General features: G+C 38.1%; 60 protein-coding genes (2 of these 60 cut by a window edge). 34 read left to right on the top strand and 26 right to left on the bottom strand.

The features are described 5' to 3' along the window. A protein-coding gene (locus tag OK344_RS10830) for a M1 family metallopeptidase (RefSeq protein ID WP_265144797.1) crosses the window boundary here: on the top strand, positions 1-637 show its 3' end. It extends 1,298 nt beyond the left edge of the window; 637 of the gene's 1,935 nt are visible here — the last part of the coding sequence; its start codon lies off the left edge, out of view; the stop codon is at positions 635-637. A gap of 63 nt (positions 638-700) precedes the next feature. Beyond that, complete coding sequence (gene kbl, locus OK344_RS10825; protein ID WP_265144796.1) at positions 701-1,894, top strand: glycine C-acetyltransferase; 1,194 nt, start codon at positions 701-703, stop codon at positions 1,892-1,894. A 51-nt stretch (positions 1,895-1,945) separates the two neighbouring features. On the opposite strand, the gene OK344_RS10820 is transcribed toward kbl, so the two are convergent. The 5 genes from OK344_RS10820 to OK344_RS10800 form a co-directional block, all read right to left on the bottom strand. Continuing rightward, entirely contained in the window at positions 1,946-3,253 is a 1,308-nt protein-coding gene (locus OK344_RS10820; RefSeq protein WP_265144795.1) for a TSUP family transporter, read from the bottom strand. Positions 3,254-3,305: 52 nt separating this feature from the next. Then, entirely contained in the window at positions 3,306-4,547 is a 1,242-nt protein-coding gene (locus OK344_RS10815) for a sulfate adenylyltransferase subunit 1 (protein WP_265144794.1), read from the bottom strand. A gap of 54 nt (positions 4,548-4,601) precedes the next feature. Next, a complete protein-coding gene (gene cysD, locus OK344_RS10810) occupies positions 4,602-5,510 on the bottom strand; it encodes a sulfate adenylyltransferase subunit CysD (RefSeq protein ID WP_265144793.1) in 909 nt (302 codons plus the stop codon). A gap of 53 nt (positions 5,511-5,563) precedes the next feature. After that, positions 5,564-6,256, bottom strand: coding sequence for a phosphoadenylyl-sulfate reductase (locus OK344_RS10805; protein WP_265144792.1), 693 nt, complete (start codon positions 6,254-6,256; stop codon positions 5,564-5,566). Between the two features lie 77 nt (positions 6,257-6,333). Beyond that, the gene (locus tag OK344_RS10800) at positions 6,334-6,741 is read right to left on the bottom strand and encodes an RrF2 family transcriptional regulator (protein ID WP_265144791.1); all 408 of its coding nucleotides are present in this window, start codon (positions 6,739-6,741) and stop codon (positions 6,334-6,336) included. An 87-nt stretch (positions 6,742-6,828) separates the two neighbouring features. On the opposite strand from OK344_RS10800, the gene OK344_RS10795 reads away from it, so the two are divergent. Further along, positions 6,829-7,257, top strand: coding sequence for a DUF4268 domain-containing protein (locus tag OK344_RS10795; RefSeq protein WP_265144790.1), 429 nt, complete (start codon positions 6,829-6,831; stop codon positions 7,255-7,257). A gap of 55 nt (positions 7,258-7,312) precedes the next feature. On the opposite strand, the gene gldG is transcribed toward OK344_RS10795, so the two are convergent. Genes gldG through OK344_RS10780 form a run of 3 tightly spaced genes read right to left on the bottom strand, consistent with a single transcriptional unit; the run spans position 7,313 to position 10,283 of the window. Continuing rightward, the gene (gldG, locus tag OK344_RS10790) at positions 7,313-8,968 is read right to left on the bottom strand and encodes a gliding motility-associated ABC transporter substrate-binding protein GldG (RefSeq protein ID WP_265144789.1); all 1,656 of its coding nucleotides are present in this window, start codon (positions 8,966-8,968) and stop codon (positions 7,313-7,315) included. An 18-nt stretch (positions 8,969-8,986) separates the two neighbouring features. Beyond that, positions 8,987-9,715: an ABC transporter permease gene (locus OK344_RS10785; RefSeq protein WP_265144788.1), complete on the bottom strand. Its 729-nt coding sequence runs from the start codon at positions 9,713-9,715 to the stop codon at positions 8,987-8,989. Positions 9,716-9,737: 22 nt separating this feature from the next. Then, complete coding sequence (locus OK344_RS10780) at positions 9,738-10,283, bottom strand: CopD family protein (RefSeq protein ID WP_265144787.1); 546 nt, start codon at positions 10,281-10,283, stop codon at positions 9,738-9,740. 154 nt (positions 10,284-10,437) lie between these two features. Between OK344_RS10780 and OK344_RS10775 the strand changes: the two genes are divergently transcribed. Continuing rightward, a complete protein-coding gene (locus OK344_RS10775) occupies positions 10,438-12,600 on the top strand; it encodes a M12 family metallo-peptidase (RefSeq protein WP_265144786.1) in 2,163 nt (720 codons plus the stop codon). Between the two features lie 72 nt (positions 12,601-12,672). Here the strand turns inward: OK344_RS10775 and OK344_RS10770 are convergent, their stop codons facing one another. Continuing rightward, complete coding sequence (locus OK344_RS10770) at positions 12,673-13,500, bottom strand: SAM hydrolase/SAM-dependent halogenase family protein (RefSeq protein ID WP_265144785.1); 828 nt, start codon at positions 13,498-13,500, stop codon at positions 12,673-12,675. A gap of 133 nt (positions 13,501-13,633) precedes the next feature. Between OK344_RS10770 and OK344_RS10765 the strand changes: the two genes are divergently transcribed. From OK344_RS10765 to OK344_RS10755, 3 genes are all read left to right on the top strand, one after another. Beyond that, on the top strand, positions 13,634-14,593 hold the full coding sequence (locus tag OK344_RS10765) for a PhoH family protein (RefSeq protein WP_265144784.1): 960 nt from the start codon (positions 13,634-13,636) through the stop codon (positions 14,591-14,593). A gap of 70 nt (positions 14,594-14,663) precedes the next feature. Beyond that, a complete protein-coding gene (locus OK344_RS10760; protein WP_265144783.1) occupies positions 14,664-15,263 on the top strand; it encodes an OmpW family outer membrane protein in 600 nt (199 codons plus the stop codon). A gap of 137 nt (positions 15,264-15,400) precedes the next feature. Continuing rightward, positions 15,401-15,892 (top strand): outer membrane beta-barrel protein, encoded by a 492-nt coding sequence (locus tag OK344_RS10755; protein WP_265144782.1) that lies wholly within the window; start codon positions 15,401-15,403, stop codon positions 15,890-15,892. A 78-nt stretch (positions 15,893-15,970) separates the two neighbouring features. Here the strand turns inward: OK344_RS10755 and ffh are convergent, their stop codons facing one another. Beyond that, complete coding sequence (gene ffh, locus OK344_RS10750) at positions 15,971-17,338, bottom strand: signal recognition particle protein (protein WP_088468833.1); 1,368 nt, start codon at positions 17,336-17,338, stop codon at positions 15,971-15,973. A gap of 102 nt (positions 17,339-17,440) precedes the next feature. Here ffh and OK344_RS10745 point away from each other — a divergent pair, with 102 nt between their 5' ends. From OK344_RS10745 to OK344_RS10695, 11 genes are all read left to right on the top strand, one after another. Beyond that, the gene (locus OK344_RS10745) at positions 17,441-17,740 is read left to right on the top strand and encodes an AtpZ/AtpI family protein (RefSeq protein ID WP_265144781.1); all 300 of its coding nucleotides are present in this window, start codon (positions 17,441-17,443) and stop codon (positions 17,738-17,740) included. A 38-nt stretch (positions 17,741-17,778) separates the two neighbouring features. Beyond that, complete coding sequence (locus OK344_RS10740; protein ID WP_265144780.1) at positions 17,779-18,177, top strand: hypothetical protein; 399 nt, start codon at positions 17,779-17,781, stop codon at positions 18,175-18,177. Between the two features lie 64 nt (positions 18,178-18,241). Beyond that, positions 18,242-19,396 (top strand): F0F1 ATP synthase subunit A, encoded by a 1,155-nt coding sequence (gene atpB, locus OK344_RS10735; RefSeq protein ID WP_265144779.1) that lies wholly within the window; start codon positions 18,242-18,244, stop codon positions 19,394-19,396. 24 nt (positions 19,397-19,420) lie between these two features. After that, positions 19,421-19,609 carry an ATP synthase F0 subunit C gene (gene atpE / locus OK344_RS10730; protein WP_031503230.1) on the top strand — a complete coding sequence of 63 codons (189 nt, stop codon included), beginning with the start codon at positions 19,421-19,423 and terminating at the stop codon, positions 19,607-19,609. A 102-nt stretch (positions 19,610-19,711) separates the two neighbouring features. Beyond that, positions 19,712-20,209 (top strand): F0F1 ATP synthase subunit B, encoded by a 498-nt coding sequence (gene atpF, locus OK344_RS10725; RefSeq protein ID WP_088468837.1) that lies wholly within the window; start codon positions 19,712-19,714, stop codon positions 20,207-20,209. Position 20,210: 1 nt separating this feature from the next. After that, positions 20,211-20,750 carry an ATP synthase F1 subunit delta gene (gene atpH, locus OK344_RS10720; RefSeq protein WP_265144778.1) on the top strand — a complete coding sequence of 180 codons (540 nt, stop codon included), beginning with the start codon at positions 20,211-20,213 and terminating at the stop codon, positions 20,748-20,750. Between the two features lie 18 nt (positions 20,751-20,768). Further along, a complete protein-coding gene (gene atpA / locus OK344_RS10715; protein WP_265144777.1) occupies positions 20,769-22,346 on the top strand; it encodes a F0F1 ATP synthase subunit alpha in 1,578 nt (525 codons plus the stop codon). 69 nt (positions 22,347-22,415) lie between these two features. Beyond that, positions 22,416-23,273, top strand: coding sequence for an ATP synthase F1 subunit gamma (gene atpG / locus OK344_RS10710; protein ID WP_265144776.1), 858 nt, complete (start codon positions 22,416-22,418; stop codon positions 23,271-23,273). A gap of 148 nt (positions 23,274-23,421) precedes the next feature. Then, positions 23,422-24,780: a hemolysin family protein gene (locus OK344_RS10705; RefSeq protein ID WP_265144775.1), complete on the top strand. Its 1,359-nt coding sequence runs from the start codon at positions 23,422-23,424 to the stop codon at positions 24,778-24,780. Positions 24,781-24,784: 4 nt separating this feature from the next. After that, complete coding sequence (locus OK344_RS10700) at positions 24,785-25,099, top strand: ATP-dependent Clp protease adaptor ClpS (protein ID WP_265144774.1); 315 nt, start codon at positions 24,785-24,787, stop codon at positions 25,097-25,099. Positions 25,100-25,143: 44 nt separating this feature from the next. Beyond that, positions 25,144-25,800 (top strand): rhomboid family intramembrane serine protease, encoded by a 657-nt coding sequence (locus OK344_RS10695; protein ID WP_265144772.1) that lies wholly within the window; start codon positions 25,144-25,146, stop codon positions 25,798-25,800. Positions 25,801-25,999: 199 nt separating this feature from the next. On the opposite strand, the gene prmC is transcribed toward OK344_RS10695, so the two are convergent. Further along, positions 26,000-26,845: a peptide chain release factor N(5)-glutamine methyltransferase gene (prmC, locus tag OK344_RS10690; RefSeq protein ID WP_265144771.1), complete on the bottom strand. Its 846-nt coding sequence runs from the start codon at positions 26,843-26,845 to the stop codon at positions 26,000-26,002. Between the two features lie 157 nt (positions 26,846-27,002). On the opposite strand from prmC, the gene OK344_RS10685 reads away from it, so the two are divergent. From OK344_RS10685 to OK344_RS10660, 6 genes are read left to right on the top strand one after another with little or no spacing between them, the layout of a single operon-like run. After that, positions 27,003-27,542, top strand: a complete 540-nt coding sequence (locus OK344_RS10685; RefSeq protein WP_265144770.1) for a C40 family peptidase — start codon at positions 27,003-27,005, stop codon at positions 27,540-27,542. Between the two features lie 35 nt (positions 27,543-27,577). Beyond that, complete coding sequence (locus OK344_RS10680; RefSeq protein WP_088469523.1) at positions 27,578-28,390, top strand: 2,3,4,5-tetrahydropyridine-2,6-dicarboxylate N-succinyltransferase; 813 nt, start codon at positions 27,578-27,580, stop codon at positions 28,388-28,390. Continuing rightward, positions 28,377-29,579, top strand: a complete 1,203-nt coding sequence (locus OK344_RS10675) for a glycosyltransferase family 87 protein (protein WP_265144769.1) — start codon at positions 28,377-28,379, stop codon at positions 29,577-29,579. Before OK344_RS10680 ends, OK344_RS10675 begins: the two co-directional genes overlap by 14 nt. 11 nt (positions 29,580-29,590) lie before the next feature. Continuing rightward, positions 29,591-30,520 carry a glycosyltransferase family 2 protein gene (locus OK344_RS10670; protein WP_265144768.1) on the top strand — a complete coding sequence of 310 codons (930 nt, stop codon included), beginning with the start codon at positions 29,591-29,593 and terminating at the stop codon, positions 30,518-30,520. A gap of 2 nt (positions 30,521-30,522) precedes the next feature. Next, complete coding sequence (locus OK344_RS10665; RefSeq protein ID WP_265144766.1) at positions 30,523-31,296, top strand: polysaccharide deacetylase family protein; 774 nt, start codon at positions 30,523-30,525, stop codon at positions 31,294-31,296. Continuing rightward, a complete protein-coding gene (locus OK344_RS10660; protein WP_265144765.1) occupies positions 31,296-32,402 on the top strand; it encodes a glycosyltransferase family 4 protein in 1,107 nt (368 codons plus the stop codon). The genes OK344_RS10665 and OK344_RS10660 overlap by 1 nt, the downstream gene beginning before the upstream one ends. 21 nt (positions 32,403-32,423) lie before the next feature. Here the strand turns inward: OK344_RS10660 and OK344_RS10655 are convergent, their stop codons facing one another. The 11 genes from OK344_RS10655 to OK344_RS10605 all read right to left on the bottom strand — a co-directional run bounded on the left by OK344_RS10655 (position 32,424) and on the right by OK344_RS10605 (position 41,034). Then, entirely contained in the window at positions 32,424-33,599 is a 1,176-nt protein-coding gene (locus tag OK344_RS10655) for a M28 family peptidase (protein ID WP_265144764.1), read from the bottom strand. Between the two features lie 86 nt (positions 33,600-33,685). Beyond that, a complete protein-coding gene (gene rplT / locus OK344_RS10650) occupies positions 33,686-34,030 on the bottom strand; it encodes a 50S ribosomal protein L20 (RefSeq protein WP_055042814.1) in 345 nt (114 codons plus the stop codon). Between the two features lie 120 nt (positions 34,031-34,150). Further along, on the bottom strand, positions 34,151-34,348 hold the full coding sequence (rpmI, locus tag OK344_RS10645; RefSeq protein WP_088468848.1) for a 50S ribosomal protein L35: 198 nt from the start codon (positions 34,346-34,348) through the stop codon (positions 34,151-34,153). An 80-nt stretch (positions 34,349-34,428) separates the two neighbouring features. Then, the gene (gene infC / locus OK344_RS10640; protein WP_265144763.1) at positions 34,429-34,935 is read right to left on the bottom strand and encodes a translation initiation factor IF-3; all 507 of its coding nucleotides are present in this window, start codon (positions 34,933-34,935) and stop codon (positions 34,429-34,431) included. Positions 34,936-35,015: 80 nt separating this feature from the next. Next, positions 35,016-36,935: a threonine--tRNA ligase gene (gene thrS, locus OK344_RS10635; RefSeq protein ID WP_265144762.1), complete on the bottom strand. Its 1,920-nt coding sequence runs from the start codon at positions 36,933-36,935 to the stop codon at positions 35,016-35,018. 288 nt (positions 36,936-37,223) lie between these two features. Then, positions 37,224-37,751 carry a hypothetical protein gene (locus tag OK344_RS10630; RefSeq protein WP_265144761.1) on the bottom strand — a complete coding sequence of 176 codons (528 nt, stop codon included), beginning with the start codon at positions 37,749-37,751 and terminating at the stop codon, positions 37,224-37,226. A gap of 171 nt (positions 37,752-37,922) precedes the next feature. Then, entirely contained in the window at positions 37,923-38,111 is a 189-nt protein-coding gene (locus OK344_RS10625) for a hypothetical protein (RefSeq protein WP_088468852.1), read from the bottom strand. 13 nt (positions 38,112-38,124) lie between these two features. After that, a complete protein-coding gene (locus OK344_RS10620; RefSeq protein ID WP_265144760.1) occupies positions 38,125-38,736 on the bottom strand; it encodes a DUF4230 domain-containing protein in 612 nt (203 codons plus the stop codon). Beyond that, the gene (locus OK344_RS10615) at positions 38,737-39,297 is read right to left on the bottom strand and encodes a TlpA family protein disulfide reductase (RefSeq protein ID WP_265144759.1); all 561 of its coding nucleotides are present in this window, start codon (positions 39,295-39,297) and stop codon (positions 38,737-38,739) included. It lies immediately after the preceding gene. Between the two features lie 9 nt (positions 39,298-39,306). Continuing rightward, the gene (locus OK344_RS10610) at positions 39,307-39,777 is read right to left on the bottom strand and encodes a pyrophosphohydrolase domain-containing protein (RefSeq protein WP_265144758.1); all 471 of its coding nucleotides are present in this window, start codon (positions 39,775-39,777) and stop codon (positions 39,307-39,309) included. A gap of 117 nt (positions 39,778-39,894) precedes the next feature. Continuing rightward, the gene (locus tag OK344_RS10605; protein WP_088468856.1) at positions 39,895-41,034 is read right to left on the bottom strand and encodes an acyl-CoA dehydrogenase family protein; all 1,140 of its coding nucleotides are present in this window, start codon (positions 41,032-41,034) and stop codon (positions 39,895-39,897) included. Positions 41,035-41,158: 124 nt separating this feature from the next. On the opposite strand from OK344_RS10605, the gene OK344_RS10600 reads away from it, so the two are divergent. Continuing rightward, on the top strand, positions 41,159-43,042 hold the full coding sequence (locus OK344_RS10600) for an endonuclease (RefSeq protein ID WP_265144757.1): 1,884 nt from the start codon (positions 41,159-41,161) through the stop codon (positions 43,040-43,042). Positions 43,043-43,111: 69 nt separating this feature from the next. On the opposite strand, the gene OK344_RS10595 is transcribed toward OK344_RS10600, so the two are convergent. The 3 genes from OK344_RS10595 to OK344_RS10585 form a co-directional block, all read right to left on the bottom strand. Continuing rightward, a complete protein-coding gene (locus OK344_RS10595; RefSeq protein WP_265144756.1) occupies positions 43,112-44,512 on the bottom strand; it encodes a helix-hairpin-helix domain-containing protein in 1,401 nt (466 codons plus the stop codon). Between the two features lie 88 nt (positions 44,513-44,600). After that, complete coding sequence (locus tag OK344_RS10590; protein ID WP_265144755.1) at positions 44,601-44,942, bottom strand: MerR family transcriptional regulator; 342 nt, start codon at positions 44,940-44,942, stop codon at positions 44,601-44,603. Between the two features lie 47 nt (positions 44,943-44,989). Continuing rightward, complete coding sequence (locus tag OK344_RS10585; RefSeq protein WP_265144754.1) at positions 44,990-46,297, bottom strand: DEAD/DEAH box helicase; 1,308 nt, start codon at positions 46,295-46,297, stop codon at positions 44,990-44,992. A 225-nt stretch (positions 46,298-46,522) separates the two neighbouring features. Here OK344_RS10585 and rpsA point away from each other — a divergent pair, with 225 nt between their 5' ends. Both rpsA and OK344_RS10575 read left to right on the top strand, forming a co-directional pair. Next, positions 46,523-48,316 carry a 30S ribosomal protein S1 gene (gene rpsA, locus OK344_RS10580; protein WP_265144753.1) on the top strand — a complete coding sequence of 598 codons (1,794 nt, stop codon included), beginning with the start codon at positions 46,523-46,525 and terminating at the stop codon, positions 48,314-48,316. Between the two features lie 114 nt (positions 48,317-48,430). Next, on the top strand, positions 48,431-51,025 hold the full coding sequence (locus tag OK344_RS10575) for a T9SS-dependent M36 family metallopeptidase (protein WP_265144752.1): 2,595 nt from the start codon (positions 48,431-48,433) through the stop codon (positions 51,023-51,025). Between the two features lie 171 nt (positions 51,026-51,196). Here OK344_RS10575 and rplS read toward each other — a convergent pair whose 3' ends face one another. Then, positions 51,197-51,550 (bottom strand): 50S ribosomal protein L19, encoded by a 354-nt coding sequence (rplS, locus tag OK344_RS10570; RefSeq protein WP_088468863.1) that lies wholly within the window; start codon positions 51,548-51,550, stop codon positions 51,197-51,199. A 248-nt stretch (positions 51,551-51,798) separates the two neighbouring features. Between rplS and OK344_RS10565 the strand changes: the two genes are divergently transcribed. The 7 genes from OK344_RS10565 to OK344_RS10535 form a co-directional block, all read left to right on the top strand. Next, positions 51,799-52,503 (top strand): CoA transferase subunit A, encoded by a 705-nt coding sequence (locus OK344_RS10565; RefSeq protein ID WP_265144751.1) that lies wholly within the window; start codon positions 51,799-51,801, stop codon positions 52,501-52,503. Then, the gene (locus OK344_RS10560) at positions 52,503-53,156 is read left to right on the top strand and encodes a CoA transferase subunit B (protein ID WP_265144750.1); all 654 of its coding nucleotides are present in this window, start codon (positions 52,503-52,505) and stop codon (positions 53,154-53,156) included. The genes OK344_RS10565 and OK344_RS10560 overlap by 1 nt, the downstream gene beginning before the upstream one ends. 207 nt (positions 53,157-53,363) lie before the next feature. Beyond that, positions 53,364-53,999, top strand: coding sequence for an N-acetyltransferase (locus OK344_RS10555; RefSeq protein WP_179285914.1), 636 nt, complete (start codon positions 53,364-53,366; stop codon positions 53,997-53,999). After that, positions 53,987-55,177 carry an argininosuccinate synthase gene (gene argG / locus OK344_RS10550; RefSeq protein ID WP_265144749.1) on the top strand — a complete coding sequence of 397 codons (1,191 nt, stop codon included), beginning with the start codon at positions 53,987-53,989 and terminating at the stop codon, positions 55,175-55,177. Before OK344_RS10555 ends, argG begins: the two co-directional genes overlap by 13 nt. A 1-nt stretch (position 55,178) precedes the next feature. Further along, a complete protein-coding gene (gene argC / locus OK344_RS10545; protein ID WP_265144748.1) occupies positions 55,179-56,153 on the top strand; it encodes an N-acetyl-gamma-glutamyl-phosphate reductase in 975 nt (324 codons plus the stop codon). 2 nt (positions 56,154-56,155) lie between these two features. Next, complete coding sequence (locus OK344_RS10540; protein WP_265144747.1) at positions 56,156-57,295, top strand: aspartate aminotransferase family protein; 1,140 nt, start codon at positions 56,156-56,158, stop codon at positions 57,293-57,295. Between the two features lie 3 nt (positions 57,296-57,298). Further along, positions 57,299-57,671, top strand: partial view of a Rossmann-fold NAD(P)-binding domain-containing protein gene (locus OK344_RS10535; RefSeq protein WP_088468870.1) — the 5' end (the start) only. The gene runs 581 nt beyond the window's last position; only the first 373 of its 954 coding nucleotides appear in the window; it begins with the start codon at positions 57,299-57,301; the stop codon falls past the right edge of the window.

Here is a 57,671-nt window from a genome sequence, read left to right as displayed (position 1 = left end):
TCACTCAAGACCCGAACTGGCGTACGGCTATGCAAAAACTGCCGATCTTAAAAACTCGCTTTTAATTTCAACGGGAAAGGATTTCACTGAGTTTTTTAATGATTGGATTTACGGGCAGGGACATCCAACATATCAGATCCGCTGGAACCAAACGTCTGATCAGATGCTGAGATTCAAGGTCAGTCAAACAACCAGTCATTCATCGGTAAATTTCTTCGAAATGCCTTTGCCTATTAAAGTAAACGGTACTGGAGGACAAGTGGCCTACCTTGTTCTTAATCATACAACTAAAAATCAGAATTTTGCGGAGCAGATAAGTTTTCCTGTGGCGTCTGTTCAGTTTAATTATGAAAACCAGATCCTTCAGCGAAATTCTTCGGTGACAAAAGACACCAGCATTCTCGCGGTGAATGACACGACTAAAGATGCCGTGAAGATATACCCAAACCCTGTGAAAGAAAAAATGTCAGTTTCGGGAATACATAAGGATACCGTTTACGAAATTTTCAGTATGGATGGTAAAATGATTAAAACCGGCACCTATTCTTCCGGCAAAAAAATTGATGTATATACATTAACAAAAGGAGTTTACCTTCTTAAGATCGAGAACCAGAATCTCAAATTTATTAAAGAATAAAAACAAAAGCCTTCAGAAATGAGGGCTTTTTTCTTAAATTAGCGTTTCTTAAAAAATTCAACTATGATTTCTAAAAATTTTCTGGAAAACCTCCAGAGCGAATTACAAAATATAAAAAACGAAGGGCTCTTTAAAACAGAAAGAATCATTACTTCCCAGCAGTCTGCTGAGATTGAAGCGAACGGGAAAAAACTCTTAAATTTTTGCGCTAACAATTATTTAGGACTTTCCAACCATCCCGAAGTGATGAAAGCTTCGCAGGATATGATTGAAAGCCACGGTTACGGAATGTCGTCTGTCCGTTTTATCTGTGGAACTCAGGATATTCATAAAGAACTGGAGGCTAAAATATCCAAATTTTTAGGAATGAAAGATACCATCCTTTACGCGGCTTGTTTCGATGCAAATGGCGGTGTTTTCGAACCCTTATTTTCAGAAGAAGACGCTATTATTTCGGATGAACTGAATCACGCTTCGATTATTGATGGCGTGAGGCTTTGTAAAGCTGCGAGATACCGCTACAAAAACAATAATATGCAAGATTTGGAAGACCAGTTAAAAGCAGCTTCCGAAAAAAATCACCGATTCAAAATCATCGTGACCGATGGAGTTTTCTCTATGGATGGAATTGTTGCCGATTTAAAAGGTGTTTGCGATTTGGCAGAAAAGTACGATTGTCTTGTAATGGTTGACGATTCCCACGCAACCGGATTTATCGGTAAAACCGGCCGCGGAACTCACGAAGCCAATGAGGTGATGGGAAGAGTTGATCTTATTACCTCAACTTTAGGCAAAGCTTTGGGTGGTGCACTTGGCGGATTTACCTCAGGAAAAAAAGAAATTATTGATATGCTGAGACAGCGTTCGCGACCGTATTTATTTTCAAATTCACTGGCTCCGGGAATTGTAGGTGCTGCGATGAAAGTTCTGGATATGATTTCTGAAGATACATCTCTCAGAGACAAAGTCATGGAAAATGCTGAATATTTCAGAAAAGAAATGAAAGTTAAAGGTTTCGATATTCCTGACGGAGATGCGGCAATTGTTCCGGTGATGCTTTACGACGCACCTTTAGCCCAGAAAATGGCCGAAAAACTTATGGATGAAGGAATTTACGTCATCGGATTTTTCTATCCTGTGGTACCGAAAGGTAAAGCCAGAATCCGCGTTCAGCTTTCGGCTGCCCATACAAAAGAACATCTGGATAAAGCGATTGCAGCTTTCGAGAAAGTAGGAAAAGAGTTAGAGGTAATCTGATTTCAGTCAGAATTCAAATATTATAAAACCTTCCGTTTGGGAGGTTTTGGTTTAAAAGAAGATTTTGTACAGATTTCTCGCACTCGAAACGATAAGCAGAAACGCAACCAATATCAGTGCGGTTTTACGCGGCATTTTCCCCGCTAATCTTGCAGCAAAGGGAGCGGCCAGCACTCCGCCGATAATTAATCCCAAAATAATTTCTATATTAGAAACGCCTAAACTGGAAAAGAAGACTATCGCAGCTGCCAGCGTGACAAAAAATTCAGCCATGCTTACAGTTCCAATCACGTAATTGGTTTTTCTGCCTTTGGAAAGAAGCGTAGAAGTAACAATCGGTCCCCAGCCTCCGCCTCCGAAAGCATCCATCATTCCGCCCAGGAAACCAAGTCTTCCGATGTGGGTTTTCTGTTTCACCACAATTTTTTTGAAAGCCAGACGCGTAATTCTGTAACCCATTAGCAGCGTGTAGGTCGCCATTAAGCCTTTTGCGAGGTTTTCATATTCATTGCCCAGATAAATAAGGAGCAATGATCCACAAACAGCACCGATAATCCCCGGAACCGCAAGATAAAGCAACATTCTTTTGTTTACATTTCCGTATTTGTAGTGTGAATAGCCGCTCATGGCGCTCGAAAACATTTCTGCAGTGTGAATGGATCCGGAGATGGAAGGCAGTTTAATTCCCATCCCAAGCATCAGGGTTGAACTCGTTAAACCGTAACCCATTCCTAAAGCACCATCCACCATTTGAGCAAAAAACCCGATGGCAAGCATCCAATAAAATTCTTTCGGGATTTCGTAAACAAAATCTTTTGCCTGTGCGTAGGAGAAGTATTGATCGAAGGCTATTCCAAGAAAAAAAGCCGCAAAAGAGAGCGAAAGATAAATCACCAGTCTTCTGTATTTTTTAGCGTCTTTGGAATATTGCCATTTCGATTTCTGTTCTTCCGGTGGAAGTTTATTTCTATCTGAAATAAAACTTTCGAGCTGAAAATCACTTAATTCCGGTTTGTTGGCGATGCTGATCAGTATGTTTTTCTTCTGAACGATATCAATGATTTCTGTGTAAAAATCGACTCCGCAATCGGTAATTAAAGCGATATGAGAATTGTAAAAATCGTCTTCAAAGAAGCGTCTTTCATGAAGTCTTATATTCTCATGATTTTTTGCAAAGTCTTTAATTTTCTGTGATATATTTTCAAAAACAAGATTAATCTGGGTGTTCGGAAAACTTTCAACAAGTAAATTCAGGTTTTTCAGCGCCTGGTTGCCACCGCCTACAATAAGTACTTTCAGGTTTTCCAGATTCAGGAAAACGCTGAGTGATTTGTTATGTATTTTACTTTCGATAGACATTAAAAAGATGCGGTGAGGTATTCACAAGAAAATTTTTTCAACTTTTTAAAATCTAAAGAAGCATTACTGCACCTACAGTAGAATTACTGGTTTCATCTACCAGAATTGCGCTCCCGGTGGCGCTGTTTTTTTCAAAAGAATCAAAGACCAGAGGTGATGCGGTTTTTAGTCTTACTTTTACAATTTCATTCAGTTTTACGGAATCTTTCGCAGGGATTTGTTGTAAAGTGTTGACATCAATTTTATATTCAATTTCCTTTACAATAGTTTTCATAAGTCGGCTTTTGTGCTGAATAAAATATTTGTTTCCTTCGTTCAGTTCACGTTTGTCGAGCCAGCAAACCAAAGCCTCGAACTCATTTTCAACTTTTAGCTGGTTATCGGTTTTAACGAAGAAATCTCCGCGGCTCACATCAATATCGTCTTCAAGATGCAGAACTGCAGGTTGCAGCGCGAAAACTTCTTCCACTTCTGTTCCGCCTGTTTCTACTTTTGAAATGGTAGTTTCTATATTTTCCGGAAGAATGGTGATTCTGTCGCCTTTTTTATAAGTTCCGGAGATAACCTGCCCTGCATATCCGCGGTAATCATGAAGTTCCTCTGTCTGTGGACGAATGACATACTGAACCTGGAATCTTGAACTTTCATAATCAACATCATCGCTCACTTCAACATTTTCGAGAAATGACAAAAGAGGTTCTTCTTTAAACCAAGGCATTTTTTCCGATCTTTCCACAATATTATCGCCATTGAAAGCTGAAATAGGGAAGTAGGATACATTTTTAAGGCCTAAACTTTCCGCCGCTGTTGCGTAATCTTTTTTGATATTGTTGAAAACTTCTTCTGAATAATCAACCAGATCCATTTTGTTTACTGCGACTACAACGTGCTTCATCTTCAGCAGCGATGCAATGATGGAATGGCGTTTTGTCTGTTCAATGACTCCCTGCCGCGCATCTATTAGAATGATGATTAGCTGAGAATTGGAGGCACCTGTAATCATGTTTCTGGTGTACTGAACATGGCCTGGAGCGTCTGCTATAATAAATTTTCGTTTTGGGGTAGAAAAATAGCGGTAAGCCACATCGATAGTGATTCCCTGCTCCCTTTCTGCGCGTAGACCATCGGTGAGAATCGCCAGATCGATACCGTCGGCATTTTTGTTTTTAGACTGTTTTTCGAGGGCTTCAAGCTGGTCAACCAAAATGCTTTTGCTGTCGTAAAGCAGTCTTCCGATTAAGGTGCTTTTTCCGTCATCAACGCTTCCGGCGGTAATAAATCTTAATATATCCATGTTTAGTATAAGTAATAATTGAGAAAGAACGGTGAGATTTTTTGGCGAATTAATTTAGAAATAACCGCCTTTTTTTCGGTCTTCCATGGCGGCTTCGGTTACTTTGTCGTCAATTCTTGTTTCGCCACGCTCTGAAATTCTGGAAGCTGTAATCTCGTTTACCACTTCATCCAGCGTTGCTGCATTGCTTTCTACAGCGGCTGTGCAGGTCATGTCGCCAACGGTTCTGTACCGCACTTTTTTATTGGTGATGGTATCATTTTCGTCTATCTGAATGAAATCTGAAACGGCAATTAACTGTCCTTCATGTTCAATCACATCGCGGTGATGAGCGAAATAAATTGAAGGAAGCTGAATTTTTTCCTTTCTGATGTAATTCCATACATCAAGTTCGGTCCAGTTTGAAATTGGGAACACTCTTACATTTTCCCCTTTGTTGATTCTCCCATTATAAATATTCCAAAGTTCGGGGCGCTGCAGTTTAGGTTCCCACTGTCCGAAATCGTCACGTACAGAGAAGAAACGTTCTTTGGCTCTTGCTTTTTCCTCATCGCGACGCGCTCCTCCGATACAAGCATCAAATTTCAATTCCTCAATCGTATCCAGCAGGGTATGGGTTTGAAGCCAGTTTCGGGAAGCAAATTTACCTTTTGGTTCGGTGAGCTTTTTCTCGCGAATTGTATCTTCAACTTTTCTTACGATCAGTTCTGCGCCGATTTCTTCCGCAAGTTGGTCACGGTAATTCAAAGCTTCAATGAAATTATGACCCGTATCAATATGAACAAGGGGAAAGGGGATTTTCATCGGTGCAAAGGCTTTTTTAGCAAGATGCACGAGGGTGATTGAATCTTTTCCGCCGCTGAAAAGTAATGCAGGTTTCTCGAACTGTGCCGCTACTTCTCGCATGATGAAAATGCTTTCGGCTTCTAACTGTTCCAGATAGTCTAATTTATATTTACTCATATTGATAACTATGCGTTTTGAGATTTTTTAAATTTGATGAAGATCAACGGGAATTATTGGGAATGCAGGCCGCATTCTTTCTGGGATTCTTCCCAAAACCACCGGCCGGCTCTCGGGTTTTCACCATCAGTAATGGCTCTGGTGCAGGGTTTGCAACCCACGCTGATAAAACCTTTTTTATGAAGTGGAAGATCCTGAACATTATGGGTTTCAATATAATTTAAAACATCCTGATAAGTCCAATGAATAAGCGGATTGAATTTGAACAGCATTTTTTCGGTGTCCCATTCCAGCATTTTCATGTTTTCACGGTTTTCGGACTGTTCGCTCCGTAAACCTGTGATCCAAATTTTAGCACCTTCCAAAGCGCGGTTCAGGGGTTTTACTTTGCGGATGTAGCAGCATTCTTTCCGGTTTTCTACGGAATGAAAAAATGCATTGATTCCTTTTTCGTTCACATATTTTTCCACATCCTGCGTGTCGGGAAAATAGACTTCCGTTTTGGTTTTATAGCGGGCATTATTTTGTGAAAGCAGTTCGTAATGTTCATAAAAAAGCCTTCCGGTATCCAAAGTGAACACTTTAATATTCATCTGATTTCTAAAGATAATGTCGGTAATAACCTGGTCTTCCTGACCTAAAGAAGTGGAGAAAACTGCGCCTTGAGTAAATTTTTCGGAAATAAAACGCAGGCTTTCTTCGGCGGATAAATTTTCGATGTGCTGAAGATCTTCTTGTGAAAGCATATAGTAGTATAAGTTGCCACAAATTTACTTTATAATTATTAACCTACAAAATTGGTAGACTATTAAAGCAAAAAAAGCTAATCTTTTAATTCGATAAGCGTTTTTTTCTCCAGAATAGCCAAAGTAGCATCGCGCACTTCAATTAAAACATCGTGTAGGGCGCAGTGATTTTCATTACAGTTCAGGCAGTTTTCGTAGAAATTCAGGCTTACACAAGGAAGCATAGCGATTGGTCCGTTGAGCAGACGAATAACTCGGGCTAGAGAAATATCCTCAGGATTTACATTCAGAAAATAACCGCCGCCTTTTCCTTTTTTACTGTCGAGAATTTCGGCTTTTTTTAACTCAAGAAGAATATTTTCGAGAAACTTAAGCGGAATTTTTTTCTTTTCCGAAATTTCTGAAATCAGAATTGGGCCTTCCTGCTGTTTTTCAACAAGATAAGAAAGCGCTTTCAAAGCGTATTGCGATTTTTTGGATAGCATAAAGCAAAAGTAATAAAAACCTGAGAGATAAAATTCTGAGGTAAAATTTGAAAAAATAGTTTAAGTTCGCATAAATTTAGTTTCAATATGTTCAGTAAACACGATGCGCAGCAGCTCAAAAAAGATTTTTGGATTGCTTTTGGGAAGAGTTTCCCAAGAAAATGGCTTTTATACGATACTAAAATTAAAGATTTTTCGCTGAAATTTTACGCAGACAACAAAAAAGCAGAGGTTTCGATCGATATTGAAATGAAAGATGAACTCTTTCGCAATGCTTATTACGAAAAGATTTGGTCTTTGGAAGAAATGCTGAAAGAAGAAGTGGGCGACATTCAAAAAGATGAATTTTACACGATGGAGAACGGGAAAGTTATTTCCCGAATTTGGGTAACGAAAGAAAATGTATCCATATTTAATAAAAATTCCTGGCAGGAAATTTTCGAATTTTTTGTAGAAAAGATGGACGGTTTTGAACGGTTTTATTACGAATACGAAGACTTTATTAAAGATGTTTAAAAGAGAAAACGGTTTCAAATCCTGAAACCGTTTTTTATTGTTTTTAAATGAAAATTTATCCGAATTTCTTTTTTCTGAGCCAGAAGAAAAACCCTCCCAAAAGACCTATAATTCCAATGGGAATCAGCAGGTTGATCCATTGCCATTTGGATCTTTCTTCATCAATTCTTTGTCTGTCGAGCAGGCGCGCTTCTATATTTCGGTTTCTGAGTTCCATTAAATTGGAGTCATCCAAGAGAAAATCCAGTGCATTTCTCAGAAACTGCTCGTTGCCGTAAGTTTGTTTCGTCAGCAGATCTTCTCCCAAAGGCAAAGGTTTTCCTTTATAAACCTGGTTTCGACCAATATCACCGTCTGCAACCACGATCATTTTATTGTCACTGCTTTGCGCTTTGAAACCGGGGTAAGCGTTTCTTTCGCTCCGGGATGCATACGCGGAGGTGAATTTTCCTTCTAAACTTACTGCAAATATTTTAGGTGTAGTAGGTTTGTCGAATTCACTTAAAGAATCTGCCCGTACAATTTCACCCAATGCAACATAGTTCGGGACCTGCTTTACATTTGTTCTTTCGCTGGATTCAAAAAGTACGCGTGTTTTAATATTTTTTCTTCCCAAGGTATCAATCGAAGTAGGAAATTCAAATTTCACCGGATTGATATTTTTGGTAATGGGATTTTTGGTTTCGGCAATTCCGAGCGGGAAATAAGGCCAGAGAAAACTGCTGAACTGTGGATTGCCGGCAACTTCACCGGAAACAATTCGGATGAGTGCAGATTTTTTCATGTCCTTCACCAACCCCGGATTGATGCGGATTCCGTAGTTGAAAAAGAAATCCGTAAGGTTTGTATCCATCGGATAGGCCATGATTTTTTTCGACTGAAAAAGCGTATCCATTTCCGCGTTCACGGCATCGATCATCCACAGGGTTTTTCCGCCGTTCATGATATATTGATCGAGGATAACTTTTTCGTTTTCAGTGAAAGCTTTCCTTGGTTTTGCGATGACCAAGGCGTGCATTTGTTTAAGTTTAGGAACATCGGCTAAAGAAAGCTCGGTTTGGTTTTGGGGAATAATTGGACCCGCGTTGTAACTTTCGAGCGCCATTTCCATAAAACCCTGAAACTGCTCAGGTCCTAATTCGTCCTGATTGATGAGAATTCCGATATTTTTCTTTTCCTCTTCGGTAATTGCTTTAATATTTGAAGCGAAATTATATTCTAAATTTTCGATCGATTTGCTGAGCTGTTCCGAAGCATCGATTCCGCTTTGGTTAATGATGAGCGGAATTGAACTTCCGTAGGAGTTGTATTTAAGGGTGGCAAACGGAAACATAACGATTTCGGAGATTTTGCCGTCTTTAATATCCGGAAGAATCGAAGGCTGCATACCCATTGCCGCAAGCGTATCCTGCGACATTTTGGTTTTAATGGGATCGATAAATTTATAATCGATTTTGGGATTAATTTTTCTGAATTCCTCCAGCATAAATTTGGTCTCGTTCTGCAGCTGACGGAAGCTTGCCGGGAAATCGCCTTCCAGATAAACATCTACTGTTAAAGGTTTTTTTACCGATTCCAGGATTTTTACCGTAGATTCAGATAAAGTGTAGCGTTTTTCCTGAGTAAGATCGAACCTTTTTGAGAAAACTCCGAAAATCCCAAGAAGCAGAACTGCAACGGCGATGATGTATATGATATATTTTTTGTTCATTTTTTTCTAAAAACGCTTTTATTTTTTCTTTTCAACAAAAATTTTAGCTAAAGCAAGGCAGATCCCGATAACGAAAACGAAATAAAAAATATCTCTGGTGTCTATCAGGCCTCTTGTAAAGGCCAGAAAATGCTTGTAAAATCCAAGGTTTGAGAGGATATAATCTGTACCTCCCAATAATTTGTAACTGGCCAATTGCTCGATCCCGAAATAAAGAATGAAGCACATGAAAACGCCTAACAAATAAGCCATAATTTGGTTTTGAGAAAGCGACGAAGCTAAAATTCCAACTGCGGAAAAGGCTGCAGTAAGAATAATTAAGCCAAAATAACTCCCGAAAGTAGCTCCTAAATCAATATTTCCTGCGGGAACGCCTAAAGTGTATACAGTGTAAAGGTAGATAAGCGAGGGAAGAAGGCAAAGAATTCCAACGAACCACACTGCGAAAAATTTCCCCAAAATGATCTCAGAAATTTTCACAGGCTGCGAGAAAAGCCAGTTCAAAGTTCCGGATTGTTGTTCTTCTGCAATCGTTTTCATTGAGATTGCAGGAATAATAAACATTAGCAGCCAGGGTACGAGCACGAAGTAGCTTTGTAAAGAAGCGGTGCCGATGTCGAAAATATTAGAATCGTTTTCAAAGAAAAACAGGAACAGGGTTCCTATTAAACTGAAAGCGGCGATAATGAGCCAGGCACTCCAGTTGCCGAAATAACTCCAAAGTTCTTTTTTAAAAATTGCTGTCATCCTTTTTTGAATGTAAAAAGTATTATTTCTTCGCTTTATTAACCAATTTTACGGTAAGCATAATTGCAACCACCAAAACGAAAAATCCGGTGATTAATTGCCACCAGTATTCCAGTACCCAGGATTTCAAAATCACGGTAAAAACGACAAGGAATAAAATAAACGTCGCAATTTCATTGGCTTGCCGAAGTTTGATATTTTTAATGGGTAAAATATCTCCTTTTAAATTTTTCATCTGGAGGACTTTTTTCCAACACCAGTAATGATAAAATGCAAGTCCGATTAAGAATGTCAGTTTTAGATGAAACCAGGGTGTTTTCATCAATCCAAAATTCAGATAAATAAGTGAAAGACCTGTTACCAGCATAATAACGCCCGCAGGAACGGTGATGATATTCCATAATCTTCTGGCCATAAAAACGTACTGTTCGCGGAGGATTGCTTTCTTTCCAACCTCAAACTCATCGGTATCTTTATAGTAAACAAACAGCCGCACGAGATAGAAAATCCCTGCAAAATAACTGACCATAAAAGTGATGTGAAAAGCTTTGAGAATGGTATAAAGCATCTGAAAAATTTAGCTGCAAAGATAACGGATTAAAACGATTACCAAAAGCCAACAGAACATAAGTGTAAATTATTGTGTTAAAATTATTTTTTACCTATCCTATCTCAGTAATTTTTAGTTTTTTTGTATATTAAAATTATATATCCTAATAATTATGAAAAGAATTTTCCAATTGTGTTTCAGTTTGGCATTTTTCTCTTTAGGTTTTTCGCAGAATTTAAAACCTATTGCCGAGAAGGTTAAGAATGTGCAAGCTGCAAACAAAACGTTTGTGAAGTACAACTTGTTTACAGTAGATCCGTCTGCTCAAAAACAGGCACTTTACCAATCTGCTGCTGACGGCATTACCGTGATGAAGCTTAATAAAACAGAGGTGCAAAGAATTAACTCTGAAAGACCTGAAGCAATGGAAATGAGTTTTCCTTTCGAAGGAAAAAACATTACAGTAGAACTCGTGAGAAACAATTTCTTTACTCACGATTTTAAAATCAATACAGATAAAGGTTATGCAAATTATACTCCGGGTGCCTACTATCACGGGATTGTAAAGGGTGATAATGAGTCTCTCGTGGCTTTAAGCTTCTTTAATGATGATGTAGTTGGGGTAACTTCGGTTAAAAATATCGGTAACATTGTTATTGGTAAAGCGAAAAACAGTGAAGATTTCGTTTCCTATAACGATCAGAAGTTGAAGGGAGAAAATCCTTTTACCTGTTCTGCAGATGAACTTCTTGAAAATCAAAAAATGGCCGGTCCTTCTTACAATCCTAAAACGATGACGGATAAAAAAACCGATAACTGCGTGAGAATTTACTACGAAGCAGGATTCGGTCCTTATTCACTGAATGGATCAAGTGTCTCACAGACTACAAACTGGGTTACAGCAATGCATAACAATGTTTCTACACTTTATGCAAACGACGGCATTACTGTAGCATTAAGCCAGGTTTTTGTTTGGACCACTACCGACCCTTACACCGGTACACCTTCGGAAATTTTAAATAAGTTCAGAACTGGCCGTCCAACATTCAACGGGGATATTGCGCAGCTTTTAAGAAATCCTGCGACAACAAGTATTGCTTGGGTAAATGCACTTTGTACCACCTATAAATATTCTTATTCCGGTGTGAACCTGAGTTACCAGAATGTTCCAACTTATTCATGGAATATTGAAGCGATGACTCACGAAATTGGTCATAATCTGGGTTCACCTCATACACACGCCTGCAGATGGAACGGTAATGATACAGCGATCGATGGCTGTGGTCCGGCTTCTGGAAATAACGAAGGTTGCGAAGGTCCGCTTCCGACAGGTACAGGAGGAACGATTATGAGTTATTGTCATCTTGTTCCGTCAGTGGGGATTAATTTTGCTAACGGATTTGGGGAACAGCCTGGTGCACTCATCAGATATACGGTAAATTCTAAAGGATGCTTGGGTACAAACTGTGTAACATCCTGCGCCCTTACGATTACAGGCCTTACAGTCTCTAATCTTACGACCAACTCGGTGACTGCAACGATTGTTGATAACACCGGAAGCAGCTGGAAGTATAAGCTGGCTAAAATGGATGGAACGGTGATTCAATCCGGAACAACCAATACCAAAGTTTTGAATTTCACCAATCTTGAGCCGGGGATCTACTATAAAATTTCTGTAGGTACAGATTGTTCAGGACCTCAGGCGTTTTCTTTCGAGCAGTTAATACTAACTGATGCTAACTGGTGTTCGGGAGTACTGTTTACTGATCCGGGTGGTGCAAATGCGAATTATGGGGATAACCAAACAATCATTAAAACTTTCTATCCGACCAATCCATCAGATAAGGTTAAAATTACATTTACAGAATTCGATTTGGAAACTGGATATGACTTTATGAATATTTACAACGGACCAAACACGGGTTCTCCACGATTCACTGGTGCAACTCAGATTACGGGCAACACCATTCCTGGACCGTTCCAATCTACCCATGCTAGCGGAGCAATTACAGTAAGATTTATTTCTGATGCCGGTGCTACCGGAACAGGTTGGAGTGCCACACTGGATTGTGTTAATGTTTTAGCGACCGGCGAAGTTTCTGCTACAGACGGTGTAAGTATTGCCCAAACTTCTGTTAAAGGAATCTTCACTGTAAAAGCTAAGGACAAAATAGAGTCTTATTCTGTCTTTGATGCCTCTGGAAAACTGGTAAAAACTTCAGGGAAATTAAATGCAGGCGAAGAGAAAATCGATCTTTCAGCCAGCCCGAAGGGTGGTTATGTAATCAGCGTTAAAACGTCGAAAGAAACAGTAACCAAGAAAGTAATCAGATAATTACATAGTATAATGATATAAATAGCCGGCTGCAAAAGCCGGCTATTTTTGTATCATCAAGATTCGGAATCTTTAGTAAAATTCGATATAAATACTTTCGCCCACTTTCATTCCGAACAGGGTTTTGGCTCCATTATCTTTGTTTCCTTTGTAGATGGTTAGTTCAAGCAAGCCGGCATCGTTAAAAATCGCTGCAGATTTGCCGTGATATTCATGTTCCAACTCCCAATCTGTTATAAAATCAGTGTACTGGTTGTAAATTTTGGTAAGCGCAAGATTTCTGAATTTTAAGATAAAACCATTAAAACCTACACTGTGCTTATCAAATAACTTTTTACTGATATTGGAAACCATATTTCCGAAATTATCAATATACATGATTTCTCCGATAATCATTTTTTCGTTTTCACTGAATACCGGTCTGGGGAACGAAAGCTGTTTAGGAGATTTAAATTTTCTACCAATTACCTCTGGTAATCCACCTTTTTGAAGATGAACCGCAACAGGCGCAAAAATATCGGTAGAAGTAAATTTCACTTCATCATCAAACCTGTTGTTGAAGGTGATTTCGTAAACTGCTTCCGGTTTAATGTCATAAAAAATTAAACTCAGCACACCGTTGTCTGCAGCAATAAAATAATGCCCGTCGGCTTTATAAAGAATGCATTTTCGGTCTTTGGTATAAAAACTGTCTACAGAAATAATATGTACGGTACCTTCAGGAAAAAAAGAGTAGGCGTTCCTTACGATATAGGCGGTCTGCAACAGGTTGTAGGCCTGTATTTCGTGGGAAATATCAACAATTTTAGCGTCTTCTTTTAAGCTCAGGATTTTTCCTTTCACAGCGGGAACTCTGTGATCGACCAATCCGTAATCTGAGGTGAAAGTAATAACCGGCATTTGTATTTCTTCGGGAATGGCAAATTTAGGGCAAAAAAAAATATTCTGGGCCGATAATCAAAAACAAAATCCGCTATTTTTAAAATATATTTGATATTTTTAGAGAAAATAATTAACATCAAACAAGAGATAAATGTTCGAACTCAATTATGAAATCAAAGGCATTGACGCCAAGACTTTTTACGGAGTCAACAACCAATATTTTAATTTACTAAAATCCACTTTTCCAACCCTGAAAATTACGGGGCGCGATCATTTTATTTTTGCGATTGGGAACAATGAAACGCTGGATGTACTGAGAAATAAGCTGGATGATATTGTGAGTTTTATTTCCAGAAATAATTCACTCACTTTAAAGGATATTGAAAACATTCTGAATATTAAAGATGAAACCGAAAAACAGCTTGTTTTCGATCAGGATATCATTGTAAAAGGCGTAAACGGTAAGATTATTAAAGCGAAGACCACCAATTTGAAGAAACTGGTAAAAGAGTCTGAGAAAAAAGACATGGTGTTCGCGATTGGACCGGCCGGAACGGGAAAGACGTATACCAGCGTAGCATTGGCAGCAAGGGCTTTGCGTGATAAGGAAGTAAAAAGGATTATTTTAACACGTCCTGCGGTAGAAGCCGGCGAAAGTTTGGGATTCCTTCCGGGCGACCTGAAAGAAAAACTCGATCCATATTTACAACCTTTGTATGATGCGCTGCGCGATATGATTCCTCACGAAAAATTGGAGGGTTTTATCGAAAAGAAAGTTATTGAAGTCGCACCACTGGCATTTATGCGTGGGCGGACTTTAGACGAAGCTTTTGTTATTCTGGATGAAGCGCAAAATACCACCCATTCGCAGATGAAAATGTTTCTTACCAGGATGGGAATGAACGCAAAGTTCATCATTACAGGCGATCCAAGTCAGGTCGATTTACCATTAAGGCAAAAATCTGGCTTGAAGGAAGCGATGAGAATCTTGAAAGATGTGCAGGAAATTGGGTTTGTACACCTTACCGAAGAAGATGTGGTAAGACATCCCGTAGTGCGGAAAATTATTACCGCTTACGGAAACGAAGAGAAAAGACAGAGAGAAGAGTAATTCATGATAAAAGTCATGTTAAAGGAATGTTAAATAAATTTATCTTTGCAGCCAAATTAAATTAAAAATTATGAAAAAATTAATGCTAGTTGGTGCATTAGCACTTTTCGCGGCTGTAAATGCACAAACAGAAAAAGGATCTTGGGTAATTGGTGGATCTACAACGGTTGGATTTAATAATGTATCAACAAAATATTCAGTAGGAAATAATTCGTCGACAGAACCTTCTGTTTCTACATTTACCTTAACACCTTCAGTTGGGTATTTTGTACAGGATAAACTTGCTGTAGGTTTAGATTTAGGTTTTGTTTCGATGAGCCAAAAAGATGGTGATGATAAATATACAGTTAATACTTTATCAGCAATGCCGACTGCAACTTATTATTTTAAATCGGCTACTAACCTTGTCCCTTACTTGGGTGCAGGTGTAGGTTATGCATCTACTAAAATGACTGAAAAATATAACGGTAACTCTGAATCAGAAACTGTTGATGGTCTTGCGTGGAAAGCAAAAGGCGGTTTGGTATATCTGATCAACCAAAATATCGGAGTTGATGTTGGAGCGTCATACAACCAATTTTCTAACAAAGAAACTGTAATGGGAACAGATTATAAAACTACCGTTGGTACTTTTGGTATTAACTTAGGTTTCTCTGTTTTCTTAAAATAAGATAACTTATAGTTATAAGCTCCCGTTTCGCAAGAAGCGGGATTTTTTTTATTTTAAAATTAATATTACTGGAAAAAGCGGAATTATCTTTTGTAGTCGATGTTTTAATTGATATTTTTGATGAAAATTAAAAATTTATGAAAAGAGTAGTACTGGCTTTTGCCATGATGATGTTTGGGCTTATGAATGCTCAGGTAAAATTTGGGATCAACGGTGGATTTTCGTCGGCTGTAGTTTCTGATGATTTTGATGAGCTTACTGCAGGTTATTATGCGGGAGTTTTTACAGAATTCGGAATTCCTGGATTTGCCAAAATGCAACCGGCCGTTAATTATGTGAAATTTAAAGATGATTCTTATCTGCAGATTCCGGTGATGATGAAATTTTATTTCCTGCCGAAAGTTAATGTGCAGTTGGGTCCGCAATTCGCTTTTAGATTAGATGATGTTCCAGATACCATCAACAAAACGAATTTTGGCGCAGCCGTTGGTTTGGGAGCTGATTTGTTTTCCGGTTTACTGATTGAAGCCAGATACGCATTCCAGTTGAATAATGCTTTTAAAAGCCCGGCGACAGGCGAAAGGCTTCATTTTAATCTCTTCAATGTTGGTTTAGGTTTACGACTTTAATGATTAAAAAATAGCTCACAAAAAATCCCGAATCATTCAATTCGGGATTTTTATTTTGAAATTCTGGAAATTTAAAGTTTATCTTCCGAACAGGTTTCCGCCCATTCCTGGCATTTTTGGCATTCCTTTACTCATCATTTCCATCATTTGTTTTCCTTGCGGCCCCTGCATCATTTTCATCATTTTGCCCATTTGGTCAAATTGTTTCATCAACGCATTTACGTCTTCAATTTTTCTTCCGGCACCTCTGGCGATACGGTTTTTTCTTTGGGTGTTGATAATCGACGGTCTTCTTCGTTCTTCCGGCGTCATAGAATGAATAATGGCTTCGATATGTTTAAAGGCGTCATCATTAATATCAACATCTTTTATAGCTTTTCCAACTCCTGGAATCATTCCCATTAAATCTTTCATATTTCCCATTTTTTTGATCTGGTTGATCTGTTTTAGGAAATCATCAAAACCGAATTCGTTTTTTGCGATTTTTTTATGGAGTTTTTTAGCTTCCTCTTCATCAAACTGCTCCTGAGCTCTTTCAACAAGGGAAACAACGTCTCCCATTCCAAGGATTCGGTCTGCCATTCTTTCCGGATAGAAAACATCCAGCGCTTCCATTTTTTCACCGGTTGAAATAAACTTGATAGGTTTTTCAACAACGGAACGGATGGTAAGAGCCGCTCCACCTCGTGTATCACCATCTAATTTTGTAAGAACAACTCCATCAAAATTCAATGCTTCGTTAAAGGTCTTAGCAGTATTCACGGCATCCTGACCCGTCATGGAATCTACCACGAATAAAGTCTCATTAGGCTTGATGAAATAATGAACCGATTTAATCTCGTTCATCATCTGCTCATCAACAGCCAAACGGCCCGCTGTATCCACAATTACTACATCGTGATTGTTTTCTTTAGCGAACTTCACTGCATTTTCAGCGATAGAAGACGGATTTACAGCACCTTCTTCGGTATAAACGGGAATTCCGGTCTGCTGACCAAGAATTTTCAGCTGTTCAATTGCCGCAGGTCGGTAAACGTCGCAGGCAACCAATAAAGGTTTTTTGTTCTTTTTTAATTTTAAATAATTTGCAAGCTTGCCGGAAAAAGTTGTTTTACCGGAACCCTGAAGACCTGCAATCAGGATGACGCTGGGTTTGCCCGAAAGATTAATTCCTTCCTGCGTGCCACCCATGAGTTCCACAAGTTCGTCGTGCACAATTTTGGTCATCAGCTGTCCGGGAGTTAAACTTGTAAGAACGTTTTGTCCTAAAGCTTTGTCCTGAACTCTTTTGGTTAAATCTTTCGCAACTTTATAGTTAACATCAGCATCTACCAACGCACGGCGGATTTCTTTTACCGTTTCCGCAACGTTGATTTCGGTGATTTTTCCGCGCCCTGATATATTATGAAGCGCTTTATCTAACTTATCCTGTAAACTGTTGAACATCGTTTTTTTATTTAAGAGTTGCAAAAATACAGAAATTAGATGATATTTAAAATTCAAAATTTTTCAATTGGTCGATAATGGTTAGATTTGCAAAAAAGTAGAATGTCTGAGGAGAAACCAACACAGCAGGAATTCAGCCAGGAAGACGAGAAAAAATTCCGGAGAAACGGGCTTCGGCAATACGGTGTTTATTCAGCCATCGTTTTTCAGATGCTTGCTACCATGGGATTAGGATTTTGGGGTGGCAAAAAAATTAATGATCATTTCGGGTTTGAAACCAATCTTTTAACTGTTGGGATTGGATTTTTAGGGATGTTTCTCGCTTTCTACAATTTGCTGCAGCAACTGAAGAGCGTGCAGCGTGATGACAAATCCGACAAAAAAAAAAATAAAATTCAGTAAATAATTCAAAACAATTTAAATCCAATATTATATCTGCAATGAAAATTAAGAAAACAACCATTTATATCATTCTGTTTTTCATCATGTTTTTTCTCCATTTTGGAATCTGGCAGTATTTGGAAGTCGGTTTCGAAACAACTTTTATCAGGTATTATCTTTTTCTTACGTTGCTTTTCACGATTGTAATTACAATTTTGTCGATTATTAAAAAAATATACCCTAATTATATTGGTTTCGGATTTATAGGATTGGTGATGTTTAAGCTCATGATTATGTTTTTGGTAATGAAAAAGCTCAATTTAAATGAAGTTCCTAATTATAAAGTTCATTTTGTTATTCCTTATTTAATTTCGTTGGTGCTGGAAACCTTGTATGCCGTAAAATTGATACAGACCGAAGAGGTTACAGAATCCCCCAAAGATGAAAAAAATCAGTAAAAATTGATTTTTATATTATGATTATTTGTTCTATTTTTGCAAAACTTTAAAATAAGATATAGCAATGCTGAAAAGAGTAGTTCTTGTACTAGGTTTTTTATCGACATTTTCAACATCGTTTGCACAGCACGACGCTGTTGTAGTAAGCGAAAAACCTGTTGCTACGGCTCCTGCACATGCGGCAGAAGTGCCTGCAGCGGTTACTGAAAAAGACAAAATCAAGAAAGAAAACAAGGACTTTATCACCCATCACCTTCTCGACGCACACAGCTTTGATTTCATGGTAGAAAAAAATGCCGATGGTACCGAAAAACATTGGGGTTTTCCGCTTCCTGTTATTTTTTATGATAAAGCCAACGGATTTCACGCAATGATGAGTTCTGCTTTTCATCACGGCAAGGAAGTAGTGGAAAGCAAAGGTGGTTATTATAAACTCTTCCACGAAAAGATTTATAAAACTGATGCTTCAGGAACAATTAATCTTGATGAACATCAGCACGCAACCAACGAAAAAGTGCTAGATTTTTCGATCACCAAAACAGTTCTAATGGTTGTAGTTACTGCATTACTTATGATCTTTATTTTTGGTGGAATTGCAAAAAGCTACAAAAACTCTTTGGTTCCTACTGGCGCAGGAAAAATTCTGGAACCATTGATTCTTTTCATCAGAGACGATATTGCGAAACCAAACATCGGTGCGAAGTATCAGAAATACATGAGCTATTTGCTTACAATATTCTTTTTTATCCTTTTCCTTAATGTCTTCGGGCTGTTACCTTTTGGTATTAATGTTACAGGAAATATTGCAATTACAGCAGCGTTGGCGATTTTTACTTTCCTTATCACGCAATTTACTGCCAACAAGAATTACTGGCAGCACATTTTTTGGATGCCAGGTTTGCCTTTGCCAATGAAGATTGTAATGATGCCGATTGAAATTATCGGTATGTTCATTAAACCATTCGCACTTCTTATCCGTCTTTTTGCGAACATGACTGCGGGTCACATTGTAATTATGTCGCTTATCGCAATGATCTACGTTTTCAAAAATGTAATCGCGGGTGTTGCGTTCCCATTCTTAACTTTTGTACTTTATCTTCTTGAAATATTAGTTGCATTCCTTCAGGCTTATATCTTTACGATGCTGTCTGCGGTGTATTTTGGTATGGCCAACGAAGAGCACCATCACGAAGGTGAAGAAGGAGTGGTACATCATTAATAAAACCTTTTAAATTTTTATATTATGGATCTTAAATTAGTAGGTGCAGGTTTAGTAGTAATCGGAGCAGGATTAGGTATCGGTAAAATTGGTGCTGCTGCTCTTGAGGGTATGGCTCGTCAACCAGAGCAGGCCGGTAAACTTCAAACAGCGATGCTTATCGCTGCTGCACTTGTTGAAGGTCTTGCTTTTGCTGCATTATTCGCAGTTTAATCAAGCTTTTCAGCCCAAAAATTTTCATCTGCCGGGAACGGTTGGTTACGGCAGATGATTTTTAAAAAATTAAAAACAACTACATATATATCATAACTCATTATGGGATTATTAGAAAATTTTTCATCAGGTTTATTCATCATCCAGTCGGTGGTATTCATCATCCTGCTATTAGTTTTAAGAAAATTTGCATGGAAGCCGATTATGGATGCGGTGAACGAAAGAGAAGTAACAATTATCGACTCTCTTAACCAGGCGAAACTTGCGAAACAGGAAGTACAGAACTTAAAAGCTGAGAACGAAAACATCATTCGTGAAGCAAAAGTAGAGCGAGATAACATCCTGAAAGAAGCAAGAGAAATTAAAGACAGAATTGTAGGTGAAGCAAAAGATCTTGCCAAAGCAGAAGGCGACAAAATGATCGAGCAGGCAAGACAGTCTATCCAGGCAGAAAAAGCTGCAGCAATGTCGGAAATTAAGAACCAGATTGGTACACTGTCGGTTACGATTGCTGAATCAATCCTGAAGCAGAAATTAGACAACGATGGCGCTCAAAACGCTTTGGTTGAAAATATTCTTAACAAATCTAACCTGAACTAAAATGCTTACAAGTAAAGTAGCAAAAAGATACGCACAGGGTTTGCTTAATTTCACTCAGGAGTCAGGAAATACCGATTCTGTTTTTACTGAAATGGGTGATATTGTGAAAACCATCGAAAAGTCGAAGGAGCTGCAAAATTTTTTTGCTTCTCCGATTATTGATGTGAAGAAAAAAGTAAGCATTGCCTTAGAAATTTTCAAAGATTTTTCCCCGGTTACGAAAAGCATGCTTCAACTTATCATCAAACAGGGTCGTGAAAGTCAGATGCAGAACATTGCACAGGAATACATCAATAAAGTGGAGGACATGAATGGGGTGCAGCGAATTACGATTACCTCTGCATCAGCACTTTCTTCAGAAAACATCAGTAACATTCTGAAGTCTTCAGAACTTGTGAATCACGATAATAAGTTCGATGTAAAATCCATCATCAATCCAGAGATTTTAGGAGGTTATATTCTGCGTGTTGGTGATCAGCAGGTAGACGCCTCAGTAAAATCAAAACTGAGCAAGCTTAAAAAAGAATTTCAATTAAATTAAGACAAAAACAACCATAAAATGGCAGAAATAAATCCGGCAGAAGTATCTGCAATTCTTAAACAGCAGTTAGCCAACTTCGACACCCAGTCGAATATTGAAGAAGTAGGAACTGTATTGACCATCGGTGATGGTATCGCTTTAGTATACGGTTTAGAAAATGTTCAGTACGGTGAATTGGTAAAATTCGAAAGCGGTATTGAAGGAATTGTTCTTAACCTAGCAGAAGACAACGTGGGTGTTGCACTTCTTGGTGAATCTAAGATGGTTAAAGAAGGAGATACGGTAAACAGAACCAACAGAATTTCGTCAATTAAAGTTGGTGAGGGGATGTTAGGCAGAGTAGTAGATACTCTTGGTAACCCTATCGACGGAAAAGGACCTATCGGCGGAGATTTATTTGAAATGCCGCTTGAAAGAAAAGCTCCGGGAGTAATCTTCCGTCAGCCGGTAACTGAACCGCTTCAGACTGGTATCGTAGCAATCGATTCTATGATTCCTGTAGGTAGAGGGCAGAGAGAGCTTATTATTGGTGACCGCCAGACAGGTAAAACTACTGTAGCGATCGATACCATCCTTAACCAAAAGGAATTTTATGATGCAGGGCAGCCTGTATATTGTATTTATGTAGCCGTAGGACAAAAAGCTTCTACCGTTGCACAAATCGTTAAAACTTTAGAAGATAAAGAAGCAATGGCTTATACTGTTGTAGTAACAGCTAACGCTTCCGATCCAACTCCAATGCAGGTTTACGCACCAATGGCGGGAGCTTCCATCGGAGAATATTTCCGTGATACGGGTAGACCGGCTTTGATTATCTATGATGATTTATCAAAACAGGCGGTTGCTTACCGTGAGCTTTCTCTTCTTTTAAGAAGACCACCAGGACGTGAAGCTTATCCAGGAGACGTATTCTACCTTCACTCCAGACTCTTAGAGCGTTCAGCTAAAGTTATTGCTGATGATACCATCGCAGCTCAGATGAACGATTTACCAGATTCTTTGAAACCAATCGTAAAAGGTGGCGGTTCATTAACAGCACTTCCTATTATTGAAACTCAGGCAGGTGACGTTTCTGCGTATATCCCAACGAACGTAATTTCAATTACAGACGGACAGATCTTCTTGGAGTCAGATTTATTCAACTCTGGGGTTCGTCCAGCGATTAACGTAGGTATTTCTGTATCTCGTGTTGGTGGTAACGCTCAGATTAAATCAATGAAGAAAGTTTCAGGTACTTTGAAATTGGATCAGGCTCAGTACAAAGAACTTGAAGCGTTTGCTAAATTCGGTTCTGACCTCGATGCTTCAACTCTTGGAGTTATTTCTAAAGGCGAAAGAAACGTTGAGATTTTGAAACAGCCGGTAAATTCACCACTTCCTGTAGATTCTCAGGTAGCCATGATTTATGCGGGTACTGAAAACTTACTGAGAAATATCCCAATCAGAAAAGTAAAAGAATTCCAGAAAGAATACGTAGAATTCTTGAGATCAAAACATCCGGATACTATGGCAGCCATCAAAGCAGGTAAAATTGATGACAGCATTACGGGAGTTTTGAAGCAGGCTGCTACAGAACTGGCTTCTAAATACAACTAAAATTAATTCAATATTCAATATTCAGATGAAATATTCTGAATATTGAATTTTAAATTTTCAATCCATAGAATGGCGAACTTAAAGGAAATACGCGGAAGAATTACTTCAATCTCTTCTACAATGCAAATCACGAGTGCGATGAAAATGGTTTCGGCAGCGAAACTGAAGAAAGCAACCGATGCTATTGTGATGTTGAGACCTTACTCCGAAAAACTGCAGGAAATTATTGCAAATGTAAGTGCGACTACTGAGCTGGAGGGTATTTCTACCTTCACTGCGGAGAGAGAAGTAAAAAAAGTTCTTTATATTGTGGTTACCTCCAACAAAGGTCTTGCGGGAGCTTTCAACTCGTCAGTAATTAAAGAACTCAACAATACGATTGGAAATACACAGCACGAAGTAGAAATCCTTTCTGTGGGTAAAAAAGTATATGATGCAGTGAGAAGAACCCGAAAAGTGTACGATAACCAGAGTGCAATTTTCGACGGAATGAGTTTTCAGGTGGTTTCCAATTTCATGGAGCACGTGATGAGGGATTATAAAGAAGAAAAATTCGATAAGGTTTTTGTGATTTATAATAAATTCATCAATGCTGCAACGCAGGAAGTAAAAACCGAGCAGGTATTACCAATTGCAATGGCTGAAAAAGATGAAACGGTAAGCACCGACTATATTTTTGAACCGAACGCTGCAGAAATCCTGAATGTTTTGATACCCAAATCCATCAAAACACAGGTTTATAAGGCAATTCTCGATTCAATTGCCTCAGAGCACGGAGCAAGGATGACAGCGATGCACAAAGCTACCGACAATGCTGAAGCATTAAGAAACGAACTGAAAATTTTCTACAATAAAGCAAGACAGGCAGCAATTACCAATGAAATTCTGGAGATTGTATCCGGAGCAGAAGCTTTGAAGAATTCGTAATAGCAGCGTAGTAAGATATTAAAAGCATCAGAGAGTTCTGGTGCTTTTTTTGTTATGATGAAAAATCTTATAATGGGTATTCAATTTTCGGAACTTTATTATAATTTAATTTTGTATATCTTTGCATCAAATATTTTTAAAAATTTAAATGGACTCAGACGTCGTCAAGCTTTTGTTAGCTTTATTCTTAGTATTACTCAATGGTTTTTTCGTAGCCGCAGAATTCTCTATCGTTAAAGTTCGTTACTCCCAAATCCAGCTCAAAGCCGCCGAAGGAAACTCAATGGCGAAACAGGCAGAGCACATCATCAAACATCTCGACGAATACCTTTCTGCCACGCAGCTGGGGATTACATTAGCCTCACTTGGTTTAGGTTTTGTCGGCGAGAGCGCGCTGCACCACATCATCGAAAATCTTTTTCATTATTTCGGATTTGCAGTTGCAGATGCTACCGTTACTACGGTTTCGCTCGTGACAAGTTTCTTAATCATTACCATTATGCACATCGTTTTTGGCGAATTAATTCCTAAATCTATTGCCATCCGGAAAGCAGAACCCACCACAATGTTCATTGCTGTACCGCTGAGAGCATTTTACACCATCTTTAAACCTTTTATCTGGACGATGAACCAAATGTCGAACGGAGTTTTAAGGTTAATGAAGATTCACCCGGCATCAGAGCACGAAATTCACTCCACAGAAGAACTTCAGCTATTGGTAAAACAGTCTGCAGATTCGGGTGAAATTGAAGAAGAGAATTACGAGATTATTAAAAATGCCTTCGATTTTACAGATCATTCTGCCAAGCAAATCATGGTGCCGCGCCAAAATATTGCGTCGATTGATATTGATGATTCTGTTGAGGAAATTATTTCAAAAATAATGGATGGAGGTTATTCCAGAGTTCCTGTGTACAGCGGTTCTATTGATAATATTATCGGGATTTTTTATGCTAAAGAAATTATCCGAGAATACATTAAAAGGAAAGGAATCATTGATCACGAAGTTTTAAAAGAACTGATGCGCGAACCGTTTTTCGTAGTGGGAAGTAAAAAGATTTCGGACCTTTTGAAGGTTTTCCAGCAGAAAAAACAGCATCTCGCAGTTGTAATTGATGAATTTGGCGGTACAGAAGGGATTATCACGCTCGAAGATATTTTGGAAGAATTGGTAGGCGAAATTCAGGATGAAGAAGACGACGAGGATAAAATTGTAGAGAAAGTTGGCGAGAATGTGTTTTGGGTTCAGGCAACTCAGCCTTTGGATGAAATTAACGAACATTTGCCGAAATCTTTCCCACTTTCAGAAGATGGGGAGTACAATACATTAGCAGGTTTTATTTTGCATGAACTTGAAGATATTCCGGAAGAAAACCAGGAATTCAGCATCAATGATTATCACGTTAAAATTCTGAAAATGCAGAACAAGAGCGTTGATTTGGTAGAACTTACCTTCGAAGAACCCAATATTTTGAGTGATTTGGCAGATGAACTTGGTGAAATTTAAGAAAATGAGCAGATTTTATACATATAATTCAGTTCACGGTTACGAAAAACCAGAGCGCGAATACGATGAAGAAGTGGCGCTTTTGGAAAAAGAAGACGAAGTTTATAAACTCGTTCTCTGGAACGATGATGTAAATACATTCGATTATGTTATTGAAGCACTTATCGAAATCTGCGGACACACGCTTGAGCAGGCTGAGCAATGCACGATTCTGGTTCATTACAAAGGGAAATGTACCGTGAAAACAGGAAGCTTGGAAATCCTGAAGCCAATGCACGAAAAATTAATCTCCAGAAGTTTAACTTCAGAAATAGTATAAACAAAGTTTCGGTTTTTCTGAAACTTTTTTATGATAAAAATATTATGAGCACCATATTAATCATTATTATCGCGGCAACTGCAATTTTCAGTTACTTTGGATTCAGTAACCAACAGCTTTTCGAGAAGTATAAGTTCAATGTTGGCGCAATCCGCGGCAATAAAGAGTATATACGATTAATTTCTGCAGGATTTCTACATGGAGATTTAATGCATTTGCTCTTCAATATGATGACGCTGTATTTCTTTGGGCCTATTGTTTTGCAGGCTTTCGGCGAAATAGGATTTTTGGCGGTTTATTTTGGGTCTATACTTTTAGGAAATCTTTTCTCGCTTTATCTTTATCAAAACCAGTCCTGGTACTCGGCAATTGGAGCGAGTGGCGGAGTTTCGGGAATTTTATTTGCTTCCATCGCCATGATTCCTGATCTGGGAATTTATTTCTTCTTTATACCGATACCGATTCCGGGATATATTTTCGGACTTTTGTACTTCGGATATTCAGTTTACAGTATGCTTAATCCGCGAGAACATGATAATATCGGTCATGCCGCTCACATGGGCGGAGCATTTTTCGGATTGGTTTATGCGGTCGCACTACAGCCGGAGAGAGCAGTAGAAAACTCACTTTTCCTGGGAATCATGGCGCTGCCGCTTATTTATATGGCGTATATGGTTTTCGTGAAGAAGAAAATCGGATAGTCTTTTTAGGAGCAACAAAAGCATTTTCTCTCTTCCAACTGAGGTCCCGTTTTCCGTTACAATCTTTTTTTCACGCGCTTCGCTCGCGCAAAAAAAGGATTTCCACTGCAACCGGGGCTAGAATTTCTTTCGATTTCTCTTCCGAAGATTTATATTTATACTTTTGGCGCTCGCTTCGCTCGCGCCCGATTAGGTCACTTCACTTCCTCCCAAAAACAAACCGGTCATTGCCGGAAATATCTTTGATGAGATGTACTTCAGATAGAACGTTAGTGAAAAGAGCTTTGGTTTCCTCACCTAATTTCTGATTAATTTCCAGGAACACCATTCCGTTTTCTATCAGGTGATTATCGGAGTCTTCAGCAATTTTTTCGTAAAATATCAGGGCATTTGAAGTAGGAGAGAACAATGCCATTTTGGGTTCAAATTCCTTTACCGAATCAGCAATTTCTTTTTCCTCATCAATGCCAATGTAAGGCGGATTCGAAATAATAATATCGTAAACTTCTAATAAATATTCTTCAAGATAATTCTGGTGGATGAAATTAATATCGGCCTCGTGAAAATCCGCATTTTTCTTCGCGGTTTTCAGGGCTTTTTCAGAAAAATCTATAGCTGAAACCTTGGCTTCAGGAAATTTCTTTTTCAAAACAATGGGAATAATCCCACTTCCGGTACCAATGTCCACAATTTTCAAATCTGTTACATTATTTTTCTGAATTTCGGTGATTGCAAGTTCCAAAAGCTCCTCAGTTTCCGGTCTAGGAATCAGTACATTTTCATCCACAAAAAATTTCAATCCATAAAATTCGGTTTCACCCAGGATTTGCTGGTATGGTTTTCCTGCTTTTAATTCAGTGATTATTTTTATAAAAACGCTGTTTTGTTCGTCAGAAATAATGTGGTCCTCAGATCTCCTTAATTCAAATCTATTGATTCCTAAAATTTGGGTGCAAAAAATTGAAAACAGTTCGCTGATTTCGGAATTTGTGTAAATTCCAGATATTTGGTTTTCAAAAGATTCTTTTAATTCAGAAATAATCATTCTTCTTAATTGGGATTTAAATATAATTCCTTTTTTTGAAAACGCATAAATCGAGACACCAAAATCTGTAAAAACACGTGGTAATAAAGGAAATTATTGAAATTCTTGTAATTTTGTGAATAATTTTACTATTTTTGAACAACCCTCACTGTTAAAAATGAAAAACGTTCTATTTGCAATTCTTGCATTATTTTTTGTAGTTTCCTGTGGAACTTCAAAACCTGTAGTTGTTAAGAGAAGTGTCCCTACTAAAACTGTTAAGAAAACTCCGGATCTTAAACCGCTGGAGTCTAATTTTTCCGGAAAAGTGAACGCACAGATTCAGGAAATCCTTAAAGATGCTCAGAAATATTTGGGTGCGCCCTACAAATACGCCGGCAACAGTTCCGCTGGGTTCGACTGTTCAGGTCTGGTTTCCAAGGTTTTTGATGAAAACAACACGAAACTTCCGCGCCGTTCTGAAGACCAGTCTAATGTCGGAAAACCCATAAATATTCGTGATACAAAACCGGGAGATCTGGTATTTTTCGCTACAGCAGGCGGCAGCAGGGTTTCTCATGTAGGAATTGTACACGATATCGGAAGCAATGGCGAAGTGAAATTTATCCATGCATCTACGTCTAAAGGCGTGATTATTTCTTCACTTAACGAAAAATATTGGAACAAAGCTTATCTATTCGCCCGAAGAGTTTTGTAAATTTGCGCCAATTAAATTCTTATAAAACAATCAAAATTATGTTACAGCAAACTATCGAGAATATCTGGGATAACCGCGAGCTTTTAAAAGATGAAGACAGCCAAAAATCCATCCGTGAAGTCATCCGTCAGCTGGATCTGGGCGAACTTCGTGTTGCGGAGCCTACAGAAAATGGCTGGAAAGTGAATGAATGGGTGAAAAAAGCAGTCGTGATGTATTTTCCTATTCAAAAAATGGAAACTATTGAAGTGGGTCCTTTCGAATTCCACGATAAAATGCCGTTGAAAAGAAATTATGCCGAAAAAGGTGTTCGCGTAGTGCCGCATGCCGTGGCACGTGAAGGAGCTTTTATTGCTTCAGGAGTAATTTTAATGCCTTCTTACGTAAATATTGGTGCTTATGTAGATTCCGGAACGATGGTCGATACCTGGGCAACTGTTGGCAGCTGCGCACAGATCGGGAAAAACGTTCACTTGAGCGGTGGAGTGGGAATTGGCGGAGTTTTGGAACCACTTCAGGCTGCACCCGTAATTATTGAAGATGATGTTTTTGTGGGTTCAAGATGTATCGTGGTAGAAGGAGTTCACGTAGAAAAAGAAGCTGTTTTGGGAGCAAATGTTGTTCTTACCGCTTCTACAAAAATCATCGATGTAACCGGTTCCGAACCTGTTGAAATTAAAGGAAGAGTTCCGGCCCGTTCCGTTGTAATTCCCGGAAGTTATACAAAACAGTTTCCTGCTGGTGAATATCAGGTTCCGTGTGCTTTAATTATCGGACAGCGTAAAGAATCTACTGACAAAAAAACTTCTCTTAACGACGCATTGAGAGAAAATAATGTTGCTGTTTAAGAATATTAAACTACTCCATTTGAAAGATAAATTCTTAAAATTTATTGCAGATCCTAAATACATTTTTGGGATTTATCTTTTAATTTCTATCGTTTCTGCTGTCCTGAAATATATCGGCGGCCCGCTGAAGTATAATAACTACATGATTTTCAAAAATGTATTTACCAATACTTTAGCCGAGAGAAATATTTATCTGCTGTATCCCGACATTCATTTTGATTCCAACCATTACGGCGTTTTTTTCAGTGTGCTTATTGCGCCATTCGCAATTTTACCGGATTGGCTCGGAATCGTTCTATGGAACATTGCGAATACCTCTGTTTTTCTTTTTGCTATTCATAAACTTCCTTTTTCGAATGCAAAAAAAGCGTTTTTTGCCTGGCTTTGTTTACAGGAATTCATCACTGCGGCTGTGAGTCTGCAGTTTAATATTGCTTTAACGGGATTATTAATCCTTTCAGCAGTTTACGTGTACGAAAGAAAAGAAACACAATCTGCCATCGCAATTCTTATCGGATTTTTTGTGAAATTATACGGAATTGCTGGGCTTTCGTCCTTTTTCTTTATTAAAAATAAGTGGAAGTTTATACTTTCAATTATTGGTTTTGGAATATTATTCCTGATTTTGCCGATGCTTTTTTCAAGTCCGAATTTTGGAATTCAGTCTTATGCTGATTGGTTCCTATCGCTGTCAGAAAAAAACGTTTCCAACCAGGTTTTAGGAAACCGTCAGGATTATTCTTTGATGGGAATCGTACGGAGAGTTTTAGGCAATGCAGAAATCTCAAATTTAGTTTTTCTTGTTCCCGGCATTTTGGTTTTCGGTTTGCCATATTTAAGAATAAAACAGTATAAAAATCTTCCTTTTCAATTGATGATTTTAGCTTCCACGCTTTTGTTTATCGTGCTTTTCAGTTCAGGTTCAGAATCTCCGACTTATATTATTGCGGTTGCCGGAGTGATGATTTGGTTCATTATTCAGAGAGAAAAATCACCGTTAATAATTGGTTTGCTCATTTTTGTTATCATTTTAACGTGCTTTTCATTTTCTGATCTTTTCCCGAAATACATCAAAGAAAATTACATCATGAAATATTCTTTAAAAGCGCTACCTTGCTGTATTGTATGGTTCAGAATAATGTATGAACTGATGACCAAAGATTTCGGAAAAGATTATAAATTAGATTAATAAACCGCGCAGTGAAGAAAATTTCAGTCGTTATTCCCGCTCACAACGAAGAAGGCAATATTCCCCTGATTTATCAAAGGGTAAAAGACGTTTTTTCAACACTTGAAAACTACCGTTTCGAAATAATCTTCGTGAATGACGGAAGCCGCGACGATACGCAGAAAGAAATTGAAGAACTCGCCCAAAATAACGATGAAGTAAAATATATTGAATTTTCCCGCAATTTCGGTCATCAGCACGCTGTAAAAGCCGGAATGGACAGCTCCACAGGTAACGCCATGATATCAATGGATGCCGATCTGCAGCATCCGCCCGAACTCATTCTGGAACTGATTAAAAGATGGGAAGAAGGATTTGATATTGTCTATACCATCCGAACATATCCGAAGCAAATCTCGGCTTTCAAACGCAAAACTTCTACGTTGTATTATAAATTTTTAACCCGAATTTCTGATGTAAACCTGAGCGAAGGCGGCGGTTCAGATTTCAGGTTGATGGATGCTTCTGTAGTTGATGTGGTCCGCAATATGAACGAAGCCGATATTTTCCTGCGCGGCCTTTCCAACTGGATGGGATTCAGAAGAACCGGCGTTCATTTTACGGCCGGTGAAAGAGCAACGGGCGAAAGCAGCTACAATCTTAAAAAAATGATGAAGTTTGCATTCACCGGAATTACAGCTTTTAGTGTAAAACCCTTGTATTTGGCGGCGTATTTGGGATTTATTTTCTCAGCCCTCGCAGCCGTAGGCTATGGAATTTATGTGATTCATTCCTTTATTTCGAAAACAGAAATTTCCGGCTGGGCTTCCCTTATCATGACGGTTGTTTTTTTTGGAGGTGTGCAGCTCATTATTTTGGGAATAATGGGAATTTACCTTGGCAAAATTTTCAACCAAGTGAAAGAACGACCTAATTACATCATCCGTTCTAAAAATTTTTAATCATGGTTTTACTCAGTTTCGATATTGAAGAATTCGATATGCCCTTGGAATATAAAGGCGAAATTCCGTTTGAAGAACAGCTTGCGATCTCAAGAAGTGGTTTGCAGCAGATATTGGCATTACTGAATAAACATAAGGCAAAAGCTACTTTTTTTTCAACCGTTGTTTTTGCAGAAAATAATAAAGATTTAATTGAACATTTGCTTAGCGAAGGTCACGAACTGGCTTCTCACACCTGGTTTCATTCAAAATTTGAGATTCAAGATTTAAAAAAATCAAGAGAAAGGCTCGCTGAACTTTTTAATACCGAGGTTACCGGTTTAAGAATGCCGAGAATGATGAAGGTGGACGAAAAAGAAGTTGAAAAAGCGGGTTATTCGTATAATTCATCCGTAAATCCTACTTTTTTGCCGGGAAGATATAATAACCTGAAAGTGTCCCGGACTTACTTCAAAGAGGGAAATGTTCTGCAGATTCCGGCTTCTGTTTCACCCAATTTCCGCATCCCGTTATTTTGGCTGAGTTTTCATAATTTTCCGCTGAGTTTTTATAAGAAACTTTCGAAAGATGTTCTGAATAAAGATTATTACCTGAATATTTATTTTCATCCGTGGGAATTTGCTGAGATTAGACAAGAGAAGTTTAAACTTCCGGATTTTACCACCAAAAATACAGGAAAAGCAATGATAGAAAGATTTGATGAATTTTTAGAATATCTCAAACAGAAGAAATTTAATTTCGGAACTTTTCAGGAATTTCAAAAAAGTATTCAGTGATGAAAATTGCTTTCGACGGTAAACGCTTTTTCAATAATGCATCGGGTCTGGGAAATTATTCCCGTGATTTGGTGAGGATTTTGGCCACTCATTTTCCTCAAAACCAATATATTATTCTCAATAAAGAGCAGTCAGAAAGAGGAAGGAAGATTTTGGAAATACCGGGTGTTTCGTTTAAGAAAACATCAAAAGGTAACTTTTCCCGACAGTTTAAAATTGGAAAAGATGCTCAAAATATTGATGCTGATATTTTCCACGGACTTTCAGGTGAGCTTCCTTTAAAGTGGAATAACAAACCCATAAAAAAAATTGTTACGGTTCATGATCTTATTTTTATGAGATTTCCGCAATATTACAGTTTTTTCGACCGTAAAATTCATTTCTGGAAATTTAAAAAGGCTGCTGAGCAGGCAGATCTGATCATTGCAATTTCTGAACAGACTAAACGCGATATTATAAAATTCCTGAAAGTTCCTGAAAGTAAAATACGGGTCGTTTATCAGGGCTGTCATCAATCATTTAAAGAAATGCAGTCTTCGGAATTTTTAAATTCAGTAAAAGAAAAATTTGGTTTACCTAAAAAATTTATATTGAATGTAGGCACCATTGAGGAAAGAAAGAATCTTTTAAATATTGTAAAAGCTATTACCAGAACAGATATTCCGCTGGTTGTAATCGGTAAAAAGACCAAATATTTTAATAAAGTAGAAAAATTTATAAAAAAAAATAAGCTCCAGAATCAGATCTTTTTTCTTGAAAATGTTTCGATGGAGGATTTAGCTGCGGTTTACAAACTTGCGGAAATTTTTGTGTATCCAAGTGTTTTTGAAGGTTTTGGGATTCCTGTGATTGAGGCTCTTTTTTCCGGCACATCTGTTATTACCAGTAACACAAGCTGTCTTCCGGAAGCTGGCGGGCCTGATTCGCTCTATGTTAATCCTACGCAGCCAGAAGATCTGAAATCGAAAATCCTTTTCCTCTGGAACAATGAAGCGGAGCGAAATAGGCGTGTTGAAAAGGGTTTAAAATATGCTCAAAGATTCAGCGATGAAAATATCGCCAGGGATTTGATGAACGTTTACAGCGAAGTTTTGAGTGGTAAATAACTGAAATTATTTATCCTTTTACTATTTTTTAATAACGATTTTCTTTGTTAGTTTCTGGTCCTCAACAGTCATCGTTCCTAAATAAATTCCTGGAGAAAGACTAGAAATATTAATCTTTTTTGAATTTTCTGATCGAAGAAGAAGTTTTCCCGACAGGTCTGTGATGCTGAAAGAATAATCCTTTAAATTCGTGTTCAACATTTCTATATTGATAAAATCTGAGGCTGGATTAGGATAAATACGCAAGGACTGCAGCATTTTTTCCGGTGGACAGTCATTTGTTGAAAGAGCAGTGGTTTCTGCCGTGGCGAAATGCTGTACAGCGCCTAAAGCGGCTTTTGTTACATTATATACAAATACAGGATCCATATTTACATAGGTGTCACCTGCGGAATGAGGTTTATTACTTTCATTAAATTCATAAAATCCTGTAATTACTTCTCCGTTAGATTGAAACGGCATATAATCTGAGCCATAGGCATAAGATAAATTATTTTGCAGTGGTGAATACAGTGAAACACAATTCATCAGTTGCTGTGTAATAGTGCTAGATGCTGAATTATTTGTAGAAGGTGAATTATTGGTGTCGCGTTCGCAGGTTATCGTATTGTTCACCTCGCCAGCAACGCCGCCAACTTGATCAATGTTGAATACTACTTTAATATCCATTTTAGGATTGGTGCCGTTTACAACGGTATTTACGTAATTCTGACTCCCACGAAATCCCTGTTCTTCACCTGTGAAATTGATAAATTTAATGGAATATTCGGTGGGAATATCTTTCAGGATTCTGGCGATTTCAAGAATTACCGAAGTCCCGCTGCCGTTGTCGTTTACGCCAGGACCCGCGATGGTATCATAATGACCGCACACAATAACATAAGTGTTTGGATATTTGGTTCCTGTCTTGGTAAGAATAAGATTTTTTGTAGTATTCCCGTTATAAGTAAACGCGTTTTCTGAAATCTGAGTGCTGGTGTAACCAAAACCAAGATATTTATTTTTCAGCCAGTTAAATGTATTGTTGTTGTTAATACTTCCAGTGGTCTTCACTCCAAAACCAGCAAACTCGGTAAGATAAGTATTGATGTTGGTTTGTGTAATTTGCTCAACCCTGTTTTGATAAGCCTGTATAAATGTTTGGGCTGAAGAGAATATAGAAATGTAAAGGGTGGAAACGATAAAAAGTTTTTTCATTTTTTATTAGCAATTCATCAAAAATAATAAAAAAATCTCATACAAATTTGTATGAGATTTAATATTGATAACAAAAAATTTTACATTTATTTAATTTGATCTACAACTGCTTTGAAAGCTTCAGGATGATTCATTGCTAAATCTGCTAAAACTTTTCTGTTCAGTTCGATATTGTTGCTTTTCAGAGCGCCCATAAATTGGGAGTAAGACATTCCGTGTTCTCTTGCACCAGCGTTGATACGCGTGATCCAAAGGCTTCTGAAATTTCTCTTCTTCTCTTTTCTGCCGCGGTAAGCATATTGCATTGCTTTTTCTACGGCGTTTTTAGCTACAGTCCAAACATTTTTTCTTCTACCGAAAAAACCTTTAGCCTGCTTCATTACTTTTTTTCTGCGAGCTCTGGAAGCTACTGCATTTACTGATCTTGGCATAATTTAAATTGTTTTTTTTGAAAAGGGCGGTAATTTATTTCATTACACTTTTTTGCTCCGTTTCAGGGTTAAAATTTCTGAATTTTTTGAATTCTTATAAACCGGTTGATTTATAAAAAACTACTTAATGGCTAATTGACGTAAAACGCTTTTCTCATCCACAGTAGCAACGTAAGATGTTTGCGTAAGATTTCTCTTCTGCTTCGTTTCTTTTTTCGTCAAGATGTGGCTTTTGAAAGCATTTTTTCTTTTAATCTTCCCGGTTCCGGTAAGCTTAAAACGCTTCTTAGCACCTGATTTAGTTTTTAATTTTGGCATTTTGCTTAATTTTATCTGTTTGTTATCAATATCTTTTGTGAGTTTAAATTTAAACGAATTAAATTTAAATTCTGTAATTCCTATTTTGCCGGTTTCTTCGGGCTCATCATCATAATCATTCTCTTACCTTCAAGTTTTGGCAGCTGATCAACTTTTCCAACATGTTCCAGTTCCTGCGCCAACTTTAGAAGAAGTATTTCTCCCTGGTCTTTAAAGATAATCGAACGGCCTTTGAAGAAAACATAGGTTTTAAGTTTTGAACCTTCTTCCAGGAATTTTTCAGCATGCTTTTTCTTGAATTCGTAGTCGTGCTCATCAGTCTGTGGGCCAAATCTGATTTCTTTTACAACTACTTTTACCTGCTTGGCTTTAAGTTCTTTGGTTTTCTTTTTCTGTTCGTAAAGGAATTTTTTATAATCCAGAATTCTGGTAATATAAGGCTCCGCTTTATCAGAAATTACAACCAAATCCAGTTCCTGTTCTTTTGCTATTTCTAATGCTTTTGCTAAGGGATAAACTCCCGGCTCTACGTTATCACCGACCAAACGTACTTCTTTTGCACGGATTTTTTCATTAATCTGGTGCAAATCTTCCTGTACACGGCGCTGTGAGCCTCTACCTCGGTAATTGAATTTCTGTGCTATGGTATTAAATTTTAAAGTTAATTTTAAATTTTTGATTCTTTTTTAAAGTAAGAAATAAAGTCTTCGATGCTCATTTCGCCCAAATCTCCTTCGCCTCTTCTTCTTACAGAAATTGTGTCGTTAAGTTCCTCATTCTCACCTACAATAAGCATGAAAGGGAGTTTTTTCAACTCTGCATCACGGATTTTTTTACCCGTTTTCTCATTTCTGTCGTCAATCAAGCCGCAAATATCGTGATTTTCCAGCAATTGTGAAACTTTTTTTGCATAATCCACATATTTTTCACTGATCGGTAAAATGGTAAACTGATCCGGAGCGAGCCAAAGTGGGAAATCTCCTGCTGTATTTTCGAGCAAAATAGCGATAAACCTTTCCATAGAACCGAATGGCGCACGGTGAATCATCACGGGTCTGTGTTTTTCGTTGTCGCTTCCCGTGTACCAAAGATCGAATCTTTCCGGTAAATTATAATCTACCTGAATGGTTCCCAACTGCCAGCTTCTCCCCAGCGCGTCTTTCACCATGAAATCCAGTTTAGGACCGTAGAACGCGGCTTCACCATATTCTACTTTTGTTTTCAGGCCTTTTTTCTCAGCTGCCTGGATAATGGCGTCTTCCGCTTTTTTCCAATTTTCATCGGAGCCGATATATTTTTCTTTGTTATCGGGATCTCTTAAAGAAATTTGAGTAACGAAATCTTCAAATCCTAATGATTTGAAGACGTAAAGTGTAAGATCAATAACGTTTTCAAATTCTGCCAAAAGCTGGTCTGGTGTACAGAATAAATGCGCATCATCCTGGGTAAATCCACGAACTCTTGTTAAACCATGAAGTTCACCGGATTGCTCGTATCGGTAAACAGTCCCGAATTCTGCAAAACGTTTCGGCAAATCTTTATAAGACCATTGCCCAACTTTATAGATTTCGCAATGATGTGGGCAGTTCATTGGTTTCAGCATAAATTCTTCACCTTCGTTAGGCGTTTTTATAGGCTGAAAGCTATCTGCACCATATTTGTCCCAATGTCCGGAGGTTACATATAATTCTTTCGCACCGATATGCGGAGTCATTACAAATTCGTATCCGGATTTTTTCTGTGCTTCAGATAAAAAGTTTTCGAGTTTTTTTCTTAGCGCGGTTCCTTTCGGTAACCAAAGCGGAAGACCGGCGCCTACTTTTTCAGAAAAAGCATAAATTCCCAGTTCTTTACCCAATTTACGGTGGTCGCGGCGTTTTGCTTCCTCAAGTCTTTCCAAATATTCGGTGAGTTCTTTCTGTTTAGGGAAAGAGATACCATAAACTCGTGTAAGCTGTTTGTTTTTTTCGTCACCGCGCCAGTAGGCTCCTGCAGCGTTAAGGATTTTAACAGCCTTCACAATTCCGGTTGAGGGAATGTGGCCGCCACGGCATAAATCTGTAAAATTATCGTGGGAGCAGAACGTAATTTCACCGTCGTTAAGGTTAGAAATTAGTTCTGTTTTGTATGGATTGTCTGCGTATTCTTTCAAAGCATCAGCTTTGGAAACCGGATATAATTTGAAGGTTGCGTCTTTTTTCGCGTTTTCAAGCATTTTCTTTTCGATTTTCTCGAAGTCTTTTTCAGAAAGACTTTCGTCACCGAAATCTACGTCATAATAAAATCCGCTGTCGATTGCCGGACCAATGGTTAATTTTGCATTAGGATAAAATTCCATAATTGCCTGCGCCAACAGGTGAGCGGAGGAGTGCCAGAAGGCTTTTTTACCCATTTCATCGTTCCACGTAAGAAGCTGAATCGTAGAATCGGTGGTGATTGGCGTGTTGATTTCAACCTGTGTTCCGTTTACAATTGCAGAAATGGTGTTTCTGGCCAGGCCTTCGCTTATCGATTTCGCTACCTCCAGTGCGCTTACGGCACTTTCAAATTCTTTGATGCTTCCGTCGGGAAGAGTAATTTTTACCATTGTGAACTATGAGTTTAATTTGCAAAAGTACGGATTTTCTGTGAATTTTTATTTTATACTTTTCAAGAAATTTGTATGTTTTAAAGTGAATTTGCTTGAATTTTTCAGGAGGGAATGAGAAAGAGTTTTAGATCCGATTGCAATGGAAATCCTTTTTTGCGTCACCAGAAAAGTTTAAAAAGGAAATCCAGGTCTTTTCTCAGGAAGTATAAATTGTTGTTACTTATAAAAAGAAAAGTCCGGCTTCAGAATAACTGAAACCGGACGGGTAAAATTATGAAACTTGGTTTAGAAGGTATCCCGGCTGCCCAGGGAATCCATTTCGTTCGTCATACCCCGGTTTCTTAAGTTGTAAGTTCGGTAATCATCAGTTAAATAAAGGTTGTTTTTTGCTTTGCTGATGATTCTGGCGCGTTCATCGGAAGTTAAATTGTTGTCTGGTGAACTAAATTCTTCGGTTGTATATCGGTCTTTAGTAAAATCATTTACATCCAACGCGCCCTCTTCGTTTAAAATTTCCCGGGCTCTTTCTGCGCGGTCTGCATCATCGGTATATACGGTTACCAGATTGCTTTTAGTAGCTGCATAGCTGTATTTGTTTTTGCGCGTATCATCGTCTCCGAAAAGCCAGTTCCAAAATCCCGTTGTTTTTTCATCTTCTTCATAATCGTACCCAAATTCCGGATCGTAATCGCCGGTAGTGGAGTAGCGCGAAACTTTGTAATCTTCTTTTTCGAAACCTGCATTATCGAGTTTATGCGATGCTTTATCGGCTGCTTCAGTGGTTGGGAACATTCCCACGATAGTATAAGACATAATGTTTAATTTTTTAGTATTAATATTTGTGATCTGTCAAGGACGAATCAAAAATTATGACAGAATTGTTTAATTAAAATAACTTTAAATTTATTTAACATAATATCCGGAATATTGATTTGTGTTTAACATTAATTAACGCTCACTATTTTGCATAAAAAAAGCGAAAAATTAATTTTCGCTTTGGTCTGTGTTGTCGGTTTTGCCGTCTTTGTGAAGTATTGATGTTTCCTTAATTTCTTTTTCGGCAGTTTCTCCGGATTTGATTTTTTCTGAAGATGCCGGAATATTGGGTAAATCCTGATTTTGTTTCTTAATTTCGGCCTTATTTGTTTTGGGGTCGTTCTTTTCTTTGTCCATGATTTTTGGGTTTTTAAAATTTCGAAGTATCAATGAGACCTGTTTGGTCTTCAATTGTATAGTTCAAAGCCTTTGCCAAAACAAAAATATTATCCAAATTTTCTAAAAGCTGTTTTCGGCCTTCATCGCGAAGCCGGTTCTGGTTAACCGTTTTATATGCATTGTCTTTTGCAGATTTGCTGATTTTCTGAAGGTCTTTTTCATTAAAACGATCAATAAAAGAATCATCCATCGACTGTATTTCGACGCTGGGAATAATTCTTATTTCTGCGTTCGGAAGTTCTTTTATGATCAGCTTTTTATTCACAGAATCAACTTCGAGTTTCATTTTATTTAAATCGTAAGAAACCTGAGCATTTGTTTTGGTGAAGGTAATGAGCTCTTTTTCGATGTCCGGCAGCACTCCGCCAAAAAGTTCGGAAGTGATTTTGGTTTTCTGCATGCTTGAGAAATCCTGTTCCATCACCACCATTTTGTTCATTTTGCGAATTTGGTTGGTGATGATGTAGAAATCGTTCTGAACTTTATCCTCTGGTTTTTTGGTCAGCGCATTCCAAAGTAAAACAATGAACAGCACCAGCGCTGCTCCCAGGATAAACGGCAGTATTTTAGAGTTTGTTTTCAATTATTTCAGTAAATCTTTAAATGAAGTGTTGTCTTTGCGCACGATTTCGAGTAAATCTCTTTCCAGATAACCCGACGCAGGATATTCGATAATTCTGCCAATTTCTTTGCCATACTTCTGTACGATAATTGTTGGAACGCGCTGTATATTATAAACGCCTTCTTCGCCGCCGGGAGCCTCCTTTTTACGGTTTACCGCTATAACGGTGAGTTTTTGCTCGGGAAAATTCACGTTTTCCAGGATTTTCATCAGTCTCGGAACTTCGCGATGGCTATCTTCGCACCAGGTCCCCAACACAACGATGATGTTGTAAGAACTTAATTTTTCTTTTTTAAGTTCTGCCACAGCTTTCTGATCGATGGTGTATTGATCGTACTCTTTCGAATACCAATCGCTGTAAGGTAATTTTAGGAGCTGGTCTTTTGTCTGCATTCCGAGCAGCATTTTACCGTCGTTGGTTGTTTCAACTTCACGGTTTACCACCACTTTTTGAGCGTTACAGGATTGAAGCGAAAAAAACAAGATAGCGGATAGAAGTATAGATTTGGTTAATTTATTCATATTTTATTTTTAAATCTTCTTTAAAATGGTTTCGAGGTCGGCAGGGGAATAATATTTGTTTTTCAGAACTTTGTAATCGCTTTTGCGGTGAACATTAATTTTGTTGCCGGAAATTTCAGCAAAAGCTTCCTCACCTTTTTCCTGATAGAATGCGATGGTTTCATCGGCTTCCTGCTGGTTTGCACAAGCCTTCGACATATTCGACCGCTGAACTTCGTTAAAAAGTTCTACAAATTTTTCGCCCAAACCAAATTCCAGCAACGCACCACTTAAAACATACTGCAGATCACAAAGTGCGTCAGCAACTTCAACAATGTTATTGTCTGCGATTGCATCTTTTAATTCATTTAATTCTTCCTGTAGTAAAGAAATTCTTAATTCACATCTTTCTTTGGATGGGATTTGCGGGGTATCTAAAATGGGCGCATTAAAGGTTTTGTGAAATTCTGCAACTTGGTTTAGTGCATCAATTTTATCCATTTACTGTTTAATTTGAACAAATATAAAAATTATAATGTCAAAACCCTGAAAGTTCAAGTCTTATTAAGATAAAAAAAGCATCCATATCGGATGCCTTATCTTTGAATATTGTTGAATTTATTTCGAAATTTCTCTGCCTATTACAAGACGCTGAATTTCGGAAGTTCCTTCGCCAATGGTACATAATTTTGAATCTCTGTAGAATTTTTCTACCGGAAAATCTTTCGTATAGCCATATCCGCCGAAAACCTGAACTGCATTATTCGCAATTCTAACACAAGCTTCCGAAGCGTAAAGTTTGGCCATAGCGCCTTCTTTGGTCATGGGTTGCTTGGCATTTTTTAAATTAGAAGCACGCTGAATGAGTAATTCTGCAGCATCAATTTCCGTTGCCATATCAGCAAGCATGAAGTTAATCGCCTGAAACTGGTTAATTGCTTTGCCAAACTGGTGTCTTTCCAAAGAATATTTCAAAGCAGCTTTGTAAGCGCCACGAGCAATACCTAAACTTAATGCTGCGATCGAGATTCTTCCGCCATCAAGGATTTTCATTGCCTGTTTGAATCCAGATCCAACTTCACCTAATCTGTTGGCATCGGGAACTCTTACGTTGTCGAAAATTAATTCTGCGGTCTCGGAGGCGCGCATTCCTAATTTGTTTTCTTTTTTTCCAGAACTGAAACCTGGCATTCCTTTTTCCAAAACGAAAGCTGTAGAGTTATTTTTTGCTCCTTTTTCGCCGGTTCTGGTCATTACAACAGCAATGTCGCCGGAAATTGCATGGGTAATGAAGTTTTTAGCCCCGTTAAGAATCCACTCGTCACCATCTTTTACCGCTGTAGTACTCATCCCGCCGGAATCTGATCCTGTATTATGTTCTGTTAAGCCCCATGCCCCGATAACTTTACCAGAAGCAAGTTGCGGGAGCCATTTGTGGCGCTGTTCTTCGTTTCCGAATTCGTAAATGTGATTGGTACACAATGAATTATGAGCCGCAACGGACAGTCCGATAGAAGGATCAACCTGTGAAATTTCATCAAGAATAGCCACGTACTCGTGATAACCAAGGCCCGAACCACCGTATTCTTCAGGAATTACAATTCCCATAAATCCCATTTCACCCATTTGGTGAAAAAGTTCAACCGGAAAAGTCTGGCTTTCGTCCCAGTCCATAATATTCGGTCGGATATTTTTTTCTGCAAACTCTTTGGCAGTTTCAGCAATCATATTGATGTTGTGTAAAGTGTCACTGTTCATAGATAGTATTTGCTTTCAAAGATAATTAAATTGGTGAAGCCTGAAAATATTTTTTGAAAATTAGGTTTATTCCTGATTTTGCGAAAGTTAAATGCGTAATTTTGCAATCTTCAAAATGATATCAATGAAAAGAATTCTACTTCTGTGCTTTCTATTGCCAGCTTTGGTTTTTTCACAAATTCCTGCGGGTTATTATGACGGAACATCATCTTTAACCGGATATGCGCTTAAAACAAAACTTCACGAGATTATCTCCTCTAAAAATATTAACTGGCATTATGGAGATTTGACTGAATTTTACAATAAAACGGATTTAGATAAATATTACGATCATGATGCAAGTAATACTACAATCCTGCTGGATATTTATTCTGAAATCCCAAACGGTCCGGATGTTTATGAATATACCGTCGCCAATGTTACAGGATCTGCAAATGCAGAAGGGCAGGGATGGAACAGAGAGCATATGATGCCTCAAAGTACATTCAACAGTAATTATCCGATGTATTCGGATCTGTTTTACGTAATTCCTACGGATGCACGTATTAATCAGCTGAGGAGCAACTATCCTTATGGTATTGCTAAAACTACAACCGCTCCTTTTTATACTTTTACAAACGGATCGCGGATTAGTGCCAACGGAACGCCGGGCTCCGGCTATACCGGACGTGTTTACGAACCCATTGATGAATTTAAAGGAGATATTGCAAGAAGTTTACTTTATTTTGCGGTGAGATACGAAGGGAAATTAGGTCTTTTCAATTATTATAACGGTACTTCAGCTGCAAACGACCGAAGTCCGCTGGACGGAACCGAAGAAAAAGCTTTTGAAGACTGGTATCTTGCCATGCTTCTTCAGTGGCATAATCAGGATGCGGTTTCACAGAGAGAGATCGACAGGAATAATGAGGTTTATGCATTACAGAAAAACCGAAATCCTTTTATCGATTATCCACAATGGGTAAATGCTATCTGGAATCAGACCGCAAATTCTTTAGAACCTGAGGCTCCCACGAACTTAAGTATTACGCAGACAAGTGCTTATTTTGTAAATTTAAGCTGGACGCCAAGTCCCGATGCTGATGTAATCGGATACAAAATCTATCAGAATGATGTGCTGATTGCCTATACTAAAGATACCTCAGTTTCAATTGATCATTTGGCACCTTCCACCTTTTATAATTTCAAAGTTCAGGCTTATGATAATAGTTACTATCAGTCGATGTACAGCAATACGGTTTCTGCAATAACTTTAGCGACCGATATTTATGCAAAGGATCTGATGATTACCAAATATCTGGAAGGAAGTGAGAATAATAGAGCAATTGAAATAACCAACAAAACCGGGCATCCTGTTAATCTCAATAAATACCGTATCAGTACTCAGTTTTATAACAACACTGCGGGTAATTATTATTTTCCCGATGCGTATGAACTCGAAGGACTGGTACAGCACAACGAAACATTTGTTGTGCTCAATCCATATTCCAATTTCAGCTGTATTACAAATGATGAGGCGAGATTTGTAACGGCTGCGCCTCAGCTCACTTTTTCGGGGAGCCAATATCTTGAGCTTCGTTATGCTTCGACAACGGTAGATGCGCTAGGAATTAAAGACATGAGTAATTCATCAGTTTTGGGTGATGTTTCGCTGTACAGACTGAGTTCTGTAACGCAACCGTCAAATACATTTACCCTTTCCGAGTGGGAAGCATTTCCTGCTGATTATTGCGAGAATCTGGGCGTTTTGGCCACCTCTGATGTTGGGTTTTATTCTGAAAATAACTGGTCTGTTTATCCGAATCCTGTCGTTGGAAACAGCCTGTATGTAAAAGGGAAACAACTGGAGAACGCGCAGGAAATTTCTGTTTTTGATCTTTCGGGAAAATTGGTGCAGCAAGAAAGTCGGCCGTTTAAAAACAAAAATTCGGTAAATGTTCAAAATCTGAAGCCGGGAGTTTATATTCTGAATATAGATCATAAATCACTGAAGTTTATCAAAAAATAAATCTTCGCAGTCATTAAAATCTCCTCAAAAAATTTATTTGAGGAGATTTTTTATTACCCTATAATTAAACTATTTCAAATACAATCTCATTTTTGCTTCGTATTCCGGTTTTACTTTTATCAGCTTCCATATTTTTCTGTCTTCAGGATTTGTAATCCGGTGATAAATAATTTTATCAGCAGAATATTTAAAGTAAGGATGTGTTTTCAGCCAATCTTCAGGAGCTTCGGCGAGCGTATATTTCGCGACTTTCGAATCATCAAGATAAGCAGTGGAAATTAATTTCTGCGCTAGATTTTTATCGATGTCGTAGGTGTCGATAATTTGCTGTCGGTTGACAAACCCACCAAGTTTTTTGCGGTAACTCAGCATCATGGCGGCACTTTTTTCGTCAAAACCAAATTCTATAAGTTGTTTGTAGCTGATTTGGTTGATGTCAACTTTTGAAAAATCGGTTTTGGATTCAGATTCATTTGCAGCTTTTGTAACCAACGACTCGCTGAAACTCTTTTTAGGTAAAGTTGTTTTAAAATTTTCGGGATTCAGTAGAATGTAAGGTTTCATCTCTTCAAACTTTTCTTCAGAAATTACAAAACAACGTGCAATATCATCCAGGGTTTTAAAACTTCCTTTTAGATTACGGTCTCGGTAATTAATGATGACCTGCGCCTGTTTCTCTGAGAAGCCTAACTTTTGCCAACCTGCCAGATCAATAAGGTTTGGATCGAAATTCTGGTAAGCGATTTTGGCTTTTTCCGGAGAATTTGATCTGTAATTATTTTTAACTGAAAAATTTTCAGGTGTTTTCTCTGGAAGAAGAAGATAAGGTTCCATTTTGCGGTACTGCTCTTCGCTTATGATGAAGCAGTCTTTGAATTTTTCTTTGCTGATGAAGCTTCCACCGAGATAAACTTTGTATTTTAATATTGAACTTGCCTGCTTTTCAGTAAAACCCATTTTTACAAAATCATCTGCGGTAAAATGATCTGGATTAAATTTTCCAGGAATCGTGAGCGATTTTTTCTCGTAAGCGCGGTATGGATAATTGCTTCCACCATTCGATGGGTAATTTGTAAATCTTTGGTAAGAATCAGAAGGTGATTTTTCAGGAAGTAAAATATAAGGTTCGAGCTCTGAATATTTTTCTTCCGATATGGAATAACATTTTTTCAGCTGTTCTTTTGAAGTAAATTCGCCGCCTACAACGTTCTTATATTTTAAGATGGTAGCCACTTGTCTTTCAGAGAATCCTAAATTCTTCCAGTCACTTTCCGATAAATCATTGGGATTAAATTCTGAGAGTTCTTTCTTCTCTGTTTTTGTATAATTTACAGTTTCAAGAGAATCAGGTGGCCGCTCATCCGTTTTTGCAGAATTAAAATAAAAAAGACCGCCCAACATGATTGCTCCCGATGTGGCCAGTCCTAAAAAATAATTTTTTGCGGCGGAAATTTGTAGAGGTAAGCGCATGATAATTCATTTTGTGCAAACATAAAATGAATTAACCCAATAAGTTACAGTGAAAACACCTGTTTTATTGCGTTGAAAACACCCTTTTTTATTCCGGTTTGTCTACCAGGGAATCCTTCAGTTTTTGTAACTCAGCTTTTACAAACTCCAAACGGTCGATCATGCTGATGGTTTCTGATATTTTCGAATTGGTAGCGAGTGCGATCCGGGCTCCGTCTAGCGTGTATCCTTTTTCTTTAACCAAATGGTAAATAATCTGCAGGTTTTTGAGGTCTTCAGGAGTGAAGTACCGGTTTCCTTTTTTATTTTTCTTAGGTTTAATAATCGGGAATTCCTGTTCCCAATATCTTATTAATGAAGTATTAACATTAAAAGCCTTGGCTACTTCGCCTATCGAATAATACAGTTTATCGGGTAAATTAAGTTTCATAAAAAAAGGAAATGTAGGTTGGTAAAGGTAGAAATTTTTAGGCTTATTTAGTAAGCAACTTCCATTTTTACTTTTTTGCCTTTTAGTTTTTCGGTAGATAATTTTTTCAGCAAATCTTTTACCTTTTTACGGTCAACCGCAACGTAGGAAGTGGTGTCTTTTACTTCAATCAAACCGATATCTTCTTTGCCGAGTTCCCCTTTTTTGATGAGATAGCCTACAATATCTACTTTATTTACTTTGTCTTTTTTTCCAGCGCTGATGTAAATAGTTTGGAAAGGCGTTTTCCCGGGAACACGGTTGCTTTCGGAAACATTTTCTTCCGGAATATTATTTTTTATGAACGGGAAATTCTCATCTTCAGTCATAATTAAATAAGCAAAACCTTTGGCGTTCATTCTTGCAGTACGGCCGTTTCTGTGGATGAACGCATCTTCTTTCGGCGGTAACTGGTAATGAACAATCGATTCAACCTCCGGAACATCCAGTCCGCGGGAGGCCAAATCCGTGGTAATTAAAATCCGTGAAGAATCATTTCTGAATTTCAGAAGTGCACGCTCTCTTTCATCCTGTTCCATTCCGCCGTGGAAGGTTTCGCGCTCAATTCCCTTTTCTCTTAAAAGCTCAGAAATTCGGTCTACGGCATCGCGGTGGTTGCAGAAAACGAGTGTCCTTTTATTTCCGATTTTACAGATTAAATGAAATAAAGTATCTAATTTTTCTTCCGAAGTTGTAATTACCTTTCTCAATTGAATGTCAGGTTTTGAATCATGAATTTTTAGAAAATTAATGATTTTTTCATCCTTTAAACCAACAAACGACGGAATTTTATCCATCGCGGTTGCCGAGGTTAGGATTCGTTGCGAACAGTTTTCCAAAGCCTGAATTATGTAATTCATATCTTCTTCAAAACCCAGTTCCAGCGCTTTGTCGAACTCATCTAAAATTAAAGTTTTGATTGTTGAGGGGTCAAAATTTTCATTTCTTAAATGATAAGCAATTCGTCCCGGAGTACCTATCAGTAAGGCAGGTGCATCGCGAAAGTTGTTGATTTCTACTTTTTTATCGTGACCTCCGTAACAGATAGAAATTTTGAAATCGGTACCCATTTGTTTGAAAACCTGCTCAATCTGCAGAGCAAGTTCCCGCGCCGGAACCAAAATCATCGCCTGAACTCCCGATGAATTTTTCTTTAAATTTCTTAGCAGCGGAAATAAAAAAGCCAGCGTTTTTCCTGATCCTGTTGGAGAAAGCAGAATGACATCTTTTTCGTTTTCTGAGGCAGTATAGGTAGATTTCTGCATCTGATTCATTTCCTGAATCTGCAGTTTTTGATAGATGGTTTCTAAATTCATTTTGCAAAGGTAAAAGAAAACGCTTTGGTTTGAAAATGAGACCGGTAAGATTTTAAAAATATACTCCCGAATCTTATTGCATTTACCAAATAAATTCTTAATTTTGCACCACTTTTTGTGGGAACATTTGGCTAAGTTAAAACATTAACAATTAACATCTTCCGTATTTTTCATTAACCACATTAAGCCAAAGATTGAAAAAGAAGGAATACAAATTATTTTATTATGTCAGAAACGACAGACAAAGCAGAGGTTCTTTTGAACCAAAACGTAGCACCAGAACAGTTTGATTGGGATTCTTTCGAATCAGGATTAGATGCTGATGCAAGAAAAGAGAAAAGTGATTTAGAGGAAATCTATAACGGATCTCTTAACAACCTTCAGGATAACGATGTTCTTGTTGGTAAAGTTGTAAGACTTACTGATAAAGAAGCAATTGTTGATATCAACTTCAAATCTGAAGGGGTTATTTCTCTTAACGAATTCCGTTACAACCAAGGTTTAAAAGTTGGTGATGAAGTAGAGGTAATGGTTGACAGAAGAGAAGACAAATCTGGGCAGTTACAGCTTTCTCATAAAAAAGCAAGAACGCTTAAGGCTTGGGACAAAGTTAACGAACTTCACGAAACTGGAGAAATCGTTAATGGTTTCGTAAAATCAAGAACTAAAGGCGGTATGATCGTTGACGTTCATGGTATCGAAGCATTCTTACCAGGTTCTCAAATCGATGTGAAGCCTATTAAAGATTACGATCAGTTCGTAGGTAAAACAATGGAGTTCAAAGTGGTGAAAATCAACCCTGAGTTCAAAAACGTTGTTGTATCTCACAAAGCGCTTATCGAAGCAGATCTTGAAGGTCAGAAGAGAGAAATCATCGGTCAGCTTGAAAAAGGTCAGGTTCTTGAAGGAACTGTTAAGAATATCACTTCTTACGGTGTATTCGTTGATCTTGGAGGTGTTGACGGACTTATCCACATCACAGACCTTTCTTGGTCTAGAGTTAACCACCCATCAGAAATTCTGTCAGACGGTGAAACTGTAAAAGTGGTAATCCTTGATTTCGATGACGAGAAAACAAGAATCCAGTTAGGTATGAAGCAATTAGAAGCTCATCCTTGGGACGCACTTTCTGCTGACTTAAAAGTAGGAGACAGAGTAAAAGGAAAAGTAGTGGTTCTTGCTGATTACGGTGCATTCGTAGAGGTTGCTCCAGGTGTAGAAGGATTAATCCACGTTTCAGAAATGTCTTGGTCTACTCATTTGAGAAGTGCAGGTGATTTCGTAAAAGTAGGTGACGAGGTAGAAGCAGAAGTTTTAACCCTTGACAGAGAAGACAGAAAAATCTCTTTAGGTATGAAGCAGCTTAGCCAGGATCCTTGGTCAAATATCGAAACTAAATATCCAGTAGGTTCTAAGCACGTTGGAACGGTAAGAAACTTTACTAATTTCGGTGTGTTTGTAGAATTGGAAGAAGGTATCGATGGATTAATCTACATCTCTGATCTTTCTTGGACTAAGAAAATCAAACACCCATCAGAATTCTGTGCAGTTGGTGATAAATTAGATGTAGTTGTTCTTGAGCTTGATACAGCGGCAAGAAGACTTTCTTTAGGTCACAAACAACTTCTTGAAAATCCTTGGGATAAATTCGAAACTAAATATGCTGAAGGTACTGTACACGCAGGAAAAGCTACTGAAGTTTTCGATAAAGGAGCACAGGTACAGTTCGAAGATGCTGAAGTTGAAGCTTTCTGCCCATCAAGATTATTAGAAAAAGAAGATGGTTCTAAAATCAAGAAAGGTGAAGAAGCACAGTTCAAAGTAATCGAGTTCAACAAAGAGTTCAAAAGAGTAGTAGTATCTCACACAGGATTCTTCAGAGACGAAGAAAAGAAAAACGTGAGAGAAACTTCTTCATCTAACAAGCCAATGGGTTCTTCAAGCAACGAAGAAAAATCAACTCTAGGTGATTTAGATGTATTAGCAGAATTGAAAAAGAAAATGGAAGGTGGTAACTAATCTCTTCTAGATCTTAATAAAATGACGCCTCCGTAACCGGAGGCGTTTTTTTGTGAAAAAAAACTAAAACATATTGATATTTTTTATATTTTCGAACCCAATTAATGAAAATATATGAAAAATAGAAATTTACCTTTTAAAATTGCTGCGGTATTTTTGATGTTTTCTTTCGGAAATGTGGGCGCACAGGACTTCAAGTCTATCATTCAGGACCATCTTTCAGCAAAGAATACATTTTTGAAAGCCGATCTTAAGAATTTCGAAATCATCAATCAGGATTTTTCCAAATCCATGAATTCGGATGTGGTTAAAATCCAGCAGTCCTATAACGGAATCCCTGTTTATAATGCAGTGGGTACCGCTTTGATTAAAGATCAGAAAATCAGCTTTTTTAATGACAGTTTTGCGAAAAATTACTCGAACGCAATGCAGCCATCTGAAGCGGCGAACAACAAATCAGTCTTTGCTAATGTCGCGCAGTCCCTGGGTTTAAAAAACAGTACAAGTTACCAGCTAATCGGTATTATAGATGCCGATCTCGATGTACCTTTTGTAAAAAGCCGTTTAATCTATTTTCAGACAGAGAACAATGATTTAAGGCTATGCCACGAATATATTTTTGAAGAAAAAGGTACTTCAAATTATTGGGATGTTCTTGCCGATGCTAAAACAGGTGAAATTTTGAGCAAAGTAAACCTTACGCTTTCCTGTACCTTTAATCATGATGCTTATCATCATGATTATACCGCACATCTTCCGGAAGGTTTCAGCAGTGATTTCAGTGATTCCTTAAAACCAGCAACGGCATTAGCGCCTTTAAATGCAAGTTATAGAGTGTTTGCTCTGCCAATCGAAAGTCCTGGTCATGGCGACAGAACGCTGGAAGTAAATCCCTGGTTTGCAGATGCATCCCCAGAAGGTTGGCATACCATTCCCGGAGGCACTTACACTGGAACTTTCACTACAACAAGAGGAAATAATGTAATGGCTTATGAGGATAAGGCAAATACCAATGCACCGGGAGCTTATGCCGAAGGTGGAGTCAACCGTGTGTTCGATTTTCCATTTATCGTAAATAATACACCTGCGAATTTAAATGCTTCAACCACCAATCTGTTTTATGTTAACAACAAGATTCACGATATTTTTTACCGTTTAGGATTTACCGAAACTGCAAGAAATTTCCAGGCGTGGAATTTTGGTAAAGGTGGTGGCCAGAACGATTACGTGCAGGCTGAATCACAAGATGGCGGCGGTACAGATAATGCAAATTTTTCAACACCTATCGATGGATCAAGACCTAGAATGCAGATGTATTTATGGAATCCTTCGGTTTTGGAGCGGGTGTTCTACAACGCTCCTGCAGAAGCGGTGGGAAGAGTGGTTCAGAATTACATTTCTACCACTTTTGGACCTGCACTTACACCTACAGGCATTACAGCAGATGTGAAACTGGCTCCCGTGCTTGATGCCTGTACTGCTTTGCCAGCTGGTTCGCTTACCGGAATGATCGGTTTAATCGAAAGAGGGTCATGTGATTTTGTGGTTAAAGTGAAAAATGCACAGAATGCCGGTGCGCTCGCTGCAATTATCTACAGTTTGCCAACCTCTACGCCAACCTCTGGAATGGCGGGAGTTGATGCTACGATTACAATTCCGTCGGTATTGGTAGAGAACTCCGAAGGTGTATATATGAAAAATTTACTGGCAACAAAAACTGTAAATATAACCTTGAAATATGACCCTGCAACACAAAAAATTAGAGACGGAAGTTTTGATAACGGAATTGTAATTCACGAATATGGTCACGGAATTTCCAACAGAAATACAGGAAGCGGTTATTCATGTCTGTCCTCGTCCAACTCAAAAGAACAAATGGGTGAAGGCTGGTCGGATTTCTTTGCCTTGATGCTTACTAACAGGCCTGGTGATAACGCTTCAGTTCCTAGAGGAATCGGTACTTATGCAATTACGGAAGATATCACAGGTCTTGGAATCAGACCGGCACAGTACTCACCGGATTTTGGAATTAATAACTATGCTTACGGCGATACGAACGGAATGGAATATACCAATACCAGTGGTCAGTTGGTACCCAATGTTCACTCAATTGGTTTCGTTTGGGCATCTATGCTATGGGACCTGCACTGGAAGTATGTTGAAAAATACGGTTACTCATCAGATGTAATGGCAAATACAACCAACGGAAGTACTAGAGTGCTGCAGCTTGTGACCGACGCACTGAAACTTCAGGAATGTAGCCCTACCTTTGTGAGCGGCAGAAATGCAATTTTAGCAGCAGAACAAGCAACTACTGGCGGTCAGGACAAATGTATGATTTGGGACGTTTTTGCAAGAAGAGGTCTGGGTGCAAATGCATCTGCAGGATCAAAAACAAATATTAACGATCAGGTTGAAAGTTTTGATGTGCCTGCAGAATGTGTACTGGCAACTAGTGATGTGAATGCAGGTAAAGCCTTAAGCATCTATCCTAATCCGGCGAAAAACGAATTCTTCCTGAAATCTGGTAAAAATATCTTAGGAAAAGTAAATGTTGAGATTTTTGATGCAACAGGAAAATTGGTTTCCAGCCAGAAGATTTCAGGTGCTGATGCGGTAAATACTCAATCGCTCGTAAACGGAGTTTATGTGGTGAAAATAACAGGTTTAGGAGTGAATTATTCATCTAAACTGATGATCAAGAAATAATTAATAATTATATTTTTCAGCCGCTCTGCAATTTTTGTGGAGCGGTTTTTTTCACGAAGGTTTTAATTATTAATTGCGTTTTCTTCAAAGCTGTAAAGGCAGGATTAAAAAAACGCACTAAAAAACCCATCAAATAAAATGTGATGGGTTTTTTTATGGTTGTTGTCTGAATTACTTTTTGTAAGCAGCGTCTTTAATTCTCGCTTTTTTACCTCTAAGGTTTCTGAAATAGTAGATTCTCGCTCTTTTCACTTTACCTCTTCTGTCAACCTCAATTTTCTGAAGTGCTGGTAAATTGATAGGGAAAACTCTTTCTACTCCTACATCACCACTCATTTTTCTGATGGTAAATGTTTTGGTAAGACCGGTTCCTCTCAACTGAATTACAGTTCCTTTAAAGAACTGAGTTCTAGTTTTAGCGCCTTCTTTAATTTCGTAATACACAGTGATGGTGTCACCGGCTTTGAATTCTGGGAATTCTTTTTTAGCAATGTACTTGTCTTGTACGTACTTTAATAAATCCATTTTTATAATAAAAATTTTTTGTCAAGCTAAGCAACATTCACGTCCTTCGTCAGAGGTTGATTAACAGGTTGCAAAAATAACATAATTTTTTCTGTCTGCCAATACTTTAAAAGATATTTTTTAAAAATTTGCAATTCAATAATGATTTTAAAATATTTAAAAAAAAGCTTTTGCGAATTTACAAAAAACGCAAATAGAATTTTATTAAAAAAAATTGTAATTTCAAGCCACAAAATTTCAATATAATAATGATCGATAAAAGAGTAAAAAATGCCAAAGAAGCCATCCAGGGAATTACTGATGGAATGACTGTGATTGTAGGCGGTTTCGGATTATCCGGAATTCCCGAGAATTCAATCGCCGAGCTGGTTGCAAGTAATATTTCCGGACTTACCTGTATTTCCAACAATGCCGGAGTCGATGATTTTGGACTTGGTTTGCTTCTTCAAAAAAAACAGATTAAAAAAATGATCGCATCCTACGTTGGAGAAAACGCAGAGTTCGAAAGACAAATGCTTTCCGGTGAACTGGAGGTGGAACTCACGCCACAGGGAACTTTAGCGGAAAAATGTCGCGCTGCGCAACACGGAATTCCGGCTTTTTATACTCCCGCAGGTTACGGAACTGAAGTTGCGGAAGGTAAGGAAACTAAAGAATTCAACGGCAAAATGCATATTCTGGAGTATGCCTACGAAGCAGATTTTTCTATCGTGAAAGCCTGGAAAGGTGATCACGCAGGAAATTTAATCTTCAGAGGAACTGCACGAAATTTCAATGCGCCAATGGCTGGAGCCGGGAAAATTACCATTGCTGAGGTGGAAGAATTGGTTGAGCCTGGAGAACTTGATCCTAACCAGATTCATATCCCTGGAATTATGGTTCAGCGGATTTTCCAGGGCGAAAAATTCGAAAAAAGAATAGAGCAGCGTACAACCAGAAAAAGAGAAGCATAATGTTGACAAAAGAACAAATAGCACAGCGAATTTCAAAGGAAGTTAAAGACCGTTATTATGTAAATCTCGGGATTGGAATTCCCACTTTGGTCGCAAACTATGTTCCGCAGGATATTTCTGTTGAATTCCAAAGTGAGAACGGAGTGCTTGGCATGGGACCTTTTCCTTACGAAGGCGAAGAGGATCCTGACTTAATTAACGCAGGAAAACAGACGATTACAACACTTCCGGGAGCTTCGTTTTTCGATTCCGCGTTCAGTTTCGGGATGATCCGCAGCAAAAAAGTTGATCTCACCATTCTTGGAGCCATGGAAGTTTCAGAAAACGGAGATATCGCCAACTGGAAAATACCCGGCAAAATGGTGAAGGGCATGGGCGGCGCAATGGACTTGGTTGCTTCAGCTGAGAATATTATTGTAGCGATGATGCACGTGAACAAAGCCGGCGAAAGCAAAATTCTTAAAAAATGTACACTTCCACTTACCGGTGTTGGATGTGTAAAAAAAGTAGTGACAGAACTTGCCGTGATGGATGTTACGCCAAAAGGTTTTAAACTTCTCGAGCGTGCTCCCGGAGTTTCCGTGGAAGATATCATCAAAGCAACCGACGCCGAACTCATTATCGAAGGAGATATTCCGGAAATGCAGTTTTAAATCAAATATCCAACCGATATAATCCCTTTCAAATTTTGAAAGGGATTTTTTTTGTGCTTCTGTGAAACAGATTATTTATCTGAAATTTAACGTGTTTACAGATGTTTTTAATAGGCTTAACTTTCTCTTTTAAAAATTATATCTAAAAATATTTTGAATTTAACAAAAAACATCTAATTTTGCCATCTAATTTAGATAAAAGTACAAGTGAATGCGAAATTTACAGTAAAAGTTGCAAAGGTTCAGGACCTTAAATATGTGCCGGCTATTTTGAAAGAGATCGAAGAATCTGCGAAAGAGCGCGGAACCGGTATTGCAAAACGTACTGCAACTTATCTCGAAGAGAAAATAAATGAAGGGAAAGCAGTAATGGCATTCTCTCCGGAAGGCGAGTGGGCGGGTTTCTGCTATATCGAAACGTGGAGCAATAAAACTTATGTTGCCAATTCCGGATTAATTGTTTCCAGAAAATTCAGGAACGAAGGATTAGCAAGGAAAATAAAGGAGTTTATTTTTCATTACTCACGCAAAAAATATCCCAACGCAAAACTTTTTGGCCTTACAACAGGTCTTGCAGTGATGAAAATCAACAGCAGCTTAGGGTACAAACCTGTTACTTACTCAGAACTTACCCAGGATGATGTGTTCTGGAGCGGATGCCAAAGCTGCGTGAATTTTGAGATTCTAAAAAGCAAAGAGCGCAAAAATTGCCTTTGTACCGCAATGCTGTATAATCCCAATGAAGTGAAAGAACCTGAAAATATTAAAAAAACCGAAACTGAAGATGACCAGAAGTTATTTTCAAAATTCAAAAAAATAAGAACAATGTTATGGAAAAAGTAGTTTTAGCTTACAGTGGCGGACTCGATACTTCTTTTTGTGCCGTTTATCTTTCGAAAGTGAAACAATTAGAAGTGCATGCGGTGATGGTCAATCTTGGTGGATTTTCTGAAGAAGAAATAAAAAAAACGGAAGAGCGCGCTTATCATTTAGGTGTAAAATCTTTCCATGTAATCGATGATGCGGAGAATTATTATCAAAAATGCATCAAATATTTAATTTTCGGAAATGTTTTAAAAAATAATACTTATCCGCTTTCCGTAAGTTCTGAAAGAGTTTTTCAAGCAACAGCGATTGCAAATTATGCTAAAAAAATTGGTGCAAAAGCCATCGCTCACGGAAGTACGGGTGCGGGAAATGATCAGGTGAGATTTGACAGTATTTTTCAGATTCTTTTGCCCGAAATTGAAATCATCACGCCGATTCGTGATCTGAAACTTTCCAGAAATGAAGAAATAGAATTTTTAAAAGAAAATGGTTTCGAAATCAATTTTGAAAAATCGCAATATTCGATCAATAAAGGTCTTTGGGGAACATCTGTAGGTGGAAAAGAAACCTTAACTTCAAACCTGTCACTACCGGAAACGGCCTTTCCAACGCAAATTTCAAAAACTGAACCGGAAGAAATGAGCATTACTTTCGAAAAAGGCGAAATCAAAGCGGTGAATGGTCAAGAATTTTCTAAACCGATTGAGGCGATTCAGTTCATTCAGGAAATTGCGCAAGCTTTTGCCATCGGCCGCGACACCCACGTTGGCGACACAATTATCGGAATCAAAGGTCGTGTGAGTTTTGAAGCTGCAGCGCCTTTAATTATTCTGAAAGCCCATCATTTGCTGGAAAAACACACCTTAACCAAAAGCCAACTTTTCATTAAAGATCAGCTGAGTCTTTCCTACGGGAATTATCTGCACGATGGTTTGGTCCTCGATCCGGTGATGCAGGATATTGAAACGCTTTTCGAGTCTTCACAGAAAACCGTGAATGGAATTGTGAAAATTTTACTTAAACCTTATCATTTTTCACTGATCGGAGTGGAATCGGAAAACGATTTAATGTCTTCAAAATTCGGTTCTTACGGAGAAATGAACAAAACCTGGACGGAATCTGATGTAAAAGGTTTCTCCAAAATTTATTCGAATGCGCTAAGCATTTATCATCAGGTAAACAACAAGAATTAACATGGAAAAAATAAAAGTAGGAATTGTAGGCGGAACAGGTTTTACAGCAGGCGAATTAATTCGAATCTTGCTTTATCACCCGAATGTAGAGATTTCTTTCGTGACGAGTCAAAGTCTTCAGGGCGAATTTGTTTCTGATGTTCATAAAGATTTGTTCGGGGAAACAACTTTAAAATTTGAAAATCTGGCGCAACCCGCCGATATGATTTTCCTTTGTCTTCCGCATGGCGAAAGCAAAAACTGGCTTATCGAAAACGAAAAACGAATTGCGCCCGAAACTAAAATTATCGATTTGGGAAATGATTTTCGTGTGGATGAAGAATGGAATGATAAAAAATTCATCTATGGACTTTCGGAATTTAACAAAGAAAAAATTGTAAAAGCTTCGTATATCGCCAATCCGGGCTGTTTTGCGACAGCGATTCAGTTGGGAATTTTACCGATTTTAAAGCAAGAAAAAATTGAAAAAATACAATGCGTAGGAATCACTGGTTCTACCGGAGCTGGAAAAGCTTTGCACCAATCGCTGAATTTCAATTGGCGAAATGATAATATTTCTCCTTATAAAACCTTTACGCATCAACATATCGCAGAAATTGAGAAAAGCATTTCACTGATTTCTGAAACCAAAACGGAAATTAATTTCATCCCATGGAGAGGTGATTTTACCCGTGGAATTTTCGTTTCATTAATGATGGAAAGCAATCTTTCTCAGGCAGAAATCGAGGAAATTTATAAATATGCTTATAAATATTCAAAATTCGTTTTCGTTTCCGCAAGTCCGATTGATCTGAAACAAGTCGTAAACACCAATAAAGCGGTGGTTTATATCGAAAAAGTCGGGAAAAATCTGGCAATTCACGTGGCGATTGATAATCTGTTGAAAGGCGCTTCCGGACAAGCCATCCAAAATATGAATTTGATGTTCGGTTTTGATGAAAAATCTGGATTAAATCTTAAACCTTCTGTTTTTTAATCATGAAATTATTTGATGTATATCCTTTGATGCCCGTAGATATTGTGAAGGCAGAAAACTGTAAACTTTGGGACGAAAACGGAACCGAATATTTCGATTTTTATGGCGGTCACGCGGTGATTTCTGTTGGCCATTCGCATCCTTTTTATGTGGGAAAAATTAAAAATCAGCTCGATAAAATTGGTTTTTATTCCAATTCTGTGATCAATAAATTGCAGGAAGAATTGGCCGAAAAGCTTGGAAAAATCTCAGAATATGAAGATTACAATCTTTTTTTGTGTAATTCAGGCGCGGAAGCGAATGAAAATGCCCTGAAAATTGCATCTTTTATTTCAGGGAAAAAGAAATTCATTACGTTCAAAAATTCTTTTCACGGACGAACTTCCGCGGCAGTTGCAGCGACTGACGATCCTTCGATTGTGGCTCCAGTAAACGAAACTTCAAATTTTATTTTTTGTGAATGGAATAATGTGGAGGAATTTGAAAAGCTCTTTTTTGAAAATATTCAGGATTTAGCTGGAGTTATTATTGAAGGAATTCAGGGAATTGGCGGAATTCAGATTCCTTCTCAAGAATTGATGTCGAAGATCTCCGAATTGTGCGTTGAAAATTCGGTTTTCTTTATTTCAGATGAAATTCAGTCGGGTTACGCGAGAAGCGGAAAATTCTTTGCTCATCAGTATTTCAACGTAAAGCCTGACATCATTACGACCGCAAAAGGAATGGCAAACGGTTTTCCAATCGGTGGCGTTTTGGTTTCGTCGAAAATTCCTGCAAAACACAAAATGCTTGGAACTACTTTTGGTGGAAATCATTTGGCTTGTGCAGCTGCAATCGCGGTTTTAGAGATTATTTCTAATGAAAATCTAGTTGAAGAATCTCTTCAAAAAGGAAAATATTTAGTCCAAAAATTAAATGAAATTCCACGGGTCAAGGAAATCCGCGGAAAAGGTCTTTTAATCGGAATCGATTTTGAAATTCCGGCTTCACAAGTTTCCAAAATATTAAGGGAAGAGTTTAAAATTTTTGTCGGAAGCGCTTCAAATCCTTTAACGATGAGGCTTTTGCCGCCACTTACTATTTCTTATCCTGAAATGGATTATTTAATTTCTTCTCTTCAATCAGTCTTAAATTCAATTTAAAAAATGAAAAATTTCACTTCAGTACACGATATATCAAATCCCGAAATCCTCGTTCAGGAATCATTGGAACTTAAAAAAAATCTTTATGGTTTCAGTGATTTAGGGAAAAATAAAACGCTAGGATTGGTCTTTCTAAACCCAAGTTTAAGAACGAGAATGAGCAGTCAAAAAGCTGGAATGAACCTCGGAATGCAGGTTCAGGTCATCAACGCCGGACAAGATGCTTGGAACTGGGAATTCGCAGAAAATGCAGTGATGAACGGCTCTACGGTTGAACACATCAAAGATGCAGCTAAAGTTTTAAGCGAATATTGCGACGTTATCGGTTTGCGTTGTTTTCCGGGTTTAAAAGATCGTGACGAAGATTACAGCGAGT

The sequence above is a fragment of the Kaistella yananensis genome (assembly GCF_026107505.2).
GTDB classification, from domain to species: domain Bacteria; phylum Bacteroidota; class Bacteroidia; order Flavobacteriales; family Weeksellaceae; genus Kaistella; species Kaistella yananensis.
Note: the sequence above shows the minus strand (reverse complement) of the source record. Positions and strands in the feature narration are given on the sequence as shown.

Coding starts and splice junctions, on each gene's coding strand:
- OK344_RS10595 (WP_265144756.1), bottom strand. CDS start 44,512: ATGCGCTTACCTCTACAAATTTCCGCCGCAAAAAATTATTTTTTAGGA.
- OK344_RS10560 (WP_265144750.1), top strand. CDS start 52,503: ATGTTGACAAAAGAACAAATAGCACAGCGAATTTCAAAGGAAGTTAAA.
- OK344_RS10760 (WP_265144783.1), top strand. CDS start 14,664: ATGAAAAAATTAATGCTAGTTGGTGCATTAGCACTTTTCGCGGCTGTA.
- atpG (WP_265144776.1), top strand. CDS start 22,416: ATGGCGAACTTAAAGGAAATACGCGGAAGAATTACTTCAATCTCTTCT.
- OK344_RS10795 (WP_265144790.1), top strand. CDS start 6,829: ATGTTCAGTAAACACGATGCGCAGCAGCTCAAAAAAGATTTTTGGATT.
- OK344_RS10565 (WP_265144751.1), top strand. CDS start 51,799: ATGATCGATAAAAGAGTAAAAAATGCCAAAGAAGCCATCCAGGGAATT.
- OK344_RS10630 (WP_265144761.1), bottom strand. CDS start 37,751: ATGTCTTATACTATCGTGGGAATGTTCCCAACCACTGAAGCAGCCGAT.
- prmC (WP_265144771.1), bottom strand. CDS start 26,845: ATGATTATTTCTGAATTAAAAGAATCTTTTGAAAACCAAATATCTGGA.
- OK344_RS10590 (WP_265144755.1), bottom strand. CDS start 44,942: ATGAAACTTAATTTACCCGATAAACTGTATTATTCGATAGGCGAAGTA.
- argG (WP_265144749.1), top strand. CDS start 53,987: ATGGAAAAAGTAGTTTTAGCTTACAGTGGCGGACTCGATACTTCTTTT.
- OK344_RS10600 (WP_265144757.1), top strand. CDS start 41,159: ATGAAAAGAATTCTACTTCTGTGCTTTCTATTGCCAGCTTTGGTTTTT.
- rpsA (WP_265144753.1), top strand. CDS start 46,523: ATGTCAGAAACGACAGACAAAGCAGAGGTTCTTTTGAACCAAAACGTA.
- atpH (WP_265144778.1), top strand. CDS start 20,211: ATGCTTACAAGTAAAGTAGCAAAAAGATACGCACAGGGTTTGCTTAAT.
- atpE (WP_031503230.1), top strand. CDS start 19,421: ATGGATCTTAAATTAGTAGGTGCAGGTTTAGTAGTAATCGGAGCAGGA.
- OK344_RS10815 (WP_265144794.1), bottom strand. CDS start 4,547: ATGGATATATTAAGATTTATTACCGCCGGAAGCGTTGATGACGGAAAA.
- atpB (WP_265144779.1), top strand. CDS start 18,242: ATGCTGAAAAGAGTAGTTCTTGTACTAGGTTTTTTATCGACATTTTCA.
- OK344_RS10700 (WP_265144774.1), top strand. CDS start 24,785: ATGAGCAGATTTTATACATATAATTCAGTTCACGGTTACGAAAAACCA.
- OK344_RS10575 (WP_265144752.1), top strand. CDS start 48,431: ATGAAAAATAGAAATTTACCTTTTAAAATTGCTGCGGTATTTTTGATG.
- OK344_RS10625 (WP_088468852.1), bottom strand. CDS start 38,111: ATGGACAAAGAAAAGAACGACCCCAAAACAAATAAGGCCGAAATTAAG.
- OK344_RS10785 (WP_265144788.1), bottom strand. CDS start 9,715: ATGACAGCAATTTTTAAAAAAGAACTTTGGAGTTATTTCGGCAACTGG.
- rplS (WP_088468863.1), bottom strand. CDS start 51,550: ATGGATTTATTAAAGTACGTACAAGACAAGTACATTGCTAAAAAAGAA.
- OK344_RS10655 (WP_265144764.1), bottom strand. CDS start 33,599: ATGAAAAAACTTTTTATCGTTTCCACCCTTTACATTTCTATATTCTCT.
- ffh (WP_088468833.1), bottom strand. CDS start 17,338: ATGTTCAACAGTTTACAGGATAAGTTAGATAAAGCGCTTCATAATATA.
- OK344_RS10755 (WP_265144782.1), top strand. CDS start 15,401: ATGAAAAGAGTAGTACTGGCTTTTGCCATGATGATGTTTGGGCTTATG.
- OK344_RS10695 (WP_265144772.1), top strand. CDS start 25,144: ATGAGCACCATATTAATCATTATTATCGCGGCAACTGCAATTTTCAGT.
- cysD (WP_265144793.1), bottom strand. CDS start 5,510: ATGAGTAAATATAAATTAGACTATCTGGAACAGTTAGAAGCCGAAAGC.
- OK344_RS10740 (WP_265144780.1), top strand. CDS start 17,779: ATGAAAATTAAGAAAACAACCATTTATATCATTCTGTTTTTCATCATG.
- kbl (WP_265144796.1), top strand. CDS start 701: ATGATTTCTAAAAATTTTCTGGAAAACCTCCAGAGCGAATTACAAAAT.
- argC (WP_265144748.1), top strand. CDS start 55,179: ATGGAAAAAATAAAAGTAGGAATTGTAGGCGGAACAGGTTTTACAGCA.
- OK344_RS10610 (WP_265144758.1), bottom strand. CDS start 39,777: ATGGATAAAATTGATGCACTAAACCAAGTTGCAGAATTTCACAAAACC.
- rplT (WP_055042814.1), bottom strand. CDS start 34,030: ATGCCAAGATCAGTAAATGCAGTAGCTTCCAGAGCTCGCAGAAAAAAA.
- OK344_RS10660 (WP_265144765.1), top strand. CDS start 31,296: ATGAAAATTGCTTTCGACGGTAAACGCTTTTTCAATAATGCATCGGGT.
- OK344_RS10705 (WP_265144775.1), top strand. CDS start 23,422: ATGGACTCAGACGTCGTCAAGCTTTTGTTAGCTTTATTCTTAGTATTA.
- OK344_RS10585 (WP_265144754.1), bottom strand. CDS start 46,297: ATGAATTTAGAAACCATCTATCAAAAACTGCAGATTCAGGAAATGAAT.
- rpmI (WP_088468848.1), bottom strand. CDS start 34,348: ATGCCAAAATTAAAAACTAAATCAGGTGCTAAGAAGCGTTTTAAGCTT.
- OK344_RS10745 (WP_265144781.1), top strand. CDS start 17,441: ATGTCTGAGGAGAAACCAACACAGCAGGAATTCAGCCAGGAAGACGAG.
- atpF (WP_088468837.1), top strand. CDS start 19,712: ATGGGATTATTAGAAAATTTTTCATCAGGTTTATTCATCATCCAGTCG.
- OK344_RS10820 (WP_265144795.1), bottom strand. CDS start 3,253: ATGTCTATCGAAAGTAAAATACATAACAAATCACTCAGCGTTTTCCTG.
- OK344_RS10770 (WP_265144785.1), bottom strand. CDS start 13,500: ATGCCGGTTATTACTTTCACCTCAGATTACGGATTGGTCGATCACAGA.
- OK344_RS10805 (WP_265144792.1), bottom strand. CDS start 6,256: ATGCTTTCACAAGAAGATCTTCAGCACATCGAAAATTTATCCGCCGAA.
- OK344_RS10800 (WP_265144791.1), bottom strand. CDS start 6,741: ATGCTATCCAAAAAATCGCAATACGCTTTGAAAGCGCTTTCTTATCTT.
- OK344_RS10615 (WP_265144759.1), bottom strand. CDS start 39,297: ATGAATAAATTAACCAAATCTATACTTCTATCCGCTATCTTGTTTTTT.
- OK344_RS10780 (WP_265144787.1), bottom strand. CDS start 10,283: ATGCTTTATACCATTCTCAAAGCTTTTCACATCACTTTTATGGTCAGT.
- OK344_RS10685 (WP_265144770.1), top strand. CDS start 27,003: ATGAAAAACGTTCTATTTGCAATTCTTGCATTATTTTTTGTAGTTTCC.
- gldG (WP_265144789.1), bottom strand. CDS start 8,968: ATGAACAAAAAATATATCATATACATCATCGCCGTTGCAGTTCTGCTT.
- OK344_RS10605 (WP_088468856.1), bottom strand. CDS start 41,034: ATGAACAGTGACACTTTACACAACATCAATATGATTGCTGAAACTGCC.
- OK344_RS10765 (WP_265144784.1), top strand. CDS start 13,634: ATGTTCGAACTCAATTATGAAATCAAAGGCATTGACGCCAAGACTTTT.
- OK344_RS10775 (WP_265144786.1), top strand. CDS start 10,438: ATGAAAAGAATTTTCCAATTGTGTTTCAGTTTGGCATTTTTCTCTTTA.
- OK344_RS10540 (WP_265144747.1), top strand. CDS start 56,156: ATGAAATTATTTGATGTATATCCTTTGATGCCCGTAGATATTGTGAAG.
- OK344_RS10665 (WP_265144766.1), top strand. CDS start 30,523: ATGGTTTTACTCAGTTTCGATATTGAAGAATTCGATATGCCCTTGGAA.
- OK344_RS10675 (WP_265144769.1), top strand. CDS start 28,377: ATGTTGCTGTTTAAGAATATTAAACTACTCCATTTGAAAGATAAATTC.
- atpA (WP_265144777.1), top strand. CDS start 20,769: ATGGCAGAAATAAATCCGGCAGAAGTATCTGCAATTCTTAAACAGCAG.
- thrS (WP_265144762.1), bottom strand. CDS start 36,935: ATGGTAAAAATTACTCTTCCCGACGGAAGCATCAAAGAATTTGAAAGT.